This is a genomic window from Arthrobacter sp. TmtSoilC79, assembly GCF_059739405.1.
In genome coordinates, this window is record NZ_AP046051.1 from 1640850 (window position 1) to 1698520 (window position 57671).

The following is a 57671-nucleotide window of genomic DNA, read 5'->3' on the forward strand; positions in this document are numbered from 1 at the left end:
GCCCTCCGGAGCCGGGGCCACGCCATCCATGAGGACCACGAAGGAGTCCTTGGCCGAAGAAGCGGAGATGGTAGCCGTTCCGCCGCCGGGAACCGGTGCGGACTTCTGCTGGACGTCCTGTGCCTGCAGCACCTGGTTGACGGGGTCGTTTTGGGTGGAAACGTAAGCTCCCACACCAATACCACCAAGGGCGATCACTGCTGCTGCGGCCGCGCCCACGATCCAACGACGGGCCCCACCGGCCCCGCTGCGCTCCCCGCGTTTTGCCCTCGCAGCGGCCAGCTCATCCAATACCGGAGGTGCAGGCTCAGTGGCCGCCGTTCCGGCGAAGGGCTCAGCCGGCGCTTCATGGGAGATGCGCTGCATGATGGTGTCAAAAAGGGCGGCCGGAGGCTCCTCCTCGGGCGCGAAGCTGACGGCCAGGGTCTCCCTGGCTGCACGGACGCGTTCGTGGAATTCCCGGCTCTCCGGAGCATCCCGGAGGTAGGAATCGATCATGTCCCGTTCGTCATCATTGATGGCGTCCAAGGCATAGATCTCAGCAAGTTCCAGTACACGGCCCTCGGCGAGGTCGGTTGCGATGTCGTTGGCAAACATTCTGCGGATAAAGCCTCCACTGGTGTTTTCACTCATTTCAACCCACCCCCAGGCAGGTCTTCAAACGAAGCAGCCCGTCACGGATGCGGGACTTGATGGTGGGGACGGCAGCGCCCAAGTGCTCGGCAACCTCCCGGTAGGTCAATCCGCCGTAATAAGCCAAGCGGACCGATTCGCGCTGGGTGTCCGTCAGCGTGCCGAGGCAACGGCTGACTGCTTCGGCTTCCAGGTTGGTGTCGGCTTCTTCGGCCACCAGGTCACGGTCCGGGTCCTGGCTTGCAGCGCCGTATTTGGCCTCACGATCCGTTGCGGCCTGCACGGCCCGCACACGGTCAATGGCCCGGCGATGCGCAATGGTCATCAGCCACGCCAGCGGCGTGCCTGCGGAGCGATCGAACTTGGCTGCGCCTTGCCACACTTGGATAAACACTTCCTGGGTGGCGTCTTCGCTGAGGTCGGGGTCTATGAGGACGCGCTTGGCCATGCCGAAGACACGCCGTGAGGTCAGGCGGTAGAACTCGGCAAAAGCCTGTTGGTCGCCGGAAGCCATGAGCTCAAGCAGGCCGGTGAGCTGCGAATTCACATCTGTCGCGGTGCCTGTAGCTTCAAAGACCGGTGGGCCGGGGGTGTTGGGGATGTCCATCACCGTCCAGCATATGTCGTCGCGTTTGAAACCGGCAGCACCACCGTGTGATGTTGCGGGCGCGGCGGTGCAGCGGTTCACTGATATCGCCCTGGTCTGCAGCGCGCTCACGTAAGCTCCCTCAACGAATGTCCCGGCAGGATTTGTCCTGCATCAGGTATTCGGTGCTGCGGCGCCTTTGGATGGGCTACACCTTGGCTCCGGCGAATCCGTTCTGCCGCCAGGCCTCGAACACTGCAATCGAAGCAGCGTTGGCCAGGTTAAGGGAGCGCAGTGATGGCTTCATGGGAAGGCGGACGCGGGCTGTGACATGGGGGTCGTTCTTCAACCAGTCCGGCAGGCCAACGGACTCTGGCCCGAACATCAGGACATCACCCTCGACGTAGCTGATATCGGTATAGGACGTTTCGCCGTCGGAGGTATAGGCAAAGACGCGTTGCGGTTGCAAGGCCTCCCATGCGGAGTCGATGTCTTTGTGGACGGTGACTACGGCAAGGTCGTGGTAATCAAGGCCGGCACGGCGCAGTTTGGCATCGGAAAAGTCGAAGCCGAGGGGCTCCACCAAGTGGAGTTCGGCTCCCGTGATGGCGGCCAGGCGGATGGCATTGCCCGTATTGCCCGGGATTTCAGGAGTGTGGAAGAGGATGCGGAACACCCGCCCATCCTATCGGTCAGTGCCGTCGGGCCCGGGCAGGAGCCCAGGTGGTGCCTAGTGCATCCCGCGCAGCAGGCGTGCCAGCACCGGCACCACTACGGTGTTCGGAGCTGGCCCCGAACTGAGGAACTGCTTGAGCCCCCTGGCCAGCCCGGCGCCATTGACCACTTCCACGGCGTCGTGGCCGGATTGGCCCTTGCCATACTGATCAATCACCGGTTCGTGCAGGTTGCCGTCAGGGCTATGCAGGACAACCCATCCGGTGACGTTGAGTTCAGGGAAGATGTCCTGCATGTGCCGGACGATGTGTGCCAGTTGCGGAGGAGCGACGGAACGGCCGCCGTGCCGAAGGGAGTGGCCGTCCCAGGAGTACGCACCCTTGGGAAGCAGCATGGAGCCTACCAAGGCCAATCGGTAACCGGTAAGCACGGCGTGGTCAATGTGGTTGTTGTCCGAGGGTGAGCGGAGGCCATTGATGAGCCGGGCTGCTGGAATGACCGGCAGCACCTGGCGGCTGATGAGCTGGACGGTGCGCATTTCACGTTGGATCCGCGCTTCGGCTCCAAAGATGCCCCGCTTCCGGGGGAGCCCATGGACCTGCTGCGCGGCTTCGGCCTCTGAAATGAGCGGGACCTCGTTGGGATCCTCAAACGCAGGGACGTAAACGGGTGGATCACCGGCGGTGTTCCGCTGGGTCTGGGGACGCCTGACGTTCCCGGTGGCGAATGGACCCGGTGCCGAGGTGCCCGTGTAGTCCCCGGGACGGGGCTGGCTTACCCCGGATGCTCCGCGGGCGTAGCGGCGGTCGTACTCAGCCCTGCGCCGGGGGTCGATCAGGGTTTCGTAAGCCAGGGTGACACGCCGGAACATCTCCGCTTCTCCGCCGTGGTCGGGGTGCGCCTTCCGGGCAGCCTTGCGGTAGGCGACCTTGATCTCCTTGTCCGTCGCGGTGACGGAAACACGAAGAACCTGATAGTGCGAACTGCTGCCCTCGGCCAAGCACGGGCCCTTCTCTCAAAGTGGTGCGCTCCAGGGGAGGCGCGGTACTGGCAAGTTTATCCAGCCACTATGTGAACGTTGGTACCGGGGCGGGTGGTTCCCGCTGGCATAATTCACGCTGTGACCCCACCGGCAGCCGATAACCCCTCCAGCACGCGGGGAACCATCGCTCTGGCGATCAACCCGGCTGCCTCCTTTGGCCGCACCCGCCTTGCCGGGGACCATGCCGCAGCCCGGTTCCGCGCCGCCGGACGTGACGTCGTCGTTCTCCAAGCGGACGGGTACAGCGGGCTGCGGCAACTCGTCGACCAGACCCTGACCCGCCGGGAAGTGGGCGCCCTGGTGGTGGTGGGAGGCGACGGCATGGTCCATCTAGGGGTCAACGCGCTCGCCGGATCCGACATTGCCCTGGGCATAGTTCCCAGCGGAACGGGGAATGACGTTGCCCGGCTCCTTGGATTGCCGCTTCACGACACCGCCGCGGCCTGTCGCCTCATCCTGGCCTCGATGGCCGCCGGGGGAAGATTGATCGACGCCGGCCGGGTTGTCTCGGAGGGCCGGACCAGCTACTTTGCCGGAGTTCTCTCGGCCGGGTTCGATGCCGCAGTCAACGAACGGGCCAATTCGTGGAGGTGGCCGCGAGGAAAAAGCCGCTATAACCTTGCGATGCTCAAAGAGTTGGGTTCGTTCCGAAGGATCGACTACACGGTGACGGCGGACAACATGACATGGCGCCAGCCGGCGCTGCTGATCTCAGTGGCGAACGGGCAGTACATCGGCGGTGGCATGCGGATTACACCGGAGGCTTCGCAGGAGGACGGCCTGCTGGATCTTTTTGTGGTCAAACCGTTGTCGCGGCTCCGGTTCCTTGCTGTTTTTCCGAAAGTATTCGCCGGCAAACACACCGGCCACCCTGCCGTCCAGATCACCCGCGTACAAAAGGTGCGGTTGGAGGCAGAGGGCGTAGTGGCCTACGCCGACGGCGAGCGCATCGGTCCGTTGCCGGTGGACGTGGATGTTGTTCCGGGCGCTGTGCGGGTCCTCGCGTAGGCGGGCCTGGCGGCTAGACTCGATCGCGGCAGATGGCCTGCTTTCTGTCCTGGCAGGGTGATGTCCCGGCAGGTTAATGAATCGGCATGGTGGCGTCAGGGCAGGTTTACGAATCGGCACGGTGATAAGGAGCGATGGTGACGCGAAACGTTCGACGACGGGTGGCTGGGATTGCTGCCCTGGGAGCCGCCGCCATGGTGGCCGGCTGCACCGTCAACGTTCCTGATCCGGCGGCGCCGAAGCCGTCGCCGTCGGAGTCCACGCTGGCGACGCCCACCATCACCCCCGGGCATGATGCTGCCGCGGTTGCGGCGAAGGACTTGCCCTTGGCGGCTGGAGGTACGTTGGCTGCAGGGGACCCTGTGACCGTTTCCACCCGGTTGGAGGAAGTTCCGGGGTGGACTGTGGTGCATTCCGGCCTTCAAGGCGAAGTGCGGTATCGGAAGGGTGACGGCTGCACTTTGGCCATCAGGGTCAGCGTCAACCAGGCTCCCTTGGTTGTGGCGGGAGATGACGCAGCCTCCACCAAGGAACTCTTCCACTACCTTGATCCGGGCATTGCGACCGAACGGTTGAAGCCGGTGTCCCTGCGTTGGGGACAGGATTCGGATAAGCCCCAGCATGCCGTGGAGTTCCTCGGCCTGGAATCCCCGGCAGCCTCGGGCGGTAACGCCGCTGTTGTCATGGCGAGGTTGTTCAGCGCTCCTGCGTCTTCGGTGTTCGTTTCGGTGGCCTGCCCGGATGGGGCGTTGTTGGAGAAGGCGCGCGCCGAGGCGGCTGCCCACCTTGTGGTGGTCCCGCCAAATTAAGCAGCGTTCCTTGTTTTTAGAGTTACCCTTGCTCCATGAACGGCCTCACCTGGCTCCAGCGGCTTGCGGCGGTAGCTTCCCTGAACGACACCTGCCGCAGGGACCTGTATAACTACGTCAAGCGTGCGGGCCACGCGGTGGGGCGTGACGAGGCCGCCCAAGCCATGGCCATTCCGCGCAGTACAGCGTCCTTCCACTTGGACAGGTTGGTCCGGGATGGATTGCTGAGCCCGCAGTTCCGGAAAACGGCGGACAAAGCAGGGCCTGGTTCAGGGCGCCCTGCCAAACTCTACTTACCCGTGGTGGACGAGGTAGGAGTCTCCGTTCCGCCGCGACACTACGATCTTGCAGGGGACCTCCTGGCCTCCGCCATTTCGCACTCGGCAACGGCGGACGTCCCTATCGCTGAGGCTCTGGCGGAAGTCGCAGCCACCAAGGGGCGGCAGATCGGAGGCGATGGGGATTTTGCAGCCACTCTGGCCGGCCTCGGATACGAGCCTGTGCCTGATGGCGAAGGCGGATACAACCTGCTGAACTGCCCGTTTCATCGGTTATCCCAGGAGCATCGGGAGGTGGTGTGCGCCATGAACGGCGCTTTCCTCTCCGGAGTCGCCGACACTTTGGCCGCTGATGCAGTCGAGGTGGTGCCAGACCTGGGACCGGGCCATTGCTGTGCGCGGATCGTTACGGCGAACCAAACCCCGCCGTCCTAGGCCCCGCCGGTAGAATGGCAAGGTGCCTGTATACCTCGACCACGCTGCCACCACGCCGTTATCGGCCGAAGCGCTCGCCGTCATGACGCGGGAGCTTGCGCGAACCGGAAATCCGTCTTCACTGCACGGAGCGGGTCGTCGTGCCCGCCGCGCCGTAGAGGACGCCCGTGAAATGCTTGCCGCTGCAGCCGGAGCGCATCCCTCGGAGGTCATTTTCACCTCCGGCGGAACCGAGGCGGACAACCTGGCTGTCAAGGGCTTGTTCTGGGCCCGCCGGGACGAGGACCCGCGCCGGACGCGGATCCTTTGCTCCGCCGTCGAACATCACGCTGTTCTGGACACCGTCGAGTGGCTGGAGCGCCACGAGGGCGCCGAGGTCGTGTGGCTTCCGGTCGATGGGTCCGGCGCGGTGCGGCTCGAGGTCCTTGAGCGGGAGATCGCCAGGGACCCGGAGTCAATTGCGCTTATCACCGTGATGTGGGCCAACAACGAGGTCGGAACCATCCAGCCGGTCGCTGGGATCGTTGAGCTCGCCGAGCCCCACGGAATACCGGTCCACTCTGACGCCGTCCAGGCTTTTGGGTCCGTCCCCGTGGATTTCCGGGGGAGCGGGCTGGCGGCCATGTCGGTCTCAGGGCACAAGCTTGGCGGTCCCGTGGGCGTTGGTGCCCTGTTCCTTGGCAGGTCAGTGAAGCTGACGCCGGTCCAGCACGGTGGTGGCCAGGAACGGGATGTTCGCTCCGGAACGCTGGATACGCCGGCCATTGCAGCTTTCGCCGCAGCGGCCCAGTCCGTGACACAGAGCCTGTCCGAGGAGCGCAGGCGGCTCAGCGCCTTGCGCGATCAGCTGATCGAGGGCGTCATGGCGGCCGTACCCGAGGCAGTGCTGCGCGGTGCTGCGGGCGAGGGGCGACTGCCGGGAAATGCACACTTCACCTTTCCGGGATGCGAGGGTGATTCGCTCCTTTTCCTCCTGGACCTGGCAGGGGTCGAATCTTCCACCGGCTCTGCCTGCACGGCAGGGGTGCCGCGGCCATCCCATGTGCTGTTGGCGATGGGCCTGGATGAGGACACGGCCCGCGGGGCACAACGCTTCACCCTGGGCCACAGCTCTACGGGCACGGACGTCGAAGCGCTCCTGAAAGCCCTTCCCGAGGCCTGTTCAAGGGCCCGGCAAGCGGGCATGGCCGGTCACGAGTCCAGCATCCAAACTGCGGCAACAGTGGCGCGGCAGGGATCGCACACGTCCTGACGGCCATGCGCCTAGCCGGGAATCAGCTCTTCCAAGGGCACTCCTGGATCCGTGAGGCCTGCAACGTCAACGCGGACCCGCCCGGAAATCAGGGCTTTGACCGGCTTCTGCACCTTTGTTTGGTTGATGCTCATGCCCGCCACCACCAGGCCGTCGTTCAGCCAGAAAGCCATGAAGCCGGCATCGGCCATCGAGCCACGGATTACTGGTTCAATGCCTGTGGCCAGGGTCGGGAATCCCCAGTACTCCATACTGAGCTCGAACTGGTCTGTGTAGAAGTAGGGGATGACGTCCAGCACGGCAGCCTGGCCCAGCATGGACTTCGCCGCAACCTTGCCGCCGTTGAGGGCATTTGCCCAGTGTTCGCTGCGCTGGTGTTCGCCCGTGAAGGGATGCAGGGCGTTCGCCGCGTCGCCGGCGGCGAAGACGTCCTGGGCGCTGCTGCGGAGCCCGGCGTCAACCAGGATCCCATTGCGGAGGGCAATGCCCGCTGAACCGGCGAGGGAAGTATCCGGGACAACCCCCACTGCGATGATGACGACGTCCGCCGGAATCGTTTCGCCCGTACTCGTACGGACCGCTGTTGCCGTGCCCTTGCGCCCCTCGATACCAGCGGCGCTCGCAGGAAGACGGAAATGCACGCCGTGGGAAGTGTGGACCCGCTGGAAGCAGGCACCAAGCGCGGGCCCGATGGCTGCGCTGAGGGGAATATCTTCCAGGCCCAGGAGCGTCACGTCGTTCCCGTAGGTGCGCGCCGCTGCGGCCAGTTCCATGCCGATCCAGCCTGAACCGATCATCACAACGTTGCGGCCGCCGTCGGCCAGCAGGCCGCGCAGCTTCAAGCTGTCCTCAAACGTCCTGAACGTCATCACTCCCTGAAGTTCAGAACCCGGCAGCGGGATGGTCCGCGGCAGTGCCCCGGTTGCCAGGAGCAGTTTGGAGTAGCCAAGAGTTCGACCCGTTGCCAGCACTACCTCATGGTTGCGGGTGTCGACTCCGTGGGCAGGACTGGCGAGGAGGAGTTCGACGTCGTTCCGGGCGTACCAGTCCGCCGGAACCACCTCTGCGGTGTCCGCCTCGGCCTTGCCAAGGAGGAATTCCTTGGACAGGGGCGGACGGATGTAGGGATTCCGGTTTTCGGCGCCCACCAGCGTGATGGGTCCCTCGTAGCCCTCTGCGCGCAGTGTCTTGGCTGCGGTGGCACCGGCCAGTCCCGCGCCGGCTATAACCATTCGTTCCTGTGCCATGTCCACTCGTTTCTAAAACCAGTTCTCTTGACTTTAGAATCCTTGGCGGGGCCGGTCAAGGGATTTAGTGCAGCCGTGGTAAAGCACGCTAGAATAGACGGGCACGTCGGCTGGTCTGATCCGGACCAGTAGCCACAGCCCCAACAGAAAGCCAGCATGCGAGTACTTGCAGCAATGAGCGGCGGAGTGGACTCCGCCGTAGCCGCCGCCCGCGCCGTAGAGGCCGGACACGACGTCGTCGGAGTCCACCTCGCGTTGTCGCGCATGCCCGGCACCCTGCGTACCGGAAGCCGGGGCTGCTGCACCATTGAAGACTCCCGTGACGCCTGGCGGGCCTGCGACGTCCTTGGAATCCCTTACTATGTGTGGGATTTTTCGGAGCGCTTCAAGGAAGACGTTGTCCAGGACTTCATTGATGAATACGCGGCCGGCCGGACACCGAACCCCTGCATGCGATGCAATGAACGCATCAAGTTCGCGGCCCTGCTGGAAAAGGCCATCGCACTGGGCTTCGACGCAGTTTGCACCGGGCACTATGCCAAGGTGATCGAGGACGCCGACGGCAACCGTGAACTCCACCGCGCAGCCGATTGGGCCAAGGACCAGAGCTACGTCCTGGGCGTCCTGACCCATGAGCAGCTCAAGCACTCCATGTTCCCGCTGGCAGAGACCCCCTCCAAGGCAGAAGTACGTGCTGAAGCCGAGCGGCGGGGCCTGTCCGTGGCCAACAAGCCGGACAGCCACGACATCTGCTTCATTTCCGACGGCGACACCCGTGGCTGGCTGGCCGAGAAGATCGACATGACTACCGGTGACATCGTGGACGAGACCGGCGCCAAGGTCGGCGAGCACCCCGGTGCCAACGCGTTCACAGTGGGACAGCGGCGCGGTTTGAAGCTGGGAACCCCGGCCGCTGATGGCAAGCCCCGCTTTGTCCTGGAAATCCGTCCCAAGGAAAACAAAGTGGTGGTGGGGCCGGAGGCACTGCTGGCCATCGACGAGATCCGCGGCATCAAGGTTTCCTGGGCAGGCCTGCCCATCGCAGAAGTCGAGACGGGCGCAGAGTTTGACTGCCATGCCCAGGTAAGGGCGCATGGGGATCCCGTTCCGGCGCGAGCCCACGTGGAGACCGTCGATGACGACTCCGGAGTGCAGCGTGCAGAGCTGGTTGTCACCCTGACCGAGCCGCTCCGCGGCGTGGCTCCGGGGCAGACCGTAGTCCTGTACCAGGGCAGCAGGGTTTTGGGGCAGGCGACCATCGACGCCGCCCGTTCCCTTCAGCGCGTGGCTCTCTAGGAGCAATCCGGTCCAGAGCCCATTCCGGCCACAGCCATTGCCACCGGAATGGGGCGCCTCCATACTGGCCTAAGCAGCGCTTCCGCTGCGGTATCTGGGGTCCGCATTCGGGACGGCGATGACTGTGGCATTTCCAAAAAAGAGCCCGGGAGACATCAAAGCCGGGCAGATGGTCTCAGTGACCGTTCTTGCCGAGGGGCCGATTGGCGCCCCGGGAATGGCGCCGCTGACTGCACAGGTCCGGATCCCGGTAGAACGCCTGAGGCGTGGTCCCACGGGTCATCGCTATGCAATCCACATCAGGAAGTGGCGAGGAACCTCTGTGTCCCCGGTGACCCTGACGCAGCAAGGTGATCCCTGGAAGCTGGTTTCCGAACCCCCACCGGCCGGTTTGCGTGAGCTCCTTGATGACACCCGCTTCCTGGCCCAGCACGTCTATGGCGTGGCCATGAGCACCCTGGACATCTTCGAATCAACCCTCGGCAGGCGGATGCCGTGGAATCCGGAAGGGCGGGTGGTCCTCAAAGCCAGGGACCTCATCACCGCCACCGACACCGGCTACGAGCGGGGCACCAACATCATCCGCTTCGGTTCGGTAGACCGGATGGGTTATAAAGTACCCACAGCCCTCTACCGTGACATTGTTGCCCACGAGGTGACCCATGCCATCCTGGACGGATTCCGTCCCGCGTGGGCGGACCAGATGGCCACCATGGAGCAGTTGGCCATGCACGAGGCGTTGGCCGACATCGTAGCCATCCTTTCGGTCTTTTCTTCCCGGGACATCGTCTCGCGGCAACTTGAAGCGGCCGGTGGCGGCTTTGAGGCCGGGCAAGTAGTGGACGATGTGGTCCTGATGCGGTCCCTTTTCGATTTTGCCCGCGATCTCTTCGCCCGTGGACCATTGCGGGAACCGTTCATAGGCGCCGTGCCCGAAGACTGGCAGTCCCTTCCGGAACCGCATGCGAGGGGGGCCGTGGTGGTGGGGGCGGTGCTCCGGGCGGTCAAGCGGCTGTGGTCCGAGCGGAACGCGCGGTTCGGAGACAACCAAAGCCTGCAACAGAAGGCCGAATCAGGCTCGATAGTGGCTACGCGTGTCCTGCGCATGGTGATCCGTGGCCTCTCCTACATGCCACCGGTCGACGTTTCGTGGCGGGACCTCCTTCGTGGCATCATCGCGGCCGATCTGGACATGGTTCCCGAAGACAACCATGGATACCGTGAGGCGCTCCAGGCCGAGTTCTCCGGAATCGGCATACGCAGGGTGTCCATTAACAACATCAGCGGCGTGGACAGCTACCAAGGACTCCGTTACCCCATCAGGTTGTCGGCCCTCGGCTCCGATCCCCAGGAGGTGCAGCGATTCGTCTGGGAGAATCCGCGGCTTCTGGAGGCGGCGCGGCTGGAGCGCCGCACGCCCTTGAGCTCCACGCGGGTAAGGACCTCGGAGCGTGTGTCCCCGGACGGTTTCATCATCTCCGAGATCGGCGCATCTTTCATCCAGACCGTCCGGATGAGCCGCAGGGAAGCTTATGTGCGCCTCGGCCTGAAAACCCGGAGGGAATTCGTTGACATCCGTGGGGGAGGCCTGTTGCGATTCGATGCCGGCGGCAGATTGGTATACGCAGCGCTCAAACCGGTAATGGACAGGGAACGGCAAGGACAACTGTTTGGTTCGGACCAGCACCACGATGCCGAAGAGGCCGCCTCCTCGGGAGTCCGGGACAAGTTCCACGGCACCGGCAACTGATAGCCGAAAATTTACGTCCGGGCGGAGTAAGAGCGGCGGTCAGGCACCCCAGGCGGCGTTTCGTGCGTGCTTGGAAGCTTCCAGCTGTGCCACCTGGTCGAAGCCGCCGGACTTGAGCCCCTTGCTGACCTCTTTGAGCAGGGCCGCACGCCCCAAGGTCCGGTCACCCTGCAGAGACTTGACCAAGTTGTAGGTGAATGCGCCGTTGTAGCGGCCATCCATCAAGGCATCGGCGGCGGTTTGATCAGACCGGCAAGCTGCCATGAGTACCGGGGTAGAGAGCTTGGCCGCTTTGACCAAGTCCCGCAGGGTCCGCGTTTCCAGATCCTCGTTGGCCACAACAGCGCGTGGCGTGGGTGCCGGCAGGAAACGCGGACGACGACCAGGGATCAAGTCCAAGGACTTCAACCCGGTGCCGCTGTGGCAGGTATCGAGGACCACGTCCATCAAAACGCCTTCCGGAAGGCGCGAAAACGCTGCTGCCAGTTCGTCGTCCGAAATGACGGTGTCGGGATCCCAGGAGTCACCGGCGTCATTGATGTCGTAGCACGCGAATGCCTCATCAAGGCTGTCGTCTTCGTCTCCGCTGTTGTCCGGGATCTGGGTCCCGTGGCTGGAGAAGGTGAAGACGATGTGGTTGGCAGCGCCCGAGACCGCAGCGTCAACCAATTTATTGAGTTCGGCCATGACGTTTTTCTTCGCAGCGCCGGCATCGCGAAGGACCGTGATCGAGGACCGGTCGAAGCCATAGTCCTTCTCCAACATCCCCGCCAGATCCTCGGCGTCGTTCACACAGCCGTTGAGCCAACTGGCTTGGGGCAGGAACTTGAACTCGTTGATCCCTACGCACAATGCTGCCTTGCTCATGTGGCTGTCCTTTGTGCCGGCTTTCAGTGAGTGGAGACTCGGAATAAACCATATTCCTGAGCTCCACCCCGGGCAATGGTTTGCCGAAGCCGGACCGAAGCTACTGGAAAGTAAATTTTGTGTCTCAAATCACTGTTTTGAGGGTTCGCCCCGTTCGAAGTCTGGTTGAATCGAGGCACTAAGAGTGTGCGCCGTCACAAATATCCCACGGCGGCGCGCCGAATCCATCGAACAGAAGGTTCACCAGATGGCAATGAACAAGAAGGCCCTGCACGGCGTTATCGCGCTGGCGGGCATCTCCGCGCTCGCCTTGACGGCATGCACGGGTCCCTCGGGCGGCGGCTCCTCGTCCGCCCCGGCAGCCGCGGGCCCCATCGCCTACGGCACCACAGACAAGGTCACGTCGCTTGACCCGGCAGGGTCTTATGACAACGGTTCGTTCATGGTGATGAACCAGATCTACTCCTTCCTATTGAACTCCAAGCCCGGTGGAGCCGAGCCGGTCCCGGACCTGGCGGAATCGTCGTCGTTCACGGCTCCGTCCGAGTACACCGTCAAGCTCAAATCCGGCCTGAAGTGGGCCAACGGCCACACCTTGGATTCCAAGGACGTCAAGTTCTCCTTTGACCGGCAGGTGGCCATCAACGACCCCGCCGGCCCGGCATCGTTGCTGACGAACATCGAGAGCGTGAGCGCACCGGACGCCACCACAGTGGTGTTCAAGTTGAAGAACGCCAACGACCAGACTTTCAGCCAGATCCTTAGCAGCCCTGCCGCGCCGATCGTGGACGACGAAGTCTTCCCGGCCGACAAAGTCCTGTCCGACGACGAGATCATCAAGGCCAATGCTTTCTACGGCCAGTACACCATCGACAGCTACAAGAAGAACGAGCTTGTCAGCTTCAAGGCGTTCCCGGACTACCAGGGCGTCCTGGGCAAGCCGGCCAACGATGCTGCCACCATCAAGTACTACGCCAGCCCCACCAACCTGAAGCTGGAAATCCAGCAGGGAGCCATCGACGTCGCCTTCCGCAGCCTCAGTGCCACGGACATCGATGACCTCCGGAAGGACTCCAAAGTCAAGGTCCTCACCGGGCCTGGCGGCGAGATCCGCTACATCACCTTCAACTTCGACACCATGCCCTATGGAACCAAGGCAGCCGGCGCAGATCCGGCCAAGGCATTGGCCGTCCGCCAGGCCGTGGCCAACCTCGTTGACCGCCAGGCCATCGCAGACCAGGTCTACAAGGGCACGTACCTGCCGCTGTACTCCAACGTTCCGAGCGGATTCCTTGGTGCGAACGAGTCGTTCAAGGATGCCTACGGTGATGGCGGAAAGCCAAGCCTGGACAAGGCCAAGAAGGTTTTGACCGACGCAGGAATTACCGAGCCTGTGGCACTGAACCTGCAGTACAACCCGGACCACTACGGCGGATCATCCGGAGATGAATACGCAATGGTCAAGGAACAGCTGGAGAAGTCGGGCCTCTTCACCGTGAACCTGCAGTCCACGGAATGGGTCACCTACAGCAAGGCCAGCCGCGCCGATGAATACCCGTTGTTCCAGTTTGGCTGGTTCCCGGACTTCAGCGATGCCGATAACTACCTCACTCCCTTCTTCCCGGAGGGCGGCTTCCTGAAGAACCACTACAACAACGCCACGGTGAACGACCTCATCGGCAAGCAGTTGACTGAGGCTGACAAGACCAAGCGGGAATCAGACATCAAGGATGTCCAGAACGCCCTCGCCAAGGACATTTCCACGCTGCCCCTGCTCCAGGGGGCACAGGTGGCGGTAGTCGGAAGCGGCGTGAATGGTGTCGACAAGACACTGGACCCGTCCTTCAAGTTCCGCCTGGGCGTCATATCCAAGTAACCGCACCAACGTGACCAGAAGGCAGGCGGGACACTGATCCGGTGTCCCGCCTCCTTTGCTGACCACCATCTTGGCCGGCACGCATGAGCCAACCCCGCGCAATCCACGGGCAGGAATACAGGTAATAATGACAACACTTATAGAGGTACCCGAGGCCGAGCCCGGGATAGTTGCTCCCAAGAGCAAGTCCAAAGCCGGGGGAGGGCTTGGCAGATACATCGTGATCCGGTTCTTCCTGATCATTCCCACCGTCTTCATCCTTGTGACGCTGGTGTTCTTCCTGATGAGGGTCATTGGAGATCCCATCACGGCATCCCAGGGTGGCCGGCTTCCTCCGGACGTCCTGGCCCAGCGCATCCACGACGCCGGCTACGACCGTCCCATCCTGGTCCAGTACTTCGAATACATTGGCCAACTCCTGACGGGCAATTTCGGCACCACCATCACTGACCGGCGTCCAGTGGTGGAAGTACTGACCACTTTCGGAGCAGCCACCCTTGAACTCTCCATCAACGCACTGATCGTCGCCCTGCTGGCAGGTATTCCCTTCGGCCTCATTGCGGCCCAACACCGGGATAAGACTCCCGACGCCGTGCTGCGGTTCTTTGCGATCCTTTGCTACGCGACGCCCGTCTTTTTTGCCGGCCTGCTCCTCAAACTGACATTTTCTGTGTGGCTGGGCTGGTTCCCGGTGGCCGGGCGGGCGTCCACCCGGACAGAACTGACCATGAGCGGCCTGGCAGCGCCTTCAGGAATTTATTGGCTGGATGCCCTCCGCAGCGGCAACTTGACCGCGTTGGGTGACATCGCTTCCCACGCCGTCCTTCCGGCCCTTGCCCTCGGCCTCCTGACGGCCGGGGTCTTCCTGCGCCTGGTGCGTACCAATGTGATCGGTACGTTGGGAAAGGACTACGTCGAGGCAGGGCGCTCCAGGGGAGTCAGTGAGTTCCGGCTCGTGACCAAGCACGCCTACAAGCCTGCACTGATCCCCATCATCACCGTCATGGGGCTGCAGATCGCGTTGATGCTGGGCGGGGCCATCCTGACGGAAACCACCTTCGAATGGAAGGGCCTGGGGTATCAATTGGTGCAGTATCTGAACGCCCGCGATTTTGTGGCCGTCCAGGGAATCGTGGTCCTGCTGGCCATCATTGTGGCCGTAACCAACTTCATCGTGGACATCATTGCCGCGCTCATCGATCCCCGAGTGAGGTACTGACCATGAGCACTCCATCGCTGACAGCACCCAAGCAGCCCCTGCTCCACCGGCTGCCTGTGGTCTCGCACTTCAAGAAAAGCGTCGGCCTCCAACGCGGCATGCTGATCGTAGGCCTCGTTCTCACAGGGCTGTTGATCCTCACCAGCATCTTCGCGCCATTGCTCGCACCCTACGGCTACTCCCAACTCAGCGACGCTTCCGGTTCCTTTCCCACGCAGGAGGCACCGGGCGGCAAGCACCTGCTGGGAACCACAGTCAGCGGCTATGACGTTCTGTCGCGGGTGATCTGGGGATCCCAGACGGCCGTTACGGTCATTGTCGTCTCCGTTGCCATGTCCCTTTTCCTGGGTGTCGCCCTGGGTTTGCTCAGCGGCTACTTCGGCGGCTGGCTGGACCGCATCCTGGTAGTGGTGGCAGATGCCATCTATGCCTTCCCCACGTTGCTCCTGGCCATCGTCATCTCGATCGTCATCAGCAAGGGCCAATCCAGTTTCTGGGGCGGTATCTTCTCCTGTGCTTTCTCCATCACCGTGGTTTTCGTGCCGCAGTACTTCAGGGTGATCCGCGCCGAGACCATCCGGCTCAAGGCTGAACCATTCGTCGAGTCTGCGAAGGTGCTGGGCGCGTCCAGCATGCGCATCATCGGGCGCCACATCTTCAAGAACGCCACGCGGACACTGCCGCTCATGTTCACCCTCAACGCCTCCGAAGCGATCCTCACCCTCGCGGGGCTCGGGTTCCTGGGGTTCGGCATCGAACCTACCTCTGCTGCCGAATGGGGCTTTGACCTGAACAAGGCGCTGGCTGATACATCCTCCGGCATTTGGTGGACCGGCGTGTTCCCGGGCATCGCCATTGTGCTCACCGTCCTGGGCCTGACCCTGGTGGGCGAAAGCATCAACGACCTCAACGATCCCCGGATCCGCGGACGCAAACGGGCAGGCGGAACGCCGGCTGCGCCATCTGCAGCCCCGGCAGCACCAACAACGGCGGCCTCAGAGCCCGAAGAGGCAGGTAAGCCATGACCACCAACCTTGGACACATGTCAGGGAAGTCCGTCAACGCTGAACCCGTTCTCAGCATTGACCGGCTCCAGGTAACGTTCGCGACGGACGGCGGGGATGTCCACGCCGTCAAGGACGTGAGCCTCACCGTGAACTCCGGCGAGGTTGTTGCGATCGTCGGGGAGTCCGGATCAGGCAAGACGGTCACCGCCAAGACCATCCTGGGCCTGCTGCCGGAAACTGCCATAAGCTCCGGCGCCGTGGTGATCAACGGCAACAACGTGATCAGTGTCAGTAAAGCCGCCTTGCGTAAAATCCGCGGACGCGATGTTGCCATGGTGTTCCAGGAGCCCTCCACAGCCTTGAACCCGGTGTTTACCGTTGGTTGGCAGATTGCTGAAGGAATCCGGGCCCACGCCACGGACGGAAAACGGGTCTCCGCCAAAGAGGCCAGGCAACGCGCTGTTGAGGCCCTGCGCAAAGTAGGAATCCCGGATCCAGAAACCCGCGTCAACTACTATCCGCACCAATTCTCCGGCGGCCAGAAACAGCGTGTAGTCATCGCGGCAGCGCTGGCCCTGAACCCCGGCCTCATCGTCGCCGACGAGCCGACGACCGCCCTGGATGTCACGGTCCAAGCCGAGATCCTGCAGCTGCTCCGGGACCTGCGGGACAACTACGGCACCTCCATTGTGCTCATTACCCACAACATGGGCGTGGTAGCCGATCTCGCGGATCGGGTAGTGGTCATGTACCAAGGGGACGTCGTGGAGGAAGCACCTTCCCGTGTCCTCTTTGCCGAACCAAAGGTGGACTACACCAAGAAGCTGCTTGCCGCCGTCCCGCACCTGGGCCGTCATTCGGCCTCCGAAGGTGCCCGTGGCCGGCTCCACCAAGACGGCAAGATCCTGGTGGAAGCCAAGAACCTCACCATTGAGTATCCGGGCAGGTTCGGGCGCAACGGATTCAAGGCCGTAGACAACGTCAGCTTTACTGTCTCGGAAAATGAGGTCTTTGGCCTGGTAGGGGAGTCCGGCTCGGGCAAATCCACCATTGGCCGGGCCATCGCGGGCCTGAACCGGGCTACGGGCGGCAGTTTGAAGGTTCTCGGCTACGAGATGCTGGACTTCAAGGAGCGTTCCTTCCGGCCGCTTCGCAAGGAGATCGGCTTCGTTTTCCAGGATCCGGCGGCCTCGTTCAACCCGCACCTGACCATCGGTGAGTGCGTCGCGGAGCCGTTGATGATCCATACCAAACCAAGCGCGGCCGAGGCGAGGAAAAAAGTCGGTGAGCTGCTCGAATCAGTCCAATTGCCGGCGTCGTACGCTCAGCGGTATCCGCACGAGCTGTCCGGCGGACAGCGGCAGCGTGCCTCCCTGGCGAGATCGCTGGCATTGAACCCCCGCCTCCTCATTGCCGACGAACCAACCTCTGCCCTGGACGTCTCGGTGCAGGCGAAAGTCCTGGACCTGTTCAAGGACATCCAGGAGCAGTTCGGCTTTGCTGCCCTGTTCATCAGCCACGACCTCGCAGTGGTGGACATGTTGTCCCATTGGGTGGGCGTGCTGTACAAGGGCCAACTTGTGGAGCAGGGGATTGGCAACCACGTGATGGGCTCACCGCAACACGACTACACCAAGCGGCTCATCGCCTCGCTGCCTGTACCCGACCCTGACGAACAAGCACGACGGCGGGAAGCCCACCGGGCGCTGCTGGGCGGCTAGCTGCATTGCCGGCGGACCCGCAAAGTCCGTGAAAGGCACGCCCCTGGTGGGGCGTGCCTTTCCTGTGCGGGAGGAGCCGGCGCTATTCAGAGACGATGCCGATGTTGAACATTTTTCCGTGGGGCTGCTGCATAAAGATCCGCAGCCACAGCGGCAACCACATCTCCATTCCGCGGGCGGCGTCGAGGCCGCCCAGATCCCTGATGTGCCCGGGCGCCCAGCCAAATTCCTGGAGGAGATCCGAAACACGGGACTTTGCGGCAGGATCGTTGCCTGCCATGAAAATATCGTGGGATCCGGGCAGCCTCGAGGGCTCCACCATGACCGGTGCGCTTACCGTGTTGAGCGACTTGACTACCAGGACATCCGGGTAAGTCCGCTGAATTGTTTCGGCGATGCTGTCGGTATTGCACACGGTCAATGACGGAGGGAACCCACTCGAAGAATCCAGGGCATTGGAGACGTCCAACAGGATTTTGCCGTTGAGGTTTGCTTCGCCGGCCTCAGCCAAGACAGCGAGGCTGACTGTCCCCGGGGTGGCATTGACCACCAATTCTGCTTGCTCAGCTGCCTCGGCAAAAGAGCCGGCATGGGCTCGTGACCCTGCCTGGGCGGCCCATTCCTGCCCCTTTGGATTGCCGGATTCGCGGGAGCCCATGGTGACTTCATGGCCCAACGACACCAGCTTGCCCGCGAGGGCGTGCCCCACCATGCCTGTGCCCAGAACAGCGATTTTCATGGTGACTCCTTTGCCGAACCTGCAGTGATGCTGTCATTGTGCTCCGAAACCGGCCTCGGGGGATACTGCCATCATTGCAGGGGCGTGCGTTCGGTTTGCCCCGGTCTGCGCCGCCCTGCGGCGGTCCGAGGCGCAAAAGTAACACCCACGTGCGCACCGTCCGGCACCATAGACTGGGACGCATGACCGAGCAGAACAACGCCCTTCCCGATGCCGCCGATTCCTTCAACCCGGCTGCGAGTTCACTGGCCGGCCAAGTGGACAGCGCCGTCATGGATGAGTTGCTGTCCATCCGGTCCAGTATCGACAACATCGACGCGACCCTGGTCTTCCTGCTCGCCGAGCGCTTCAAAGCCACGCAGAAGGTAGGAGTCCTCAAGGCCACCCATAAGCTTCCCGCCGGAGATCCGGGCAGGGAATCAGCCCAGATTGCCCGCCTCCGCCGGCTCGCCGAAGATGCGCACCTGGACCCGGCGTTTGCCGAGAAATTCCTGAACTTCATCATCAGCGAAGTGATCCGCCACCACGAGGCAATCGCCGAGGACCACCAGATTTCAAGCCAGCAGGTTTGACCATGGCAGCAGTGAATGACCCGCGCGCCAGCGCAACCGCACTGGGGCCATGGCCTGGCAACGACCCTGCGGAGGCAAACCGAATCATCCGGGGCGAGCTGGGAGATCCACACCTGCCCTTCCTTCCCGAACTTCCGGACCGTGGCGTTGGCTCGGATGCCGTGGGCCGGTCCGGGACTTTGCTGGTGGACCTTGCACTCGATGTCCAGCCACACGGCTGGCGACTCGTGGACCGACCCGGGAAGGATGCCCAGCGCGCCCGCTCCGCCCTCTCCACTGATATCAACGTCCTGGCCGATATCGCCGGCACCGAGGATGTTTCCGCAACGGAACTCAAAATCCAATTGCTTGGCCCCCTGAGCCTGGCAGCCAATTTGTATCTCCACAATGGCGAACGGGCGCTCCTGGACTATGGCGCCAGGCGCGATATTGCAGAGTCCCTGGCTGCCGGGGTCGCAGAACATGTGCGCCGCGTCGGCGCAGCAGTACCGGGTGCAGGCATTGTGGTCCAACTGGACGAACCTGACATTGCATCCGTCATGGCCGGAACCATTCCGACGGCGAGCGGGTACAGGACACTGCGATCGGTCCCGGGCGAAGAAGTCACCGGGGCCTGGCGGTTGGTGATCGAGGCACTGAAGTCCGCCGGCGTCGTCGAGGCTGTGGTGTCCTTGCCGGAAATAGAAGCACCGATCGAGCGGGTCCTGGCAGCTGGAGCCGACGGTGTTGCACTGCCCCTGCGGGCGCTGACCACCCGTCAATGGGAACAGCTGGCCGGTGCAGTGGAAAGCGGCAAACGCATCTGGGCCGGTGCCCTGCCTACCCATAATCCAGGCGCTCAACTGCCGCGTACCTCGGAGATCGTGGAGAGTATTTGGAAGCCCTGGCGCCAGCTCGGACTGCCGGCATCGGCTCTGACAGGGCTCCGCGTCACACCCTCCACAGGACTGGCAGGCTACAAGCCGTCAGCGGCAATGGAAGTGCTGGCCAGACTCACCCAGGTTGCTGACGGACTTGATCAACTGGCCCAAGGCTGACGTGAGCGTCCGGGAAGACCTCTTAGCAGATGCTGATGCCGTGCCCGGCGGTCAAATGCGTCGTTCCCAACGGTCCGGTTCTGCGTATCGAGGCAGTGTAGTGCCAGGAGCTGTTCCCGGCAGATAGGGCGCAAGCCGGTAATCGAAGCGGCCCGCATAGACCAGGACCAAACCGACTTGCGGCTGGATGACTTTGACCTGGATCCGGTGTTTGCCCTCGGCGCTGTCCCACCATTGCTCCGCGTAGGCGCGCGCGTCCAGGGCGGCCGGCAACGGTATGCGCAGCGGCCCGAGGAGCAGCCGGCTGGATCGGGAGACACCACGAAGCCGGCCCTCGGCAGTGACACTGACATCCAAGTCGGTCACAAGCCGCCTGTACCGCCCTACGTGGTCCACCAGGCGTGCCTGGGTGTTTCCTTCCTGCCCAGGCCCCTCGTTCCCTTGCAGCACGGCACTTGTCGTGTCATGGAAGAGCCTGGTCCGCGCTGGAAAGTAGATTTCCCGGCGCGCGGTCAGCGCAGGTCGTCCAAATGGATCCACGTGCGCATGGTTCTCGATCCTGAAGCGGATGCCCTCACCGTACTCGGGAAAAAATGCTTCTTCGCGTCCTGTGAGGGCGAGCGGGGGACGCAGCCACTTCTGCTTGCAACCCACCACATCAAAGACGCCTTCGCCTATGCCGTAGTAGCCGGAACCTGCCGCCAGTGAAAAGTACTCCTGAAGCTCGGGTGCGAGCTTGGTGAAGTCATCGCCGAGTGCCAGCTTGTAGATAGGGGTGTTCATGGCCGTCCTTTCCGGAAACGGGAACTAGAGCCTTCCGGCAGCTTTTAGCCGGATGTAGGTATCCGCGAGCAGTGGTGGGACCTCAAGGGGCTCGGCGTCCACCACTTCGGCGCCCAACTGCCGTAGCTGGGCTGTGACCGCGGCCCGTTCCAACAGGGCACGTTCGGCCGCCGCGGCCCGGAACACCTGGCTTGCCGTGGTTCTCTCCTCTTTCATTGCTGCCAGCAGTGGATCCCTGACGGACGCCACCACCACAACGTGCTGTCGCGACAACTGTGCCACCGTAGGCAACAGGCCCTCCTCGGGGGCACCGCCGTCGAGCGCTGTCAACAGCACCACCAGGGACCGGTGGGCCGAGACTGCCCTTACCTGTCCCGGGACCTGCTGCCAGTCCAGTTCAATCAGTTCAGCCTCCAAAGGGGCCATGGCCTGGACCAATTGGCCGAGCATGTTTCCTTTGGATGCCGACTCCACCCTTGCACGCAACCTGCGGTCATAGGCGAGGAAGTCAACCCGGTCCCCGCCGCGTTCGGCCAGTACCGAGAGCAGCAATGCCGCTTCGATTCCGGTATCAAGACGGGGCTCGTCCTGGATCCTGGCCGCCGCAGTGCGTGAGGTATCCAGGACGATGACCACGCGCCTGTCACGTTCCGGACGCCAGGTCCTGACCACCACCGAGGTGCGCCGGGCCGTAGCCCGCCAGTCGATGGAGCGGACATCGTCACCGCGGACGTAATCGCGCAGGGAATCAAATTCCGTTCCTGCTCCCCGGATCTGCACGGCAGCCTTGCCGTCCAGTTCCCGGAGCTTGCGGAGCTTGGAGGGCAAGTGGCGTTTCGAGTGAAAGGGAGGCAGGACCCGCAGATGTCCGGGCAACCCACGGGTGCGCTGCCTGGCGGCCATACCCAACGGTCCCCAGGACCGGATGGTGATGTGCGGGCTTTCCAGGTCACCGCGGCGGCGGGGAACCAAGGCCACCCGCATGCGCCGCCGCTCGCCCGGAGGAACCACCAGCGACTGGATGTTATTGGTGGCTCCGGCAGAAGGCTGCCAGGCATCCCTGATGTTGGCCCGCAACTTCCTGCGCGTGGGGTTGGCAACTGTAACAACAGTCTCTGCCCGGCCCTCCAGCGTCACATTTCCCGGGTGCCCCCTGTCCAGGACCAGGCCTGCAGGAGAAGCAGCCAGGAGCAGGTCGAGGATCAGCAACAGCAGCAGTCCCATGGCTACGAACAAGACAGTGTTCCAACCCGGAAACACCACGAGGGGAAGCAGCCCGGCGAGGGCCAGCAGGACGAATCGGCCGGAAACCGCCACTCAGTCCGCCTCACTCTGGGCCGCGCCGGAACCCATGCGGCAGCCGGTGGCCCCCTTCGATCCGGGGCTCCGTGGTTTGCCAGGGCTCCCTGGTGTGCCTTGGGTCCGTTGCATGCCGGGGCATCCTTGGGTATCGGGGCGCCCTTGGGTATCAGGGCTGCCTTGGGCGCCGCCATTCATGCGGGCATCCGGAGTCACCGAGGCACCGGAACCGATGCAAGGATGCTGCCCAGGACGTCGTCGACCTGTATGCCGTCCATCTGTGCTTCGGGACGGAGGCCCACACGGTGCCGCAGGCAGGGCAAAGACAAAGCCTTGACGTCGTCAGGGGTGACGAAGGCCCGCCCGGACAACCATGCCCACGCCTTGGACGTATTGAGCAGCGCCGTGGCACCGCGGGGGGAAACCCCGAGTTGGAAGGACGGTGCGGACCTGGTGGCACGGACAACGTCAACAATGTACGCGAGGATTTCCGGGGCCACCGCTACGTGGGCAACGGCGGCCTGCGCGGCGGAAAGCTCTGCCGCGCCCGCCACCGGACGGACACCGGCAGCTGCGAGGTTCCTCGGATCGAAGCCGGTGGAATGGCGTCGAATGACCTCGATCTCCTCGGCCCTTCCTGGCAACGGCATTGTCAGTTTCAGCAGGAACCGATCAAGCTGCGCCTCGGGCAGGGGATAGGTGCCTTCATACTCCACGGGGTTCTGCGTCGCAGCTACGATAAACGGGCTCGGCAGCGGACGCGAGACTCCATCAACGGAAACCTGGCGTTCCTCCATGGCTTCAAGGAGCGACGCCTGGGTCTTCGGTGGTGTCCGGTTGATTTCGTCCGCAAGCATGATGTTGGTGAAAACGGGGCCTTCACGGAAGGTGAACTCCGAGGAGTGGGAGTCATAGACCAACGAGCCGGTGACATCACCCGGCATGAGGTCGGGGGTGAACTGGACCCGCTTGGTGTCCAAACTCAGTGCGGTGGACAACGCCCTCACCAGCAGGGTCTTGGCCACGCCGGGGACTCCTTCCAACAAGACGTGGCCGCCGCATAGCAGGGCAATGAGCATGCCCGTCACGGTGGGATCCTGCCCCACCACGGCTTTGCCCACTTCGTTGCGCACATTCAGCAGGGACTGCCGGGCGGGGTCTTCCTGTGTGCTGCGATGCCCGTTTCCTGAGGGATCCCCTTCTTGCCGCACATTTTGCGGCGCGGAGTGGTGGGGCGGCGCGACCTGGTCCGGTGCGGCACCCTGGTGGGGCGCGCCGCCACCACCCTGTTGGCTGTTGCTGTCCGTGTAGCTGTTCGGCTGGCTGCTCATCGGGTGGTCGCCTCCTGTTCGATTCGTTCGATCTGTTGTGCCCATTGCACCAGTTGTCCTTCGTTCTCCGGCCTGAAGTCGAGGAGCACGAACCTGACTTCCGGGGCCGGCTGCCCCATGTGTCCGGCCGAGGCGTCCACAATTGCTTCCGGGGTGGCCTCTGTTCCCAGGTTGAAATGCCTGGCCAGGCGGACCAGTGTGCCTGCCCGCAGGTTGTCAGCTGCGCGCTCCACTGCCCGCGAGTCCTGATAAAGGCGCGCCCTGCCTTCCGCCGTCTCGGCAGCCTTCACCACCACGGGAAGTGGCTCGAACACCAGCGGGCCCATGCGCCGGCCCCGCCACGCTATGGCCAGGAGCACCACGATTCCCATCCACGGTCCAGCGAACGCAAGCCAGCGGGGAGCCAACTCGTTGAGGGTAGGGGTTGAGTCAGTCGCGGAAACGTCTCCCACGCCGGGCAGGTACCACACCAGGTTCTGGTCCTTCCCCAAGGTCCGCAGCGCGAGTGCTGCATTGCCTTCGGAGGCCAGATGCTGGTTGTCGAGCAAGTCGGTACTGCCCAGCACCACCACCCTGCCGTCCTGGGATGCAGCATAGATGCCGGATCCCTTGGCCGCGGCCGGGTAGCACACCACAGGTCCGGAATAGATGGCGCCTTGGGCGGAGACTTTGCCGGCCACGACGGCATCGTCCAGGTCGCAGCGGGGTTCAAGAACCGTTGTCGCTTCAGGAACCACCCCGCCCGGGCGGAAACCCTGCTCCAGCGCGTTCAATGTCCTCAGCCGCGGGGTGACCAGGACCACGTGCTCCACGGCGTCCGTAATGTCTTCAAGCTGTGTTCGGTCCAAAAAACCGCGGGGGTCGTAGATGAGGACGGTAGCGTCGTCCCTTTCGGCCACCTCGTCCATGGTCTTCGCGAAGGTATCGGTCGATGCGACCGATACACCGTGATCCGCCAGGATTTCAGCCACCGCCATTGCACCATTTGGCGCTGGGTTCCGGGCGGACAAAGGACGGGGATCTTTGGCGCCCGAGACACTGGAGATTGCCAGGTACGTCACCAGCCCAGCCAGGACGACGCCGATCAGGATCCAAACCAGGTGTTTCCGGAACCAGGTACGGAGGCTTTTCCCTGCCGTCTTCCCAGCCGACTGCTGGGGAGCGGGAGCTTCACCGTGGGTCGTGGTGTCTGCCACCGTGGAAGTCGTCACCGCGGCACCGCGAAACCTGCGTGGGCCTGTCCGGCGAAGTCAGGCTTCATGTCAACGAGGTCTGCATCGAGCCTGCGGACGGACTCATAGTCCGGAGCCGTTGCCCCCTGCTCGCCGTAACGCACGGCATCGAAAAGGAGCGCGGCTGCGTCCAGCCGGGACTGCGCGGTGCCAAACACCTGCCCCAGCTGGGTTGCCGCTTCGTCAGCGGTCCGCCCGGGACGGGCATCAACGATCTCCCGCTCTTCGGCGGAGCGGACAATCGCCCTGAACTGGTCGACGACGGCGGACGGCCAGTCGCCGTCGTCGGCTGCGGTTGCCGCGCGCTTCCTGTAGCCCTCCGAGTCCAGGCTGCTGTCATCGCCGTAGATGTCCGATCCAGCGGCTTTTCGGCGGGCGTTCAGTCGGGGCCGGACCACGATGACCGCAGCAATGATGAGTGCAAGGGCCAACGCGATCATGAGCGGAACTGCAAGATCCGGTCCTTGACCCGATGCGTCGCCTTCCAGGGACGACAACCAGTCGAGGAAGTCGCGCCACCATTGGTCCAGCCAACCGGGTTGCGCGTCCGGGTATTGGGGTTTAGAGAGTTCCTCGGCCGCCCATCGCCGCGCCTCTTCACGGTCCGGTGTCACGGGCGGCTCCTGGGCCGCCCACATGGTGGGTTCCAGTGGAATAGTCCTCATGCCGGCGGCCACGGCCCGGGAGACGCGGCAGGGGGCTGTCCGCCCTGCGGCGGCCACGGCCCGGGAGACGCGGCAGGGGGCTGTCCGCCCTGCGGCGGCCACGGCCCGGGAGGCGTGGCCGGGGGCTGTGCGCCCTGCGACGGCCAGCCTTGATTCCGGGTCGAAGCGCCGGAGTGAGGACCCAGGACCGACGGACTGCCAGGGATTCCCTCGGGATCGTCTCCGGTTTCCATCAGCCTCATAAGCTCAACATCCAAACCATCACGGCGCATGCGCAGATCCATGTAGATCAAGGCGAACACGGAGGCCTGGAAAGCAAACGTCACAGACCCCACAAGCGCACCGATGGCTGAGGAAATCACAGTGGTGACCAGCAGGCTGGAGGCTATCGCCTCGGCGTCGGGGTGGGGATTGACTACCCCGCCAACAGCCGTAGCTGCCAAGGACGCGGGGATCTGGACGATCTGGGCAATGATGCCCACCATGATCGCCACCACCAAGGTGATGCCGAAGATCCGCCACCAGTTGTTTTTGGTCAGCTGCCAGGACCTCAGGAGTCCGTCGTAGACACCTGTCCGCTCAACGACGATCGCGGCGGGCGCCAGCATCAACTTCAGCCCGATCCAGACGAACAAGACCACCGACCCAAGCCCAAGAGGCAGAACAACCAGCAAAGCCCCGGGCCCCATGGCAGTGAAGAGCAGAACGGCAATACCCACCACTGCGGCGGCGGCGAGCAGCCCGCCGAGGGTCAGGAGGACTGCGACACCCAACAGCGGCAGGATTCTCCTGCCGGCCAACTTCCACATCTGCTTGAAACCCGTCCGCCGGTTCAGGACCGAGCGCGCCACGGGCACCACCAGGACGCCTTGGAGTACCGAACCAAGAAAACCGATCAGGACCGAGACACCCAACGTGCTCGCCATGATGGCGAGGAAGGGGCCCATGGCCTCGTTGAAGTCAGCCTCTGAGTTGACTGATTCAAAGGACATGGTCAGCTGGAACATTCCCAGCGTGACAATCCCAATGAGCACGGCACCGATGGCCTGCACAATAAGCGCAGAACCGAACATGGAAGCCGCATTGCGGCGGATTGTCTGGAAAGAGCCGTCAAGGATTTCGCCGAATTGCAACGGCCGCAGCGGGATAACGCCCGGCTTGGGCGGAGCGACATAGAGGGGTTGTCCATACGGTGGACCCGGTGGCCATCCCGGCGCCGGTTGTCCTTGGCCATACTGGCCGCCGCCTTGAGGGGCTGCCCATGCCGGGGGACCACCCCATTGGGGTTGGTTTCCCCACGCTGGCTGGTTGCCTGGTGAGGCACCCCGGCCGTGCTCTGGTTGTGACAAAATATCCTCCCCATAAGACCCGGCCCGCCGACGTCCGACGTCCCCAAACGCGCCTTGGCCCCCAGCCTATAGGCCCGCCGTCGTCCCTCATAGCCCGACGCCCGGGCAGCCACGGCAGGCAGGCCACCACGCATGTGCAGTACGGTGGAACTGCCCTTGGAGCGCCATGCCGTGCGCTGTGCCCAACGGGACAAAGACTTGGTGATAAGGGAATATATAACTATGAAGGCACGCATTCTGGTAGTTGACGACGACGAAGCACTCGCAGAGATGATTGGCATCGTCCTGCGCAATGATGGTTTCGAGCCGGTGTTCTGCGCAGACGGTGGCCAGGCGTTGGAGATCTTCCGCTCTTCCAAGCCGGACCTTGTGCTGCTGGACCTGATGCTGCCCGGATCCGACGGCATCGAAGTCTGTCGCCAGATCCGCGGTGAATCCGATGTGCCCATCGTTATGCTGACGGCAAAGTCCGATACTTCCGATGTGGTCCGGGGACTGGAGTCCGGAGCCGACGATTACGTGCCCAAGCCCTTCAAGCCGGCTGAACTGGTGGCGCGGGTCCGTGCGCGACTCCGTCCCGGCGACCAGAAGGCCCCCGAAACGCTGCGCATCGCCGACGTCACCATCGACGTCGCAGGCCACCTGGTCACCCGCGGCGGCGACCGGATTTCGCTCACCCCCCTGGAGTTCGACCTCCTGGTGGCACTGGCGCGCAAACCCTGGCAGGTTTTCACCCGGGAGTTGCTCCTCGAACAAGTTTGGGGCTACCGGCACGCCGCGGACACGCGCCTGGTCAACGTCCACGTCCAGCGCCTGAGGTCCAAGATCGAACGCGACCCGGAGGCGCCCGAGGTCGTTTTGACGGTGCGTGGTGTCGGATATAAAGCAGGTTCCTGAGTCCCCGGCCGGCAAAGCCGGCATGGCAGAAGGAGACCTCGGGACCAAGGGTCCAGAGGCGGCCGGAGTCGACCATTCGACCCCGGCCTTGCCACCGACCCCCGAAGCGACTGGCGAATCGTCCGCCGGGGGCCCCGGTCAACCGGACCCGAAGCAGCCCGGCCGGAATACCCGCACCTTGCCATGGCTCCTTTCCCGCGCACGGATCTGGACACGGCGCGGACTGATCCTTGTTTTGCGGGTCTCACGCCTTGTGTCGATTGGAGTCCGGCAGATCAAACCTGGGCTTCGCTACCTTTGGCGCTCGGTGCTGCGCCGGTGGCGGCGGTCCCTTGAGTTCCGTACCGTCCTGACCACCCTTCTACTGGCCGTGACATCCTTTGCGATAGTGGGCGCCTACCTGTCCAACCAAATTGCCAACAACCTTTTCCAGGAGCGGCTCGCCCAGGCAGAGTCGGAGACCCGATACAACGTCAAACAGGTCCAGGACACGTTCGACGGCGCGCAGGTCACCGATCAGTCCAGCGTCATTACGTTGGTCTATGACACCCTGACGGCCGTGGAGGGCCGGGGTTCGGTCATCCAACGACGCTACGTGTTCGAAGCAAAGCCAGAGCAGACAAAACCCCGTAACCGCTGGGTCGAGTCGCGCGCTTCGGACCAGTTGACGGTCCGGGTCATACCCCCCGAGCTCCGGAAAGCCGTGCAGGAGGGTGGCAAGCAGCAGTTTTGGGCCTCCACGCAGTTCCCTGTAGGCAATGAGGACCGCCCGGGCATCGCCGTCGGAAACCTGGTGACGTTCAACGGCACCTCCTATGAGCTCTACCTGATTTACGACCTCAACACTGCCCAGCAAACGTTGGACGAAATCCAGAACGTGCTCTGGGCCGGTGGAGCTGCACTGGTCCTGATGATCGGGGCGATCGCCTGGTACGTGACGCGCAACGTGGTCAGTCCTGTGAGCCACGCTGCGGTGGTCTCCGAAAAGCTCGCGGCCGGCCAGCTCCAGGAGCGCATGGTGGTCAAGGGCGAGGACGAGGTAGCCAGGTTGGGCGCTTCCTTCAACCACATGGCTGCCAGCCTCCAGGAGCAAATCACCCAGCTGGCCACTTTGTCGCAAATGCAGCAGAGATTCGTTTCCGACGTCTCGCATGAGCTTCGTACCCCGCTGACCACTGTCCGGATGGCTGCCGAAGTGCTCTTTGACGCCCGTGATGACTTTGATCCCATGAACAAGAGGTCAGCCGAACTGCTCTACCACCAGGTTGAGCGGTTCCAGTCCCTGCTCTCGGATTTGTTGGAAATCTCCCGCTTCGACGCCGGGGCAGCAGTCCTGGATGCAGAACCCCAGGACATCTTCCAGGTGATCTCCCATGTCATGGAAGGTGCGGCACCTGTTGCAGCAGAATACGGCTCCGAGGTCCGGCTGAATGCCCGGCAAAAGAGCATCGTGGTGGAGATGGACTCCCGGCGGATCGACCGGATCCTTCGCAATTTGTTGCTGAACGCCCTGGAACATGGGGAAGGGAAACCGATCCACATCTCAGTTGCAGCCAACCATGAGGCCGTTGCAGTGTCGGTCCGGGACCACGGCATCGGGATGACCCAGGCAGAAGCAGCCAGGGTGTTCGATCGTTTCTGGCGGGCCGACCCCGCCCGTGCCCGTACCACCGGAGGCAGTGGCCTGGGCCTGTCCATTGCCGCAGAGGACACCAAACTGCACAATGGTTGGCTTCAGGCGTGGGGCCGCAAGGGATCGGGTTCGAACTTCCGGCTGACACTTCCCCTCCGGCAGGGAGGCACCATTGTGAAGTCTCCGCTTCAGCTTGAACCGGCCGATATTGAATTCCCCGGGACCGGGAGCGCGAACGAGCGGCACATGCTCATCCTGGGCGCGGACTCCGGAGCCGGCCTGCAGCGCCAGCGCCCGGACGCCGCGAAGTCTGCTCCTGACGATCAAGCGGGGAGGGAGGCGTGAGCATGACCGGGCCAAGGCGCCGGCGGGCGTTTCTTGCGGTTCTTGCTGTCCTGATGGTGCTGCTGGCTTCCTGTGCCCAGATTCCGCGGTCCGGGCCCGTCGGTAAAAGCAAGGACGAAGGTGCGGGCAATCCCAACGCACCAGTCTTCTTTCCTGCGGCCCCGCGTGCGGGATCGAGCCCGGAGACCGTGATCGAGGATTTCTACATGGCCGGCAGCGGGTATGAGGATGACTACCCTGTTGCGCGCCAGTATTTGACCCAGGCACAGTCCGTTACATGGAAACCAGACAAGCGGGCCATTGTTTTCCGTGAAGCACAGGTAGTCAAAGCAGCTGGGGAAAACGAGTACCTCTACGAATTGGACGTTGCCTATTCGGTTGACGCCGATGGCGTGGCCACGCAGTTCCCGCCGGGTACCAAGGAGACCATTCCGCTGACCCTTGAGCAGGTGGAAGGCCAGTGGCGGATTTCGAAGGTGCCCGACGGTACGGCCATACCGGAAGAAACGTTCAAGGTAATTTATGGGGCATTCCCCATCTACTTCTATGACCCCACGTTTACCTATGCCGTGCCCGACTACCGTTGGTTCATCAAGAAGAACACCGTCAAGTCCATGACTTCAGCGGTGCTTGCAGGGCCGGCTCCGTACCTTCGGGGTGCAGTGGTCAGTGCCTTCCCGTCCGGGATGAAACTCGCACGCGAATCCGTGCCTGTGGTGTCCGGGTCTGCGCAGGTCGACCTCTCCGCCAAGGAACTGTTCGATGCATCGGCAGAGGACCGCCAGAGGATGCAGAACCAGTTGGCTCTGACCTTCCGGGACCAGCCTGATGTCATCAACGTCCAGCTTCGCGCCGATCAGGACCTTGTCCGGGTTGAGGACAACGGAACAGTCTTGCCTCCTGTAGTGGACAAGAGCGTTCCGGCCCGTCAGATAGCTGTCAGCAACGGCGATCTGGTGCGGTATGAAAATAACCGGATGACTCCGCTTCCGGACATGCAACCAGTGTCCGGCCTGGGCCCCCACTCGCCGGCTGAATCGCCTGTTTCCCAAACGGCGGCGTTCCTCAACGGGGACAAGACAACCCTGTATGCGATTGAACCCGGTCAGCCGGCACGCCAGTTGACCACCAGGAGCACTCTCACAGGGCCTTCCTTCAGCCCCCACGATTGGGTTTGGACAGCCGGGCCGGGCGCCAACGGAGCGGCCGAAGTGGTGGCTTTCAAACCCACGGGGGTTGCCCCGGGCATGGCCATTCCCAATGTCACCTTGACTCCGGCTTGGTTGTCCGGACGGACCGTCAAGGACTTCAGGGTTTCCCGGGAAGGGACCCGGGCGCTGGTCATTTCCCAGGCAAACGGCAAGTCAACGGTGCAGATTACCGGAATAGTCCGAAATGCCGACGGCGTGCCCAAGGACCTCACTGCGCCCATCACCTTGGTCAGCAGCGGCTCGGTTGACCAGGGTGTCTGGGTTAACAGTTCAACAGTGGCCGTGATGTCTGGATCGGCCAGTGGAACCGTGGTCCCTGAACTGCTTTCGCTGGAGTCGGGCGAACCACAACAGTTGGCTCCGTGGGACGGCTTGACCAGCCTCAGCGCCGGTAATGGCTCGGAGCAGATTTACGGTCAATCCGAGGACGGCGTGTTCCAACGGGTAGGAAACGGCTGGGAACTCCAGCTTAAAGGACCTACGGAGCCCGCTTTCCCCGGCTGACCAGGGAGCAGATAGAGTCCGCGTTGTGCACATAGGGTGGGGCATGCCTTGCCGTCGGGTTTGGTTCCCTGCATGCTTGCTGCCATGACCAGGGCAGAAAAGGAAACCAGGGACGGCTCCTTCGGGCCGCACAGCACTGCCATGGCTACCGCTCTTGACCAGCACGGCTTCCGGGAGCTTCGTGCGGCTACCCGTGCCAGGCAGCCACGGCGGGACCAAGACCCCGACCTCCACCCGGTGGATCCTGTGCAGGCTCGTCGGCGTGCTCCTGACCGACAGCCTCTTGGCCGCTTCCTGGCGGTGCTTCAAGGCACTGCCACTGACCTGCTGGGCCTGCTGGTGCCTGTGGATTGCGTTTGTTGCTCTGCGGAGGACACCGTGTTGTGTGCGGCCTGCGCCAAGCGGGTCCGACAACTCTGCAGCCGGCCGTTCCGCGCAGAACAGGAGTCGCCCGCCCTGGTTGGGTTCGATGGCGCGACAAGGATGGGAGTTGTTGCCGCTGGGCCCTACCGGGACGAACTGGCCCAGTGCCTCCTCTCTTTCAAGCACTTGGGCCAGTGGCGCCTGGCCGGGGTCCTGGCGCCTTGTCTTGGCAACGCGGTGCGGCGGGCCATTGGTGATAAATCCGGATTCTTCCTTGTGCCGGTTCCTACAAGTGGCCGGGCCTACCGAAAAAGGGGATTCAGCCCGGTGCATCTCTTGCTTTTCGTCGTGCGGATACGACGCATGCTGCCCCAGTGCACAAGCCTTGACGCTTTGGAAAAGCGAGTTATTTCAACGGCATCCGTGGTCCGAAGGGACTCGCTTCGAGACCTTCTGGAGCGGACCGCCGGCTTTCCGGGCAGGAAGGGGACACGGCACTCCGGTGCAGGCCAGAAGGGACTGGGAAGAGGCGCCCGGGCCAGCAGGGTCCATGGATCCATGCGGGTAAAAGGCCGATACCTCCAACAAATCAAGGGCAGGAAATGCCTTCTTGTAGACGATGTGCTCACCACCGGCGCGACCCTTGCCGAAGCAGCCCGGGCAGTGGAAGCTGCGGGCGGTGTGGTCTGTGGCGCCGTTGTCCTCGCGGCCACGAGGCCACCAGCCTACGCTTCCAACTCCATAGGGCGCGATCCGGATGAAGTCTTCAAGACTCAATCAAAAAATAAGCGAGCAAAGGATGAATAACGCGTGACGATGAACTAACGTCGGTTGTGGGTACCAAGAATAGATGTACCTGTCGATAGCGGCTCGGAAAGGGGCTCGACTGTCCGTCAGACAAGCCCCCAAAAGCGTCGTTGTCGTGTCACCTGAGTTATTTGGAGGGCACCATGGAGTTCATGATCAGCGGACGAAATCTCACAGTTTCCGACCGCTTTCGCGAATACGCCGGCGAGAAAATCTCGAAGATTGAGTCGCTGGGGGATAAGGTCCAGCGAGTCGACGCCAAGGTTTCCAAGGAAACCAACCCGCGGCAGACGCCGGGCCAGCTCACCGTTGAAGTGACAGTCCTGGGCCGGGGCCCCGTCATCCGTGCCGAGGCCACAGCCGACGATAAATTCGCTGCCTTCGATCTGGCATACAACAAGCTTCTTGAGAGGCTTCGGCGCGCGAAGGACCGGAAAAAGGTGCACCACGGCCGCCACACGCCGAAGGCCGTGCGCGAAGCCACTGCAACACTGGAACCAGCCAGCGCGAGCGAACCGCTCTACCTCGAAGCAAGCAATCACCAGGACCCCGCGCCGACGGCAGATGAGCGTTCTCCCTATGAGATCGAGAACGACATTCCGGCAGGCGACTCGCCCGTCCTGATCCGCCGGAAAGTCTTCCCCGCTGCTTCCCTGACGCTGGATGACGCTGTGGACAACATGGAACTCGTTGGCCACAACTTCTACCTTTTCCTGGATAAGGAAACCAATGCGCCCTCGGTCGTCTACCGCCGTAGTGGTTGGACCTACGGCGTGATCACTCTCGACTCCACCTGTGAACCCGGCGAGGAAGCCGTGGAAGAGAAAATCCACGCCTACCGTTCCGATGACCAGGCGTCCACTGCAAAGTAAGGCACTATTGCCCGTATGAAGGGACTTCCATGACCGCTTCGCTGAGCCTCTCCGAGGCACGGCGGATCGCATTGGCAGCTCAAAGATTGGCAAAAATCCGGCCCGCCGGCCCCGTGACAGCACGGGCGGTGGGCCGGACTTTTGCCCAACTCCAGCTTGTTCAGATCGATTCCGTGAACGTGGTGGCCAGAAGTCACTACCTACCTTTCTTTTCCCGGTTGGGCGACTACGACCCCGGGATCCTGCACACGATGGCAGGTCGAAAGCCGCGCCGGATGATGGAGTATTGGGCGCACGAGGCGAGCTTTATCCGCCCGGAGCATTTTCAAGACCTTCTGGTGTGGCAAAAACGGTCTTGGGTGGGAGCCCACCACCTTGAACCGCATGTCCGCCAGGATATGGAAGACCGCGTTCTGGCCGCGCTCAGTGCAGGACGCCCTATGACTGCCTCGGAACTCACGGCTGAACTCGGGCACGAAGAGGCAGCCGACCGTGGCAATTGGGGATGGAACTGGAACATCGTTAAGCGGGTCCTGGAGCACCTGTTTGAACAAGGACGCATCTCGGCCGCGTCGCGGACACCGCAATTCGAGCGTAAGTACACCCTGACCTCCAGGGTTGTTCCTGACATTGCCGCGCCCTCGGGAACCGCCGAGGACTCGCTCGACCGCCTGATGGATGCTGCCGCCCAAGCCCACGGAATCGGCACTGTCCGCTGTTTTTCGGACTACTTCCGGACACCTGTGAAGGCAGGAGCGGAGTCGGTCCGGCGGTTGGTCCAGGCAGGCCGCCTCCTGCCAGTGTCGGTGCGCGGTTGGGACAGGGAAACCTACAAGCACATCACCGCCAAGGTGCCACGCAGGGCTGAAGGCCGTGCATTGCTGAGCCCTTTTGACTCGTTGGTCTTTGAACGGCGGCGACTTGAGGAATTGCATGGTTTCCATTACCGGATAGAGATCTACACTCCCGCGGCCAAGCGTCAATTCGGCTATTACGTACTCCCGTTCCTTCTCAGGGACGGGATCGTGGCACGGGTGGATCTGAAGGCAGACCGCGCAACCGGCCGCCTTCTGGTGCGCTCGGCGTTTGCTGAGCTTGGTGCTCCAGCCGATACCGCCGTCGAACTTGCTGCCGAGCTGGAACTCATGGCGGCCTGGCTCAGGTTGCAGGACGTCGTGGTGTGGCCGGTGGGGGACCTCGCGGGCGATCTCGCCCAAGCCGTGGCTGATCGCGCTGAAGGACGGGGTGGACTCCTTGGCAACCGGCCAGTCCGCTGAGAGGTGAACGCGGCCACGTGGTGCTGGTCTCTCCCGTAGACTGAAACAGCCAGAATTCGGCAGCATGAGACTGGGAGCAATTTCACGTGGCATCACTAATCGAAAAACTTCTCCGCACGGGTGACAAAAAGACACTCAAGCAATTGCGGAACTATGCCGATTCCATCAATGCCCTGGAAGACTCCTTCAAGTCCTTCACGGACGCCGAACTCCGCGAGGAAACCGACCATCTCCGGTCCCGCCACCAAGACGGCGAGACCTTGGAAGCACTCCTCCCGGAAGCATTCGCCGCTGTGCGTGAGGCCTCTTCCCGTACCTTGGGCATGCGCCACTTCGATGTCCAGCTGATGGGTGGCGCCGCACTTCACCTGGGCAACATCGCGGAAATGAAAACCGGTGAAGGCAAGACCCTCGTGGCAACCGCGCCCGCGTATCTGAATGCGCTGGCGGGCAAGGGTGTCCATGTTGTCACGGTCAACGACTACCTCGCCGAATACCAGTCCGAGCTGATGGGCCGCGTTTACAGGTTCCTGGGCCTGACCAGCGGTTGCATCCTGTCCAACCAGGATCCCGCGGTCCGGCGGCAGCAGTACGCTGCGGACATCACTTATGGAACCAACAACGAGTTTGGTTTCGACTACCTGCGCGACAACATGGCCTGGGATGCCAGTGAACTCGTTCAGCGCGGACACAATTTCGCGATCGTCGATGAAGTCGACTCCATCCTGATTGACGAGGCTCGTACTCCGCTCATCATTTCCGGCCCTGCCCAAGGCGACACCAACCGCTGGTACAGCGAGTTCGCAAAAGTCGTTCTCCGCCTGCAACCCGAAGTCGACTACGAGGTCGATGAAAAGAAGCGCACGGTGGGCGTACTCGAAGCCGGTATCGAAAAGGTTGAGGACTACCTCGGAATCCAAAACCTTTACGAATCCGCCAACACCCCCCTGATCGGCTTCCTCAACAACGCCATCAAGGCCAAAGAGCTTTTCAAGCGCGACAAAGACTACGTCATCCTCGACGGCGAGGTCCTCATTGTCGACGAGCACACCGGCCGTATCCTCGCCGGGCGCCGCTACAACGAAGGCATGCACCAGGCCATTGAGGCCAAGGAAAATGTCGAGATCAAGGCCGAGAACCAGACGCTCGCCACCGTGACACTGCAGAACTACTTCCGCATGTACTCAAAGCTCGCCGGCATGACCGGCACGGCCGAGACTGAAGCGGCTGAGTTCATGAGCACCTACAAGCTGGGTGTGGTGCCCATCCCCACCAACCGGGACATGCAGCGGATCGACCAGCCGGACCTTGTTTACAAGAACGAGGTCGTAAAGTTCGACGCCGTAGTGCAGGACATCGCCGAGAGGCACGAGAAAGGCCAGCCGGTGCTGGTAGGCACCACCAGCGTGGAAAAGAGCGAGTACCTCTCCAAGCTGTTGGCCAAAGAAGGTATCCGGCACGAGGTGCTGAACGCCAAGAACCATGCACGTGAAGCCTCGATCGTTGCGCAAGCCGGACGAAAAGGCGCCGTTACCGTTGCAACCAACATGGCAGGTCGCGGTACCGACATCATGCTTGGCGGCAACGCCGAGTTTACTGCCATTGCAGAGCTGGCGAAGCGTGGACTCGATCCCGAGGAAAACTCGGAGGAGTATGAGGCGGCCTGGCCCGAGGCGCTTTCTGCCGCCAAGCAATCGGTCAAAGATGAGCACGAAGAAGTCTTGGACCTTGGCGGGCTCTACGTTCTGGGAACTGAGCGGCATGAATCCCGCCGGATCGACAACCAGCTGCGCGGCCGTTCAGGACGTCAAGGTGACCCCGGCGAATCCCGTTTCTATCTTTCCCTGACTGATGACCTCATGAGGTTGTTCAATTCGGGTGCGGCCGAACGGCTCATGAACAGCTCCGTGCCCGATGATGTCGCGCTTGAATCGAAGCTGGTCTCCCGTGCCATCGCCTCTGCCCAAGGGCAGGTGGAAGGTCGCAACGCTGAACAGCGCAAGAACGTTCTCAAGTACGACGACGTCCTCAACCGGCAGCGTGAAGCGATCTATGGCGACCGCCGCCGTATCCTTGAGGGCGACGACCTGCACGAGAAGGTCCAGTTCTTCCTTGAAGACACCATCAACGCACTCATCGAGGCAGCCACTGCCGAGGGAACAGGCGACGATTGGGACTTCAACCAGCTGTGGGCCAACTTGAAGACGTTGTACCCGGCCACGGTGACGGCCGAAGAGATCATCGAGGAAGCCGGTGGAAAGTCCCGTGTCACTGCCGATTTCCTGAAGGATGAGATTCTTTCCGACGCCCGACTGGTTTACCAGGCCCGTGAAGAGGCCATTGGCTCCGAGAGCATGCGCGAACTGGAACGACGTGTTGTGTTGTCGGTCCTGGGACGTAAATGGCAGGAACACCTTTACGAGATGGATTACCTGAAGGAAGGTATTGGTCTCCGGGCGATGGCCCAGCGTGATCCCCTGGTGGAGTACCAGCGCGAGGGCTTTGTGATGTTCCAGTCCATGATGGAAGCCATCCGTGAAGAGAGCATCGGATTCCTTTACAACCTTGAGGTGGAAGTAACGCCGGCCGAGGACGTGGTGGTTGCCGACGACACCGCCGCCGGGACGCACACTGAACATCATGAACCGCAGATTCGGGCAGCGGGCCTGCAGGCGCCGGAGAAGCCGGCGCAGTTGCAGTACACCGCGCCGGGTGAAGATGGTGGGACCCAAACCCGCGTCGAGGGCCGCACGTCCGGTCGTTCCGGCAATCCGGCCAAGGCAGCCGGCCAGGAGCAGCGCAAACCTGCCAAGAAGAAGCGTCGCTGATCCTCTGATGTAGTGGCCGCAACTGGCATTGCTGGTGGCATGCCATGTAAGGGCTGGTCAAAGAATAGGGCGGGCCCCGGACTTAGCGTCCGGGGCCTGCTTTTTTGTTGTCCGCGGATGGCTGCTCCGGGGTCAACCGATTTCCAAAGCCGTAACCCGCCACACTCCATCCAACCGTTCCAGTCTCATGGCCACAGCGCGGCATCTTTGTTCTTCGGCAACAACAATGCTTGCCTCGCAGATGTCCTCGGTGATTGAGCAGGCTCGAACAGAGCGGACCATGGGGCTCCGGTGGGGATGAAGGTTTCCCCGGACCCTGGCGGCGTGCTTCCGGGTGAGGGCAGCCCTGTGCTGCAGGGATAGATAGCAGTCAGGATCAAGGGAACGTGAGAGCTGGGTCAGGGCGCGGGTACCTGCCAGAACCTCCAACGCTGCCTGCGCGATACTGCGTGCAACCAGCCGAACGTCAATGTCCGAACTGTTCGAACCGTAACCGGGAGATGGTCGTTGGGAGTTCTGGCGGCCCGTGGGCCGGCTCGCGGTCGCAACGGTCATGGTCATACCTCAGGCATTCACTACATGAACCCGGGCGTGGGGACGCCCTGTTCTGATGGCTTCTGCTGGGATGACGCTTGTGTTGCTTGTGGGGGACCCCTGAGCGGGTCACGTTTTTAGTAGTCGTTTACCGGATTGTCAGCCCGGCAAGGGCGGCCGCAGGACCTGGCCCGGGACCAACACTGAAGGATCCTCGCCAATGACCGAACGGTTGGCGGCGTGCCACTTGGGCCACAACAGCGCGACCTCGACATCGGTTGAAAGGGGACCCAGCCGTGACGCTGCAATAGACCAAAGAGTGTCTCCTGACTTCACGACGACACCGGATTCTTCTGGAGGGATCCCTTGTCTGATCGGCGACCGGCTGAGAAGTCCGGGATCGGCGAGGGGAGGCTTGGGCTTCCACCGTGGATCAAGGGAGTTTGCCTTGGCGATGGACCCGGTTTTCTGCAAATCGGGAGCGGACCCCGCAGCGGGCTTGGGAGTCCAGGCAGGGTGCGGAGAGGTTCGGCTGTTGACAGCTGTGGGTCCCCAGCCGGGCTCGGGTAGGGGAGTGGATGCCTGGGCCATAGTGGCACCCAGGAGGTTCAAGCTCAGGACCGCTGCGGCAATCCGCAGCATAAAAGCAGGGCTGAACTTTGCCAGGGCATTGGCGCTGGCCTTCTTTCCCCTACGGTGCAAAAGCGATGCGAAGAATGCGAGCACAAATGAAAGAATCCACCACGCCACCAGTGCTGCACCAGCACCGTTCGCGATGAAACCGATCAGGTCCTCAATGGAGATGACTTGGTTGTGGTGATCCGCTGACCGCCATTGATCCAAGAGCATGGTGCCCACGTAGAAAAGCAGCAGCCCAAGTCCCAGGATTGTCCCGGCGAGGCAGGCGTCGCTGCGTACTGTTCTTGCCACTCAAAGCCCCCAAGCTCCGTTTGATGCAGTTTGATGCATTTTGACATCGTTAGGCCTATTCTGAACACGTTGCAGCCGTTCTGTCCAATCCGGATCGCCGGATAACGCCATATTCGCTCCGTCATCATGTTGCAGCCTAGTCTGACTACATGAGATGGGACTCTCTCTTTGACGATCTGGACGCACAATTTTCTGCCGGGCACGCCCTTTCGGCGGAGTCGGAGATCACTGAGCGGTCCAGGGTGGAGCTTGCCGGGATCGAATTGGGTGATCGGCTCCGTGGTGCAGCTGGCTCAGTAATTACACTGCGTCTCGCCGACGACACCGTCCTGGAAGGGGTGGTGAGGCGTGTGGGCGGTGACTGGCTGGTTGTGGCTGAGGGGTCCAAGCAATGGCTGGTGCCATTCGCTGCAGTGCTGACATTCCGGGGCCTGGGGAGATTGGCCTTGAAACCCGCGTCGACGATTCTTGGGTTACCCGGGATCGCATCCGTCCTCAGGGCGCTGGCCATGGACCGGTCCGAGCTGGTACTTCACTTGGTCGCACCAGCCGGAACCGCCGTGAAGATCAGGGGTGTCATAGACAGGGTGGGCCGGGACCACCTTGATATTGCCGTTGTCCGGGACGGTGAAGCGCGGCGGGCGGGAAACGTGGCCTCGGTCATGACTGTCCCGTTCGGCGCTGTTGCAGCTCTGTGCTCATACCCCGGTGGTAACTACCCTCGCGGGTACGCCTAGGGCTGGCCCGCCTTGGCTCTTGCCTCCTGGATCATGCGGCTTGCTTCGGCATAGCGGTCCTGGATGTATTTTTCCAGCATCGTCTCCTCAATGCGCCACTGACCCCGCCCTCCTACTTGGATGGCTTTCAATTCGCCGCTGCGCACCAGGGCATAGGCCTGCGGGGAATTGATTTGAAGTTGTTCGGCGACGTCCGCCAGAGTCAGGAATCGGGGCATGGCACCATTTTGCCACCGTTGGACTGCTTTTGGTGCGTTTATCCACAGTTATGGCTACTTTGTGGTCAGTGGCTTTTGCCTCGTGGGAACGGCCGGTAAGAATGAGGGGGCGGGTCCATTGACCTGCCATAAGCTCACCGGGGGTAGCAGGACATGGGTCAAGGGGCAGTGGTCGCTGCAGCAAGATTGAAGAAGCCGTCGTGGAAGGATCCCCGGCTGCTGATCGGCATCCTGTTGGTACTCGTCTCCGTTGCCGGCGTCATCGCCCTGGTTGGCTCGGCAGACAGAACGACGCAGGTCTACACGGCGCGCGAAGAAATCGCAGTTGGCCAAGCGGTCACCATGGCGGACCTCTCGATTGCCAATGTGCGCCTGGACGATCTTGAGTCCGGGTACGTCACCGTAGAGGGCGGCTGGGCCGACGGCCGGGTTGCTCTGCAACGGGTCGCGAAGAACCAGCTTCTCGCCAAGGAAAGCCTGGGGCAGGCCGATGCGCTGAACCGGAAGCCTGTCGCTGTTTCCGTCGAAGGGGAACTGCCTGTTCAGGTCGTTGGAGGTGCGCGGGTCGATGTCTGGGTTGCGTTGCCCGGTTCAAACAGTGCGTTTGATGAGCCGCATTTGCTGCTGCCCAGCGCCGAAATTGCGCAGGTGGTGTCTGGACCCGTTGGTTTGGGAGCATCCAAAACCACCCAGATCCTTGTCCTCGTGACGGATGAGCAGATGCCCAAGCTGTTGGGTGCACAAGCGAATAAGGCCAGCATTTCAGTGGTGTGGAATCCGGCGGGACTGAACCCATGAGCATTCCCGTGGTTACTGTAGGTCCCGCGCAAGAGGCAGTAGTAGGCGGGCTGGAGGGCCTGCATGGGCCGGTGACGGTGGTCAGGCGCTGTTCGGAGCTTGCCGAGCTTATGGCAGCCTGCCAGAGCGGTCTTGCCATGGCAGCCGTTGTCGCGGAGGGCTGTGACGAACTAACCACTACCTTGGTGGATCGGCTCGGGGCAGTCGGGGTCTCGGTCGTGGCGCTCACGGATGACCCGGTCGAGGCCGGGCGGCTGCACTCCATTGGAGTTGTTGTGGCCGCTTCAGGCATAGCACCCTCCGTGCTCGCGGCAAGAATATCCGAGGCGGTAGGGGGCGGTCACGCACGGGCCCTGCTCGGCTCGGGCCAGGACTCAGGTTTCGCCGATGTCGGAGGTGGTCCGTTATCGGTACCAACTCCTGAAGTTGAACAGGACCCGCAGGAGGGTTCGGGCCAGGTGTTTGCCGTGTGGGGGCCCATTGGGTCCCCCGGCAGGACGCTGCTGGCGGTCAACATCGCTGCCGAGTTGGCGGCGGAAGGAAAATCCGTCGTCCTCGTCGATGCCGACAGCTATGGCGCCAGCGTGTCTGCTGTCCTGGGGCTGTTGGACGAAGCCGCGGGTCTCGCCCAGGCCTGCAGGCTTGCTGACCAAGGGATTCTTGACGCGGAAGCGCTGAAGGCCGCGGCGGTTCCAGTATTCACGAAAGAATTCTCCTTCCGGGTGCTTACGGGGACCACGCGTGCGGACCGATGGACAGAGCTGAGGGCTGCTGCGATGTCCCGCGTCCTTGAACGTGCCAAGGAAGTCTCGGATGTCGTGGTGGTAGACACCGGATTTTGTCTCGAGTCGGATGAGGAACTGAGCTTCGACACCATGGCTCCACGCCGGAACGCGGCAACTTTGCGGAGTCTGGAAATGGCTGATGTGGTTTTCGCTGTGGGAGCGGCAGACGCCATCGGAGTACCGCGGCTGGTCCGTGGCCTGGCCGAAATGCAGGCAGCTGTTCCGGACGCATCAGTGCGGGTGGTCCTTAATAAGGTCAAAAAGTCGGCCGTGGGGTATGCGCCAAGGCAGCAATTGGCGGAGGCGTGGGAAAGGTTTGGGCCGGGGCTGGGAATCGACGCCTACCTGCCGGCGGACCCGATAGCTTGTGATGCAGCCTTGCTCTCAGGGTCGGTTCTCCTGGAATGCGCACCCGAATCGGCACTTCGACTTGCCATTGCCAACCTTGTCTGTGCGCCTGTCCAGCAAAAGGCGAATTCCTTTGGCCGAAATACCAGAGCCGCCCGCCTACATAAGCGCTAGGCTCAAAATGTGGGCTGCAGAGTCGCAGCAATCAACATGTGATGGAGGCGTTTGTAGATGTCGTCAGGATCCAGCGTGGAGGATCGGTCCGAAGCAGCAGTTGTCCGTGAAGGTTTCTTCGGTGACTACTATGAACACCTCGCAGAGGAGGACGCGCGCGCCTATTCGGCTGAGCTGCTGATCTCGCGGGCGACAAATCACAAGAAAGTCGCCCAGTCGCGGATGCCGGGCAACGCCGTCGTCGAAATTTCCGGTGAAGCTGACCGAGGTGTCGTGTATATCGTCACCGACGACATGCCTTTCCTCGTGGACTCAGTGAACGCAGAACTCGTTCGTCAAAACTGCGCGATCCGACTTGTCATGCACCCATTGTTCGTAGTCACCCGCGACCGTGTTTCCGGGGAGCTCCGGAACATCTCCCGGGTCCCGTCCAACGTCGGTATTTCCAGTGGCGACACCGCTGCACTTCCAAGCGTGGCCCATCTTTTGGGTGACGGCGACAACTCCTCGCACATGGAATCCTGGATTGCCGTTGAGATTGACCGTGTCAGCGACGACGCCCGTGCAGCATTGGTCGAAGGACTCCAGCGCGTTCTGGGCGATGTCCGTGCAGCGGTCGAAGACTGGCCAAAGATGCGCAGTAAGGCACTGGAGCTGGCCGAAGCTCTTGGGGGTATCTCACACCCTGAGCAGATCGCCGAACTTCGCCAAGCGCAGGATCTCCTGCGCTGGCTCGACAACGGCAACTTCACCTTCCTCGGATACCGCGAGTACGACCTCGTGGACCAGGATGGCGAGGACGTTCTGCAACTCCGTGAAGACAGCGGCCTTGGGCTCCTGCGCGCCGGGGACGCCACGCGCCAGGTTCAACACCTCACAGACGCCGGACGAAAACGCGCCAGGGAAAAGCGTGCCTTGGTCATTACCAAAGCCAATTCCCGGTCGACTGTCCACCGGCCCGCCTACCTTGACTACATCGGAGTCAAGAGCTTCGACGCCCAGGGCAACGTCAATGGGGAACGGCGTTTTATCGGCCTGTTCGCAACAAGCGCCTACACCGGTTCCGTGCGCAACATTCCGATTGTCCGGGACAAGGTGGATGCTGTTCTGCGCAACGCCGGGTTCCCGATCGACTCCCATTCGGGCAAGGATCTCCTGGGCATCCTTGAGACCTACCCACGCGATGAACTGTTCCAGATCGAGATACCGGACCTGGCGGCAACCGCTACCGGAATCCAGCGGTTGCAGGAACGACGCCGAACCAAGCTGTTCCTTCGCCCTGACATCTACGGCCGCTTCATGTCGGCCGTGGTGTACCTGCCCCGGGACCGTTACACCACCAGCGTTCGCCTTCGGATCGAACAGGAACTCCGGGAAACCTTCCAAGCCGAGAGCATCGATTACGAGGCCCGGATCACTGAGTCTGCCCTGGCCCGGGTCTTCTTCAGGATCCGGCTGCCGCGCACCGCTGAGCTGGCCGAAGTCAACGTTGCCGAGCTGGAACACCGGCTCATGAGGGCATCCCGTTCCTGGAGTGAAGGTATCACCGAGGTCCTCCGCGAGCACCGGTCGGCAGAGAGCGCCGACGTCCTGTCCGCGCTGTGGGCAGAGGCATTTCCCGCAGGCTACCGCGTGGACTACGAAGTTGAAGACGCTCTGGAGGACATCGAGCGCTTCGAAAAGTACGGAGCCGAGGCTGAAAGGGCGGGGGAGGCGCCGAAGCAGGTCAAACCCGGGGTACACGTGTACCTGCCTGAAGGTGCCGGCGAAGCTTTGGAGGAGGACGCCCGCGTCAAGCTCTACCTCATGGAGCCTAAGAGCCTGAGCCAGATCCTTCCCTACTTCCACAACCTCGGCCTTGAAGTTTTGGATGAACGTCCCTTCGAGATCGAAACCTCCGATCACCGTGACTTCTTCCTTTACGACCTCGGACTTAAGTACCCTGCCGGCGTCGACCCCCTTGCTACGGGTGAACTCTTGAGCGATTCCTTCGGTGCCGCCGTGACGGGATCCGTAGAGTCGGACAACTTCGACCGGCTGGTTCTGCGTGAAGGAATGCATTGGCGTCAGGTAGTGGTCCTCCGCGCCTACGCCAAGTACATGCGGCAAATGGGGAACACCAACTCCTTCGGTTTCATCGCCGACACTCTCTTGGGCAACCCCGATGTAGCCCGTGGCCTGAACGCGCTCTTCTCCGCACGGTTCGACCCCGCGGTACCTGAAGAACTTCGGTCCGAACGCCAGGAAGCGGCACGGCTGGCCTTGGCCGAATCCATCGAGCAGGTGGCAACGTTGGACGCTGACCGTGTCCTGCGTACTTTCGTGAACCTCATTGAGTCCACCCTTCGGACCAATTACTTCCAGAACAAGGAATACCTCAGCTTCAAGCTGGACCCGACGTCGATTGACGGGCTGCCTTTCCCGCGCCCCATGTATGAGATCTGGGTTTACTCACCCCGGGTTGAAGGCGTGCATCTGCGTTTCGGCAAGGTCGCCCGCGGTGGTCTCCGCTGGTCCGACCGCCGCGAAGACTTCCGCACCGAAATCCTTGGCCTGGTGAAAGCCCAGACCGTCAAGAACGCTGTGATCGTTCCGACGGGTGCCAAGGGAGGTTTCTTCGCAAAGAAGTTGCCCAACCCGGCGATCGACCGGGCAGCCTGGATGGCGGAAGGAATCGAAAGCTACAAGACCTTCATCCGGGGCCTGTTGGACATCACTGACAACCTGGTGACCTCAGTGGACGGCGAAAGGCTCGTCCCGCCGTCGGACGTTGTTCGCCACGACGGCGACGACTCCTACCTTGTGGTGGCAGCTGACAAGGGAACTGCGACGTTCTCCGACACCGCAAATGGACTCGCAGCCGAGTATGGGTTCTGGCTGGGAGACGCCTTTGCCTCGGGCGGCTCGGTGGGCTACGACCACAAAGCCATGGGAATTACAGCCCGCGGAGCATGGGAATCAGTCAAGCGGCACTTCAGTGAACTCGATCTGGATACACAGACCGAGGAATTCACGGTGGTCGGCGTTGGCGATATGTCCGGTGACGTCTTCGGCAACGGAATGTTGCTGTCCCGTCACATCAGGCTGCTGGCCGCCTTCGACCACCGCCACATCTTCCTTGATCCCACACCGGATGCCGCAGCATCATTCAAGGAACGTCAGCGGCTGTTCGAACTGCCCCGGTCTTCCTGGGGTGACTACGACCGTTCACTCATCAGTGAAGGTGGGGGCGTCTACCCGCGCCAGGCCAAGACCATACCGGTTTCCGACCAAGTGCGTAAGGCGCTGGGCCTGCCCGACGGCACCACACAGCTGAGCCCGCCTGAACTCCTTCGCGCGATTTTGCTGGCTCCGGCGGATCTCCTCTACAACGGCGGCATCGGAACCTACGTCAAGGCAAGCACAGAAACACATGCGGCCGTAGGGGACAAAGCCAACGACGCCATTCGCGTGGACGGGCGTGATCTGCGGGTCAAGGTTGTGGGAGAAGGTGGAAACCTCGGCTTGACGCAGCGTGGGCGCATCGAAGCTGCCCTGCAAGGGGTCATCCTCAACACTGATGCAATCGACAACTCGGCCGGTGTGGACTGCTCCGACCATGAAGTGAACATCAAGATCTTCGTGGACCGCATGGTCGCTGCCGGCAAGCTTGAGGCAGCAGAGCGGGCCGGGTTCCTGGCAGACATGACGGATGAGGTGGGACGACTCGTCCTCCAGGACAACATCGACCAAAATATCCTGTTGTTGAATGACCGGACGCGGGTTGCCGAGTGGAGTCCCAGCTATGAGCGGCTGATGGATTGGTTGGAGAAGTCCGCCGATCTCAAGCGTGATCTGGAAGCTCTGCCCACCACAGAGACGCTTCGTGCAAGGCTGGAACAGGGTCAGGGCCTGACATCGCCTGAACTGGCAGTCCTGGCGGCTTACGCCAAGATCGAACTCGGCGCGGCACTGCGTGAGAGCAACCTTGCCGACGACCCTTGGTTTGCGGAGACCATCCGGAACTACTTCCCCAAGCAGTTGCGCGAGAAGTTCGACGCCGAACTGGACACCCACCCGCTGCGCCGCGAAATCATCGCAACCGTAGTGGCCAACGACATCATCAACCTTGGCGGCATTACCTTTGCCTTCCGCGCCATTGAAGAAACATCGGCCAATGAGGTCGCAGTTGCCAAGGCATTTGTTGCCCTGCGCGAAATTTACGATCTCGATCCCATGGTGGCGGAGTTGAATGCACTGCCCGCATCGTTCCCGACTGAGCACTGGAGCGAAGTCCACCTGGATATCCGCCGGCTGCTCGACAGGGCCGTTCGATGGATCCTTGGGCAAGGAATGGCATCGCAGCCGATTTCCGAGGTGGTGGAATCGTTCAAGCCGATGCTGGCTCCTTTGCGGGCCAAATTGCTGGACTACCTCCGCGGCGAAGACAAGACACGCATCTCGGGTTGGCTTGAGAAAGCACGCAGCTGGGATTTGCCCGAACACCTTGCCCACAGGTGGGCTGAGCTGTTCGAAAGTTACGCGCTGTTGGATATTGCCAGGATCGCCCAGACCGGCGGTGGCAGCGTCGAAGCCGTCGCACACGTCTATTACACGGTGTTCAACCGCTTCCACGTCGATTCGTTGCTGGAACGGATCAGTTCACTGCCGCGTGATGACCGCTGGCAGGCCCTGGCCAGGGCTGCCCTTCGCGACGACCTTTATTCAACTGTCGCGGATATGACGACGTCGGTGCTTGAGTCTACGGAGTCAGGCGCCTCCGCTGAAGATCGCCTGAAGGCCTGGGAAGGGCAGAATGCCGAGCAACTCGGCCGTGCCAAGACCATGTTTGACGAGGTCAACGCGCTCGAAGCCGACGACATGGCTTCACTGTCGGTAGCATTAAGGCTCTTGAGGTCAATCGTTCGACGCTAGGGGCAATCCCGGCGTCGCAAATGGAGGTGCAGTGGCAATCTTTACAGACCCCATCAGGGAACACGCTGATTTCGGGCCTGGGGATGCCGAATGGCTGCACCTCCTCGTCGGTGACTGGCAGATGGTCGCCGACCTTGCATTCGCGGACCTTGCTTTGTGGTTCCCGCACCCGGAGTTCGGTTATATAGCCCTCGCCCACGTCCGTCCGTCGACATCCCATACGGTGTTTCATGCGGACTTCGTGGGTGAGGGCATCCGTTCCGATCTCCGCCCGCTGGTGGACAAGGCATGGAACAGCCGCTCGATCGAACGCTCCAGCGAAACAAGCTGGAGCAGCGAGATGGCCCTGCGTGTTGAAGCTGTTCCCATGGTGCGCAATGGCAGGACGCTGGCCGTCGTGACATCCCACATGGATTTGTCCAGCTCACGCATGCCCTCGAGGCTGGAACTGACATACCGTCAGTGTGCCTATGATCTCCTCCGCATGGGCACGCTGGGACTCTGGCCGGACTTCGCATCTCCCACAGGATCACGCCGTGGCGCACCACGCGTGGGGGACGGGCTTATCAGACTGGACGCCGAGGGGATTGTTCAGTACGCGAGCCCCAACGGTGTATCGGCTTTCAGGCGACTCGGCGAAGTTGAGTCGCTTGAGGGACGGTCACTGGCGGAAGTCACTGCCGGGCTCCTTAAGGACCGCCGGATGGTGGACGAGACACTGCCGCTGGTTGTCACCGGACGCATGCCTTGGCGGAGCGAGATTGAGTCCCGCGGCGTCAGCCTTTCCCTGCGTGCCATTCCCTTGCGCGATGAACAACACCGTTTCGGTGCCTTGGTCCTGTGCCGGGACGTCTCTGAACTGCGGCGCAGGGAAATGGAGCTCGTCACCAAGGATGCCACCATCCGCGAGATCCATCACCGGGTAAAGAACAATCTTCAAACTGTTGCGGCCCTCCTGCGCATGCAATCGCGCCGCATGGTCAGCGACGAAGCGAAGCAGGGCCTGGAACAAGCGATGCGGCGTGTGGCCACCATTGCCCTCGTCCATGAAACCCTTTCCCAGGGGTTGACGCAGAGTGTTGATTTTGATGAGTTGATAGGTCGGCAGTTCCGGCTCTCAGCCGAGGTCGCATCGCCATCCCAGCAGGTGCGAACCGAACGCTCCGGGTTGTTCGGTGAACTGCCCAGCGATTTCGCCACACCATTGGCCCTGGTCATTAACGAGCTGGTAACCAATGCCGTGGAGCATGGCCTTGAGGGGCGCACAGGGACTGTATGGCTCCTGGCTGACCGGGCCGACGGAGACGGAAATGATGAATTCCTGACCGTGACCATTGCCGATGACGGTGTTGGCTTGCCGGATGGTCAGTACACCGAGGGCTTGGGTTTGCAGATTGTCCGCACGCTGGTGACAAGCGAGCTCGGTGGATCCATCCAATGGAGCCCGCGCGATGGGGGCGGGACCGCCGTCGAAATCGTATTGAACCTGGCCCGAGCCTGACTTTTGACTGTGATTGGCCACGAATCATGGGGAGCGCACACAGGGCCAAGGTTTAACTAAAGAACCTTGCCCACCAATCATGGAGGGCGCACGCAACGCCGAGGTTTAACAAAAGAAGGCCGCGGACCAAATGGTCCGCGGCCTTCTTTAGTATTTGGGTCTAGGAAGCGCGACGAGCGCGGGCAGCGCGACGCTTCAGAGCGCGACGCTCATCTTCACTCATTCCGCCCCAAACGCCGGCGTCTTGTCCGGACTCCAACGCCCACTGCAGGCAGGTGTCCACTACGGGGCAGCGGCGGCAGACGCTCTTGGCTTCCTCGATTTGCAGAAGTGCTGGTCCGGTGTTGCCGACTGGGAAGAAGAGCTCCGGGTCCTTGTCGAGGCAGGCTGCGCGGTTACGCCAATCCATGCTGATCAGTCACTCCATTCGTGAGAACTAGATAGGCCTTTTGTGAAAACATTCACGAGAGGCTCCAAAGGAAAGGGGCCCGCATGGGCCCCCTTGGTCGTCTGAGTCAAGCGTTTCATGTTAACGCCTTGTAAACAAGGGGTGTTAGTGGTCGAAATGCCCGGAATCCGTGAGCGATGCATCACATCAGCCGCCAGTGCCCTCACTGCTAGACGACTATGTCCGGTAGTGTGCCAGTGTGTCAAGACCTCCCGTAAACCCATCCCAGCCCGCTTCCGGACAGCAGCCGGGTGAAAATTCCGATGCGCAGGCAAACGACGAAATGAGCAATTCCACAGCGGGCCGTCGGCCCCGTGGGGTCGCGGTAATTTCAGCCGTTGTCCTTCTCGAAGCCCTGGCCCTGATGGGTGCAGCGGCTTGGTACGCGTACCAACTCCTTACCGGTGCTCCGGTGCTGACCTTCTGGGGCGCCGTTTTCACGCTGGGGCTGCTCTTGGCCTTCTCCGTGTGGCTGTTCGCGGTGGGCCACTTTCTTTTCCGTGGATACCGTTGGACCCGGGCAGCGGCCCTTGTGGCACAGTTGTTCGTCCTCACCATAGGCCTTCCCACCATGACCGGCGGTCTCGTGGTGCCGGGTCTGGCCATGATCATCCCCGCCATTGCGGCGATCGTTTTCCTTTTCCACAAGGACGTCATTGCCTACGCCTCGCGCACCGGCGGCACATCCGGGGTCCTCTAGCTTGCCCGGTTGGGGGACCTGGTGGGCCTCGGTTGAGGGGCTTGGTGGGCCTCGGTTGGGGAACCTAATGAGCCTCAGTTGGGGAACAGAAGTCGCCAATCGCAGGAACACCTGATGTAAGAACTGCTTGAAACGGCAGTATGTCTCCGCCCTCCACCACATAGCCGCGGCCGGGCCGCATTGGGCGCTCCGTTTCCACGCGGACTCCCAGGAGTTCGGCATCGTGCGGAGATCCCGGTGCAAGAACCAACCCCATCCGGGCTGTCTGGAGCTCGCGCGCCAGCGGCAGTTGTTGGATGAGCGCCGGACCGGGAGTGGCCGTGATGACGATGCCCCGGACCTTCCCGCTCAGGGCAGTGATGGCCTGACGCCCATGGGTGCCCAGTGAGTCGGCGTCGTCCACCAACAAAATACTCTGCGGGTCCAGGTTTTCAACCTCCTGTGCGGTAGTAGACCAGAAGCGGTCCGGAGACGTTCCCACCGGCGGTTCAACCCAGGAAACGGCAGGGTTCAGGCGACGCAGTGATGCCAAAGCCGTGCTTTTTCCAGACCGGGCGCCGCCAAGGATGATGCTGGAACCTTTTAAGCGAAGAGGCAGCGAAACGGGCAACGCTTCGTCGCCCCCGACTCCGATCCACAGTGCACCGTCCGATATTCCTCCGGCAGATCGCACCGTAATGCCGGACTCCTTGAAAACATCACAAAATTCCTGTTCGTCCAGCCGATCAGGAAGTGGTCGCAGGCGGAAGGGCGGCTTCTTAAGGGGAAGGTGAGCGAACGGCCAGGGTCCCGCCTCCGGGGCGTCAAGAAACTGCGACACCACAACGTCTCCGTCTACGAAGTTGCCTGTGGCGATGGCCCGCCCTGGAATTGGCTCCACTTCCGTAAGCCGGGGCCAATGGAACCGCGCCTCCTCGGTGGAGCCCAGCGGAAAATAGGCCCGGTTCTGAATCGCCGCAAAGAAGCGCGCCCCGACCAACTCCCGCTCCCCGCAAATCAACACGGTGATGCCCAGGGACCGCCCATCACGCACAATGTCCTGCAGCAGGCTTTCTGCCCAGGCCGAAGGGCCTGCGCGGAAGGCAGTTGCCCACGAGCACCACCCAGTGATGATCAAAGCGAGGGGATCGTCGGTCTTCGCGGACTCACTGATGTTGCGCCTGCGGTCCATTTCCCCGGCAAAGCGCTTCAGGACGCGGGCAGCAAGCGGCAACTGATGGAGGCCGGCCAAGGCCCCCACTTCCCTTTGCCCGAGGACGTCGCCGAGTATCCCGGCCCCATCCAGGACGTAGGAATGAGGCTGGGAACCTTGAGTTGCCAGCATGGCCGAAACCGCCCTGAAGCAGGAGTGCATTCCGCTCGTAGGGCTCCCGATCATGGCAAGATGCCCGTCCTTGGTCGGGGACCATTGCAGGGTTTCCACGACTTGCCGTGTCGGTTTGTCTACCCAGGCCAATGGACCAATGCTCCAAGGCCCTGTTTCAGTGCGGGCGGGAATAGCGCTGGTGGCATCCCTGTGGACGGGAAGCTTGGTGTCGGGCACGGGGAACAGAACTTCGGCCCAGGGAATGGCAGATGGCAAGGGCGCCGCCACAGGTTGGCGGGGGAGGGAACCGCCGTGGCGGTGCCATGCGTCCTTGACAGCGGCCAAAAGCTGCCGGACACCCTCATCCGCGATTGAATCTGCCTGATCGCGCAGAGGGTCCGGCAACGGGCTTTGTTGGAGCGGACCACCGTTGAGTACGAGGGTGGTGGCATGGACCAGCCGCGGAACGCCAACTCCGGGACCACCAGTAACCAACGTGCCGTGGGGAACTGCCAGTGACGCGGACTGGAACTCTTCGGGGACACTTGAGGCCCGGACCAGATAGGCCCTTCCAGGAATGTCCGCCGGTATCGATGCTGCGACCTTGGAGTTGATGATGTCCGTGGACTCCGCTTCGGATTGCACCCTCAGGGCGATGCTTGAGGCAACGTTTGCCCGGATATCGGCGGTCAATGCGCCCTGGGGGCGCTGGGTGGCCATGACGAGGTGGATTCCGAGGGAACGGCCGATGGTGGCTACCCGCATGAGTTCGCGGAGGGCGCCGGGAGCCTCCTCAATGAGCATGCGGAACTCGTCGATGACCAAAACCAGATGAGGAATCGCAGGATAGTTGTCCGCCGCCGCGCGGTGGTATTGGTCCAGGTCCGTGACTTCAGCGGCGGCGAACAACTCCTCGCGGTACCTGATCTCGCTGCGGAGCGAAGTAAGGGCCCGATCCAAATGGTGCCTGCCAAGATCGGTCAACAGGCCAACGCAGTGGGGCAGTCCTGCGAGCGGGCGCAATCCGGAGCCGCCTTTGAAATCGATGAAAAGAAAGGTCGTGTGCTCGGGGGAGTACGTCAAGGCCATGGATGCCACCAGGGTTCTCAGCAGCTCGGACTTTCCAGAACCCGTGGTGCCGGCCACCAGGAGGTGCGGGCCGTCGCGCTTGAAGTCGAATGTCAACGGCCCGTGGCGGTCCTGGCCCAGAACGGCCGCAAGCCCTGGTACCTTGGCATTCCCTTCCCAGCGAAGAAGAACCCGTCGGGTCCCGAAAGGAAGAAGCGCAGCCAAGGCGCACTGCTCAGGAACAGACTGTTGGGGTACGGCGCCTTGGTGACGACCCTGCGACGACATGCCGCGGCAGAACGCATCGAAAACACCCATCGGGACGAGGTCCGGAACGAAGTTGCGGCGCTCGCCGGCGACTTCCAGGGTTCCCTTGGTCCCGGAGTGGGAAAGCTTGATCAGCGGGCCGGAGCGTTCATCAGATGGGCCACAAAGGACCACCTGCCACCCGTTCCGTTCTGCAGCGCCAAGAACCAGCTTCAAGGAGTTCTTGTCTTCGCTTGCAGTGTGCTCGATGATGACCAGCAATCCACGCGTACCGCTCACCGGCCGGCGAATAGAGGCCAGGGCGGCCTCGTATGTGGTCGCAAGTGTCACCCCCGGCAGGAATCGTGCGCTTAGCGGCAGCCTTCCGACACTCCCCAGGACGACTACTGGCGTCTGTGCAGCACCAGGGAAGGCGGCCATTTGCATCATCATGAAACGCAGCAAGGAATCAACGTGGTGGTGAGGCCCGTCAAGTACCACAGTGGGAAGTTCCGGGTCCAAGGTCAATGCGGCAGATCCGATCTCCGGCGCGTTGAACGTTGGATCATCAGGTGCCAACCGGATATTCGCCATGGCGTCGGCAGTTCCCAGCCGTATCCAGGTACCGGGCTCAACTAGTACGGGTGCCCCGGCGAGGCGGCCTGGCGGTTGGAAGGACGACGAACCGGGCTCCGCAGGTGCGCTCCGGGCATCTGGGGCGGCAGCTGTGGAGCCCCCGGATGCCATCACGGCCAACTCCGCCGCGGAAGGGGAACATCGTTGCCGGCGAACCAGATCCTCTTGAGCAGCCCTTGCCACAGCCGCTGCGCAGTCCCGGCGGTTCTTCCGTCCTGCAATGAAGGGGACCAGAAGGGTGAGCGCCGAGATGGCGGTGAATCCCAGATACATCCACATTCCTGTGGCAACGGCCAGTCCGATGCCCGCGATGAGCGGCAGAATCGCGGTAAGAATGATCGCCGCGCGGTTTCCTTGCCGGCCGGCATGCGCCACTTCCAGGGGTTCTTCCACGGACCGGCCGGCATCCTTGGAAATTTGTGGGAGCAGACTCGTCTCCGTGGTAACGGAGAATACGGTGTTGCCGCAGAGAATTCTTGATTGCGATGTCACGGCGGCCTGCCGGACAGGCCGTCCATCCACGAAGGTCGGGTTGCCGGCACCTTCCCGGCTAAGGGTCATGGCTGTGCTGGAAACATCCAGAACGGCGTGCTCCCTGGACATGCCGGGATCGGGCAGGGAAATCTCTGCGGTGCCGCGGCCAATCCGGAACCGGCCCCGATGAATACGGAATACAGCCCCTGCACTGGGCCCGGAATGAACGAGCAATAACAGGGGCAGGGGCAATGGGGCGGCGGCCCGCCGTGGTGCAGGGCCATCGACGATGATTGCGCCTGACACCAAGGGAGGACGGCCTACTGTCATCTCCGATATATCCTGTCCATCCACTTCCAGCGGACCAGTCCCGCGCTCCTCCCCGAGGATTGACTGAAGCCTGGTCCCGGATGTACCCGCCGGGACCTTGATGGTCAGCTCCTCCGGAGCCGAAGAATCCGCAGCCGCCGGTCCCCTCACCAATGTGCATTCCAACGTCATGGCTTCCGTCTTCCCTTGATCTGTGAAACTCCGGCCCTTCTTTGTGGGCCTTACACCTGACCGTATGGGTGGTCCGGCCACGCCGCAGCCCCTTGCAGGACGTATGTGGACAAACGGGCATCGATCTTCGCGGATGGCCCTTGACGCTGCGGCATGGTGTCTCCGCTAAGATGAATCTCGTTGTCGCGTGTGCTCAATGAGGAAGGACCTTCACCGGTGATAGTGGTTGCAGAGAGCGCCGATGTTTCAGACAAGGCGGTAATTGGTGATGGATCAAAGATTTGGCATCTTGCCCAAGTCCGCGAGCAGGCCGAGCTAGGCGTCAATTGCATCGTGGGACGAGGTGCCTACATCGGCACCGGGGTCAAGATGGGAGACAACTGCAAAGTCCAGAACTATGCACTTGTCTACGAGCCCGCGGAACTGGAAGCCGGTGTGTTCATTGGCCCGGCAGTTGTGCTGACCAACGACACCTACCCCCGAGCTGTAGGCCCCGACGGCAGCTTGAAGAGCGCCCATGATTGGGAGCCGGTTGGCGTCACCATCCGGGAGGGCGCCTCAATCGGTGCGCGCGCCGTGTGCGTCGCGCCCGTGACCATTGGTCGGTGGGCCACAGTTGCCGCTGGAGCGGTAGTGGCCAAAGACGTCCCGGATTTTGCCTTGATGGTCGGAGTCCCGGCCAAGCGTCATGGCTGGGTCGGCAAGGCCGGTTTCCCGTTGCAGCGCAGCGGTGAGAACTGGGTGTGTCCGGAAACCGGCGCAACGTATGTTGAACAGAACGAGACCCTTCGAGAGGTAGAGGCATGAGCCCCGAATTCATTCCCCCCGCCAAACCCATCATCGGCGATGAAGAGCGCAAGGCCGTTGATGCCGTGTTGGCTTCCGGCCAGCTCGCCCAAGGCACGGAGGTAGCCTCTTTCGAGCAGGAGTTCTCCCAGGTCCTCCTTGACGGCAGGGCAGCGGTAGCTGTTAACTCCGGCACGTCCGGCCTGCACCTTGGCCTTTTGGCTGCCGGTATCGGCGCTGGGGACGAGGTCATTGTTCCGTCCTTCACCTTCGCGGCGACCGCCAACTCGGTGGCATTGACGGGTGCAACTCCGGTTTTTGCCGACGTTGATCCCGACCACTACACGTTGGACCCGGCATCCGTGGAGTCGAAGATCACGGATCGTACCGCTGCGATTATGCCGGTGCACCTCTACGGCCACCCGTTTAACGTGGATGCGATTGGCGCCCTTGCCTCCAAGCACGGCGTCAAGGTCTTCGAGGACGCGGCACAGGCCCATGGCGCAGCGGTCAACGGACGCAAGGTTGGCACCTTCGGAGACTTCGCCATGTTCAGCCTTTACCCCACTAAGAACATGACGTCCGGTGAGGGCGGCATGGTCAGCACTGGACTGGACGACGTCGAGCGTCGGCTCCGCCTGCTGCGCAACCAGGGCATGGAGCGCCAGTACGAAAACGAACTGGTTGGTTTCAACTGCCGGATGACCAACATCCATGCCGCCATTGGCCGCGTCCAGTTGACCAAGGTCAACGGCTGGACCAAGACCCGTCAGGAGAACGCGGCATTCTTTGACGCGAACATCGAAGGCGTCGTCACGCCGAAGGTCGCTGAGGGTTACGAGCACGTCTACCACCAGTACACGATCCGCATCGCTGAAGACCGCGACGGTTTCGCCAAGGCCCTCCGCGAAGAATACAACGTCGGTTGCGGAGTCTATTACCCGATTCCCAACCATCGCCTTGCACCTTTCCAGACCTCCGATGACCTCCCCGTCACTGAAGAGGCCGCTGCCAGCGTCCTGTCGCTGCCGGTACACCCGTCACTGAGCCAGGATGACCTGGACCGGATTGTTGCAGCCGTCAACGCTGTGGCCAAGGCGGGCAGCTAGTGGCAAATCTGCGCGCAGGCCTCATCGGACTGGGAATGATGGGGCGCCACCACGCCCGTGTCATTCGTGAGCTTGAAGGCGTTGATTTGGTTGCCGTAGCCGATTCCTTCGGCGACCCCCACAACGTTGCCGACGGCCTGACGGTCTTCTCCACGGTTGAGGAACTCATCGCTCAGGGCATCGACATGGCTGTCGCGGCAGTGCCCACCATCCTGCACGAGGAAGTGGCACTCCAGCTCGCCGAGGCTGGCGTTCATTGCCTCGTGGAGAAACCGATCGCAAATGATTCCGAGTCCGGCCGGCGCATTTCTGAAGCCTTTGAATCCAGGGGCCTCATCGGCGCCGTCGGGCACATTGAGCGGTTCAACCCGTCACTGCAAAGCCTCCGGGACCGGTTGGAGAACGGGGACCTGGGCGACGTCTACCAGATCAGCACGCGGCGCCAGGGACCGTTCCCGGCCCGCATCGCCGATGTCGGCGTGGTCAAGGACCTCGCAACCCATGACATTGACCTCACGGCCTGGCTGGCCCAGAGCAACTTCGTCAATGTCGTTGCCCACACTACGTCCCGCAGCGGCCGCGAGCATGAAGATATGGTCACGGCCATCGGCCACCTCAAGAGTGGTGTTGTGACCAACCACATCGTCAACTGGTTGTCGCCCATGAAGGAACGCACCACAGTGGTTCTCGGTGAACGCGGAGCGTTCATTGCTGACACCATTTCCGCGGATCTGACCTTCGTGGAGAACGGTACGTTCCAGACGGACTGGGATTCCGTCGCGGCGTTCCGTGGAGTATCCGAGGGATCCTCGACTCGCTTTGCGCTTGCCAAGCGGGAACCCCTCAAAATGGAGCATGAGGCATTCCGTGATGCAGTTCTCGGAAAGTCGCTGAACATCGTCACCATGGCCGAAGGCCTTGAGACCCTGAGGGTCGCAGAGGCCGTTTTGGAATCCGCGAAATCCGGCTCAGTCATCACTCTCTGAGCACTCCGGATCAAGCAAAGCACCAAGGGGAGGTTGGCCGCCGGCCAACCTCCCCTTGCCGTTTCCCGGTGCGGCCCGTCGCCACCATGCCCCGCCCCGGATACAGGGAACCCGCGTCATGTCGGGTAGCCTTGACCAGTAGACGTGGGCATTTCTGTGCCCGCACGCCAATACACAGGAGAGTTTGTGAACGCTGATCTCGTCGTCGTCGGCTCGGGTTTCTTTGGCCTGACCATTGCAGAACGCGCCGCTACCGAGTTGGGGCTGAAGGTCGCGGTGCTCGATCGCCGCCACCATATTGGAGGAAACGCCTACAGCGAGAACGAAGCGCAGACGGGAATCGAGGTCCACCGCTATGGTGCCCACCTCTTCCACACGTCGAATGAACGCGTTTGGGAATACGTGAACCGCTTCACCCAGTTCACGAGCTACCAGCACAAGGTGTACACCAGCCACAAAGGCGAGGTGTACCCGATGCCTATCAACCTGGGCACCATCAACCAGTTCTTCCGGTCGGCAATGAGCCCCACCGAAGCGAAAGCACTCATCGCGGAGCAGGCCGGTGAATTGGCCGGTACCGATCCGCAGAACCTCAACGACAAGGGCATCCAGCTGATTGGCCGCCCCCTGTACGAGGCATTCATCAAGCACTACACAGGCAAGCAGTGGCAGACGGATCCCAAGGACCTGCCCGCTGAAATTATTTCCCGGCTTCCAGTCCGGTACAACTATGACAACCGGTACTTCAACGACACCTATGAAGGTCTCCCGGTTGACGGTTACACAGCCTGGATTGAGCGGATGGCGGACCACCCCAACATCGAGGTCGTCCTGAAGACGGACTTCTTCGACGACGGCGAATATGGCCGGTCTTCCGTTCTTGGCCAGGTTCCCGTCATTTACACCGGCCCGGTGGACCGCTACTTCGACTACGCCGAGGGCGACCTGTCATGGCGCACCATCGACCTCGAAGAAGAAGTACTTCCCATTGAGGACTTCCAAGGCTGTTCTGTGATGAACTACCCGG

47 protein-coding genes (2 of these 47 cut by a window edge) are annotated in these 57671 nt (G+C 62.2%); 29 read left to right on the top strand and 18 right to left on the bottom strand.

The window, feature by feature from the left end; all coding sequences use genetic code 11:
• From AC6JA3_RS07645 to AC6JA3_RS07660, 4 genes are all read right to left on the bottom strand, one after another.
• Positions 1-633: the 5' portion of an anti-sigma factor gene (locus AC6JA3_RS07645; RefSeq protein ID WP_347783131.1), read on the bottom strand. It extends 201 nt beyond the left edge of the window; 633 of the gene's 834 nt are visible here — the first part of the coding sequence; it begins with the start codon at positions 631-633; its stop codon lies off the left edge, out of view.
• A gap of 1 nt (position 634) precedes the next feature.
• Complete coding sequence (sigK, locus tag AC6JA3_RS07650) at positions 635-1351, bottom strand: ECF RNA polymerase sigma factor SigK (protein WP_091550095.1); 717 nt, start codon at positions 1349-1351, stop codon at positions 635-637.
• 76 nt (positions 1352-1427) lie between these two features.
• Positions 1428-1895 (bottom strand): tRNA (cytidine(34)-2'-O)-methyltransferase, encoded by a 468-nt coding sequence (locus tag AC6JA3_RS07655; protein WP_026540027.1) that lies wholly within the window; start codon positions 1893-1895, stop codon positions 1428-1430.
• A gap of 54 nt (positions 1896-1949) precedes the next feature.
• The gene (locus AC6JA3_RS07660) at positions 1950-2894 is read right to left on the bottom strand and encodes a J domain-containing protein (RefSeq protein ID WP_347783133.1); all 945 of its coding nucleotides are present in this window, start codon (positions 2892-2894) and stop codon (positions 1950-1952) included.
• 120 nt (positions 2895-3014) lie between these two features.
• Between AC6JA3_RS07660 and AC6JA3_RS07665 the strand changes: the two genes are divergently transcribed.
• The 4 genes from AC6JA3_RS07665 to AC6JA3_RS07680 all read left to right on the top strand — a co-directional run bounded on the left by AC6JA3_RS07665 (position 3015) and on the right by AC6JA3_RS07680 (position 6718).
• A complete protein-coding gene (locus AC6JA3_RS07665; protein WP_347783135.1) occupies positions 3015-3944 on the top strand; it encodes a diacylglycerol/lipid kinase family protein in 930 nt (309 codons plus the stop codon).
• Positions 3945-4078: 134 nt separating this feature from the next.
• A complete protein-coding gene (locus AC6JA3_RS07670) occupies positions 4079-4753 on the top strand; it encodes a hypothetical protein (RefSeq protein ID WP_347783137.1) in 675 nt (224 codons plus the stop codon).
• A 35-nt stretch (positions 4754-4788) separates the two neighbouring features.
• Positions 4789-5466 carry a helix-turn-helix transcriptional regulator gene (locus AC6JA3_RS07675; protein WP_347783139.1) on the top strand — a complete coding sequence of 226 codons (678 nt, stop codon included), beginning with the start codon at positions 4789-4791 and terminating at the stop codon, positions 5464-5466.
• Positions 5467-5488: 22 nt separating this feature from the next.
• Positions 5489-6718: a cysteine desulfurase family protein gene (locus AC6JA3_RS07680; protein WP_347783141.1), complete on the top strand. Its 1230-nt coding sequence runs from the start codon at positions 5489-5491 to the stop codon at positions 6716-6718.
• Positions 6719-6729: 11 nt separating this feature from the next.
• Here AC6JA3_RS07680 and AC6JA3_RS07685 read toward each other — a convergent pair whose 3' ends face one another.
• Positions 6730-7965, bottom strand: coding sequence for an NAD(P)/FAD-dependent oxidoreductase (locus tag AC6JA3_RS07685; protein WP_347783142.1), 1236 nt, complete (start codon positions 7963-7965; stop codon positions 6730-6732).
• Positions 7966-8121: 156 nt separating this feature from the next.
• Between AC6JA3_RS07685 and mnmA the strand changes: the two genes are divergently transcribed.
• Both mnmA and AC6JA3_RS07695 read left to right on the top strand, forming a co-directional pair.
• Entirely contained in the window at positions 8122-9261 is a 1140-nt protein-coding gene (mnmA, locus tag AC6JA3_RS07690; RefSeq protein ID WP_026540034.1) for a tRNA 2-thiouridine(34) synthase MnmA, read from the top strand.
• Between the two features lie 124 nt (positions 9262-9385).
• On the top strand, positions 9386-11011 hold the full coding sequence (locus tag AC6JA3_RS07695; protein WP_139183432.1) for a gluzincin family metallopeptidase: 1626 nt from the start codon (positions 9386-9388) through the stop codon (positions 11009-11011).
• 39 nt (positions 11012-11050) lie between these two features.
• Here AC6JA3_RS07695 and AC6JA3_RS07700 read toward each other — a convergent pair whose 3' ends face one another.
• Positions 11051-11878: a caspase family protein gene (locus AC6JA3_RS07700; RefSeq protein ID WP_026546166.1), complete on the bottom strand. Its 828-nt coding sequence runs from the start codon at positions 11876-11878 to the stop codon at positions 11051-11053.
• 247 nt (positions 11879-12125) lie between these two features.
• Between AC6JA3_RS07700 and AC6JA3_RS07705 the strand changes: the two genes are divergently transcribed.
• The 4 genes from AC6JA3_RS07705 to AC6JA3_RS07720 all read left to right on the top strand — a co-directional run bounded on the left by AC6JA3_RS07705 (position 12126) and on the right by AC6JA3_RS07720 (position 17701).
• The gene (locus AC6JA3_RS07705) at positions 12126-13754 is read left to right on the top strand and encodes an ABC transporter substrate-binding protein (RefSeq protein ID WP_026546165.1); all 1629 of its coding nucleotides are present in this window, start codon (positions 12126-12128) and stop codon (positions 13752-13754) included.
• 127 nt (positions 13755-13881) lie between these two features.
• Positions 13882-14973 carry an ABC transporter permease gene (locus AC6JA3_RS07710; RefSeq protein ID WP_223943368.1) on the top strand — a complete coding sequence of 364 codons (1092 nt, stop codon included), beginning with the start codon at positions 13882-13884 and terminating at the stop codon, positions 14971-14973.
• Between the two features lie 2 nt (positions 14974-14975).
• Positions 14976-15998: an ABC transporter permease gene (locus AC6JA3_RS07715; RefSeq protein ID WP_051420661.1), complete on the top strand. Its 1023-nt coding sequence runs from the start codon at positions 14976-14978 to the stop codon at positions 15996-15998.
• Entirely contained in the window at positions 15995-17701 is a 1707-nt protein-coding gene (locus AC6JA3_RS07720) for an ABC transporter ATP-binding protein (protein WP_026546163.1), read from the top strand. Before AC6JA3_RS07715 ends, AC6JA3_RS07720 begins: the two co-directional genes overlap by 4 nt.
• 82 nt (positions 17702-17783) lie before the next feature.
• Here the strand turns inward: AC6JA3_RS07720 and AC6JA3_RS07725 are convergent, their stop codons facing one another.
• The gene (locus AC6JA3_RS07725) at positions 17784-18440 is read right to left on the bottom strand and encodes an NADPH-dependent F420 reductase (protein ID WP_223943366.1); all 657 of its coding nucleotides are present in this window, start codon (positions 18438-18440) and stop codon (positions 17784-17786) included.
• 182 nt (positions 18441-18622) lie between these two features.
• Between AC6JA3_RS07725 and AC6JA3_RS07730 the strand changes: the two genes are divergently transcribed.
• Positions 18623-19012 (top strand): chorismate mutase, encoded by a 390-nt coding sequence (locus AC6JA3_RS07730; RefSeq protein WP_026540041.1) that lies wholly within the window; start codon positions 18623-18625, stop codon positions 19010-19012.
• Positions 19013-19014: 2 nt separating this feature from the next.
• A complete protein-coding gene (locus tag AC6JA3_RS07735) occupies positions 19015-20049 on the top strand; it encodes a uroporphyrinogen decarboxylase/cobalamine-independent methonine synthase family protein (RefSeq protein WP_347783148.1) in 1035 nt (344 codons plus the stop codon).
• A 51-nt stretch (positions 20050-20100) separates the two neighbouring features.
• Here the strand turns inward: AC6JA3_RS07735 and AC6JA3_RS07740 are convergent, their stop codons facing one another.
• The 6 genes from AC6JA3_RS07740 to AC6JA3_RS07765 form a co-directional block, all read right to left on the bottom strand.
• Complete coding sequence (locus AC6JA3_RS07740) at positions 20101-20832, bottom strand: DUF4166 domain-containing protein (protein WP_223943364.1); 732 nt, start codon at positions 20830-20832, stop codon at positions 20101-20103.
• 24 nt (positions 20833-20856) lie between these two features.
• Positions 20857-22149, bottom strand: a complete 1293-nt coding sequence (locus tag AC6JA3_RS07745; protein WP_347783150.1) for a DUF58 domain-containing protein — start codon at positions 22147-22149, stop codon at positions 20857-20859.
• A gap of 194 nt (positions 22150-22343) precedes the next feature.
• Positions 22344-23462 (bottom strand): AAA family ATPase, encoded by a 1119-nt coding sequence (locus AC6JA3_RS07750; RefSeq protein ID WP_026540045.1) that lies wholly within the window; start codon positions 23460-23462, stop codon positions 22344-22346.
• A complete protein-coding gene (locus AC6JA3_RS07755; protein WP_347783152.1) occupies positions 23459-24658 on the bottom strand; it encodes a DUF4350 domain-containing protein in 1200 nt (399 codons plus the stop codon). Before AC6JA3_RS07755 ends, AC6JA3_RS07750 begins: the two co-directional genes overlap by 4 nt.
• An 11-nt stretch (positions 24659-24669) precedes the next feature.
• Complete coding sequence (locus AC6JA3_RS07760) at positions 24670-25359, bottom strand: DUF4129 domain-containing protein (protein ID WP_347783153.1); 690 nt, start codon at positions 25357-25359, stop codon at positions 24670-24672.
• On the bottom strand, positions 25356-26432 hold the full coding sequence (locus AC6JA3_RS07765) for a DUF7847 domain-containing protein (protein WP_497920058.1): 1077 nt from the start codon (positions 26430-26432) through the stop codon (positions 25356-25358). Before AC6JA3_RS07765 ends, AC6JA3_RS07760 begins: the two co-directional genes overlap by 4 nt.
• 498 nt (positions 26433-26930) lie before the next feature.
• On the opposite strand from AC6JA3_RS07765, the gene mtrA reads away from it, so the two are divergent.
• The 7 genes from mtrA to secA all read left to right on the top strand — a co-directional run bounded on the left by mtrA (position 26931) and on the right by secA (position 37445).
• Positions 26931-27605: an MtrAB system response regulator MtrA gene (gene mtrA, locus AC6JA3_RS07770; protein ID WP_035760565.1), complete on the top strand. Its 675-nt coding sequence runs from the start codon at positions 26931-26933 to the stop codon at positions 27603-27605.
• Positions 27577-29583, top strand: a complete 2007-nt coding sequence (mtrB, locus tag AC6JA3_RS07775) for an MtrAB system histidine kinase MtrB (RefSeq protein ID WP_497920059.1) — start codon at positions 27577-27579, stop codon at positions 29581-29583. The genes mtrA and mtrB overlap by 29 nt, the downstream gene beginning before the upstream one ends.
• 2 nt (positions 29584-29585) lie before the next feature.
• Positions 29586-31298 carry an LpqB family beta-propeller domain-containing protein gene (locus tag AC6JA3_RS07780; protein ID WP_026540049.1) on the top strand — a complete coding sequence of 571 codons (1713 nt, stop codon included), beginning with the start codon at positions 29586-29588 and terminating at the stop codon, positions 31296-31298.
• Positions 31299-31382: 84 nt separating this feature from the next.
• Positions 31383-32468 (top strand): ComF family protein, encoded by a 1086-nt coding sequence (locus AC6JA3_RS07785; protein ID WP_347783160.1) that lies wholly within the window; start codon positions 31383-31385, stop codon positions 32466-32468.
• Between the two features lie 143 nt (positions 32469-32611).
• On the top strand, positions 32612-33340 hold the full coding sequence (gene hpf, locus AC6JA3_RS07790) for a ribosome hibernation-promoting factor, HPF/YfiA family (RefSeq protein ID WP_347783162.1): 729 nt from the start codon (positions 32612-32614) through the stop codon (positions 33338-33340).
• Positions 33341-33369: 29 nt separating this feature from the next.
• Positions 33370-34617 carry a winged helix-turn-helix domain-containing protein gene (locus AC6JA3_RS07795; protein ID WP_497920060.1) on the top strand — a complete coding sequence of 416 codons (1248 nt, stop codon included), beginning with the start codon at positions 33370-33372 and terminating at the stop codon, positions 34615-34617.
• 86 nt (positions 34618-34703) lie between these two features.
• Positions 34704-37445, top strand: a complete 2742-nt coding sequence (gene secA / locus AC6JA3_RS07800; RefSeq protein WP_026540051.1) for a preprotein translocase subunit SecA — start codon at positions 34704-34706, stop codon at positions 37443-37445.
• 132 nt (positions 37446-37577) lie between these two features.
• Here the strand turns inward: secA and AC6JA3_RS07805 are convergent, their stop codons facing one another.
• Positions 37578-38000, bottom strand: a complete 423-nt coding sequence (locus tag AC6JA3_RS07805) for an Rv3235 family protein (RefSeq protein WP_238324850.1) — start codon at positions 37998-38000, stop codon at positions 37578-37580.
• 138 nt (positions 38001-38138) lie between these two features.
• Entirely contained in the window at positions 38139-38909 is a 771-nt protein-coding gene (locus AC6JA3_RS07810; RefSeq protein WP_497920061.1) for a LysM peptidoglycan-binding domain-containing protein, read from the bottom strand.
• 149 nt (positions 38910-39058) lie between these two features.
• Here AC6JA3_RS07810 and AC6JA3_RS07815 point away from each other — a divergent pair, with 149 nt between their 5' ends.
• A complete protein-coding gene (locus tag AC6JA3_RS07815) occupies positions 39059-39646 on the top strand; it encodes a hypothetical protein (protein WP_497920062.1) in 588 nt (195 codons plus the stop codon).
• On the opposite strand, the gene AC6JA3_RS07820 is transcribed toward AC6JA3_RS07815, so the two are convergent.
• On the bottom strand, positions 39643-39864 hold the full coding sequence (locus tag AC6JA3_RS07820) for a helix-turn-helix domain-containing protein (RefSeq protein ID WP_026540055.1): 222 nt from the start codon (positions 39862-39864) through the stop codon (positions 39643-39645). The genes AC6JA3_RS07815 and AC6JA3_RS07820 overlap by 4 nt on opposite strands.
• Before the next feature lie 153 nt (positions 39865-40017).
• Between AC6JA3_RS07820 and AC6JA3_RS07825 the strand changes: the two genes are divergently transcribed.
• Genes AC6JA3_RS07825 through AC6JA3_RS07840 form a run of 4 tightly spaced genes read left to right on the top strand, consistent with a single transcriptional unit; the run spans position 40018 to position 48384 of the window.
• Positions 40018-40662, top strand: coding sequence for a flagella basal body P-ring formation protein FlgA (locus tag AC6JA3_RS07825; protein ID WP_026546153.1), 645 nt, complete (start codon positions 40018-40020; stop codon positions 40660-40662).
• Complete coding sequence (locus AC6JA3_RS07830) at positions 40659-41969, top strand: CpaE/TadZ family protein (protein WP_497920063.1); 1311 nt, start codon at positions 40659-40661, stop codon at positions 41967-41969. Before AC6JA3_RS07825 ends, AC6JA3_RS07830 begins: the two co-directional genes overlap by 4 nt.
• Before the next feature lie 57 nt (positions 41970-42026).
• On the top strand, positions 42027-46883 hold the full coding sequence (locus AC6JA3_RS07835; RefSeq protein ID WP_497920064.1) for an NAD-glutamate dehydrogenase: 4857 nt from the start codon (positions 42027-42029) through the stop codon (positions 46881-46883).
• A 31-nt stretch (positions 46884-46914) separates the two neighbouring features.
• Positions 46915-48384 carry a sensor histidine kinase gene (locus AC6JA3_RS07840; protein ID WP_026540059.1) on the top strand — a complete coding sequence of 490 codons (1470 nt, stop codon included), beginning with the start codon at positions 46915-46917 and terminating at the stop codon, positions 48382-48384.
• Positions 48385-48544: 160 nt separating this feature from the next.
• Here AC6JA3_RS07840 and AC6JA3_RS07845 read toward each other — a convergent pair whose 3' ends face one another.
• Positions 48545-48793, bottom strand: a complete 249-nt coding sequence (locus tag AC6JA3_RS07845; RefSeq protein ID WP_003804966.1) for a WhiB family transcriptional regulator — start codon at positions 48791-48793, stop codon at positions 48545-48547.
• 322 nt (positions 48794-49115) lie between these two features.
• Between AC6JA3_RS07845 and AC6JA3_RS07850 the strand changes: the two genes are divergently transcribed.
• Positions 49116-49532 (top strand): hypothetical protein, encoded by a 417-nt coding sequence (locus AC6JA3_RS07850; protein WP_497920065.1) that lies wholly within the window; start codon positions 49116-49118, stop codon positions 49530-49532.
• A 64-nt stretch (positions 49533-49596) separates the two neighbouring features.
• Here AC6JA3_RS07850 and AC6JA3_RS07855 read toward each other — a convergent pair whose 3' ends face one another.
• Positions 49597-53763: a type VII secretion EssC family protein gene (locus AC6JA3_RS07855; RefSeq protein WP_497920066.1), complete on the bottom strand. Its 4167-nt coding sequence runs from the start codon at positions 53761-53763 to the stop codon at positions 49597-49599.
• Positions 53764-53952: 189 nt separating this feature from the next.
• Here AC6JA3_RS07855 and AC6JA3_RS07860 point away from each other — a divergent pair, with 189 nt between their 5' ends.
• The 4 genes from AC6JA3_RS07860 to glf form a co-directional block, all read left to right on the top strand.
• Positions 53953-54570 carry an acyltransferase gene (locus AC6JA3_RS07860; RefSeq protein WP_026540062.1) on the top strand — a complete coding sequence of 206 codons (618 nt, stop codon included), beginning with the start codon at positions 53953-53955 and terminating at the stop codon, positions 54568-54570.
• Entirely contained in the window at positions 54567-55658 is a 1092-nt protein-coding gene (locus AC6JA3_RS07865; protein WP_026540063.1) for a DegT/DnrJ/EryC1/StrS family aminotransferase, read from the top strand. The genes AC6JA3_RS07860 and AC6JA3_RS07865 overlap by 4 nt, the downstream gene beginning before the upstream one ends.
• A complete protein-coding gene (locus tag AC6JA3_RS07870) occupies positions 55658-56644 on the top strand; it encodes a Gfo/Idh/MocA family protein (RefSeq protein WP_026540064.1) in 987 nt (328 codons plus the stop codon). Before AC6JA3_RS07865 ends, AC6JA3_RS07870 begins: the two co-directional genes overlap by 1 nt.
• 186 nt (positions 56645-56830) lie before the next feature.
• Positions 56831-57671: the 5' portion of a UDP-galactopyranose mutase gene (gene glf / locus AC6JA3_RS07875; protein ID WP_347783182.1), read on the top strand. 344 nt of this gene lie beyond the right edge of the window; the window shows 841 of its 1185 coding nt (coding positions 1-841); its start codon is at positions 56831-56833; the stop codon falls past the right edge of the window.

Excerpts from the sequence above, each read along its gene's own strand:
- AC6JA3_RS07785 (WP_347783160.1), top strand. The coding sequence starts at position 31,383 with ATGACCAGGGCAGAAAAGGAAACCAGGGACGGCTCCTTCGGGCCGCAC.
- AC6JA3_RS07850 (WP_497920065.1), top strand. The coding sequence starts at position 49,116 with ATGAGCAATTCCACAGCGGGCCGTCGGCCCCGTGGGGTCGCGGTAATT.
- AC6JA3_RS07725 (WP_223943366.1), bottom strand. The coding sequence starts at position 18,440 with ATGAAAATCGCTGTTCTGGGCACAGGCATGGTGGGGCACGCCCTCGCG.
- AC6JA3_RS07795 (WP_497920060.1), top strand. The coding sequence starts at position 33,370 with ATGACCGCTTCGCTGAGCCTCTCCGAGGCACGGCGGATCGCATTGGCA.
- AC6JA3_RS07815 (WP_497920062.1), top strand. The coding sequence starts at position 39,059 with ATGAGATGGGACTCTCTCTTTGACGATCTGGACGCACAATTTTCTGCC.
- AC6JA3_RS07765 (WP_497920058.1), bottom strand. The coding sequence starts at position 26,432 with ATGTTCGGTTCTGCGCTTATTGTGCAGGCCATCGGTGCCGTGCTCATT.
- AC6JA3_RS07780 (WP_026540049.1), top strand. The coding sequence starts at position 29,586 with ATGACCGGGCCAAGGCGCCGGCGGGCGTTTCTTGCGGTTCTTGCTGTC.
- mtrA (WP_035760565.1), top strand. The coding sequence starts at position 26,931 with ATGAAGGCACGCATTCTGGTAGTTGACGACGACGAAGCACTCGCAGAG.
- AC6JA3_RS07710 (WP_223943368.1), top strand. The coding sequence starts at position 13,882 with ATGACAACACTTATAGAGGTACCCGAGGCCGAGCCCGGGATAGTTGCT.
- AC6JA3_RS07685 (WP_347783142.1), bottom strand. The coding sequence starts at position 7,965 with ATGGCACAGGAACGAATGGTTATAGCCGGCGCGGGACTGGCCGGTGCC.
- AC6JA3_RS07715 (WP_051420661.1), top strand. The coding sequence starts at position 14,976 with ATGAGCACTCCATCGCTGACAGCACCCAAGCAGCCCCTGCTCCACCGG.
- AC6JA3_RS07865 (WP_026540063.1), top strand. The coding sequence starts at position 54,567 with ATGAGCCCCGAATTCATTCCCCCCGCCAAACCCATCATCGGCGATGAA.
- AC6JA3_RS07760 (WP_347783153.1), bottom strand. The coding sequence starts at position 25,359 with ATGAGGACTATTCCACTGGAACCCACCATGTGGGCGGCCCAGGAGCCG.
- AC6JA3_RS07835 (WP_497920064.1), top strand. The coding sequence starts at position 42,027 with ATGTCGTCAGGATCCAGCGTGGAGGATCGGTCCGAAGCAGCAGTTGTC.
- AC6JA3_RS07825 (WP_026546153.1), top strand. The coding sequence starts at position 40,018 with ATGGGTCAAGGGGCAGTGGTCGCTGCAGCAAGATTGAAGAAGCCGTCG.
- AC6JA3_RS07805 (WP_238324850.1), bottom strand. The coding sequence starts at position 38,000 with ATGACCGTTGCGACCGCGAGCCGGCCCACGGGCCGCCAGAACTCCCAA.
- mnmA (WP_026540034.1), top strand. The coding sequence starts at position 8,122 with ATGCGAGTACTTGCAGCAATGAGCGGCGGAGTGGACTCCGCCGTAGCC.
- AC6JA3_RS07670 (WP_347783137.1), top strand. The coding sequence starts at position 4,079 with ATGGTGACGCGAAACGTTCGACGACGGGTGGCTGGGATTGCTGCCCTG.
- hpf (WP_347783162.1), top strand. The coding sequence starts at position 32,612 with ATGGAGTTCATGATCAGCGGACGAAATCTCACAGTTTCCGACCGCTTT.
- AC6JA3_RS07830 (WP_497920063.1), top strand. The coding sequence starts at position 40,659 with ATGAGCATTCCCGTGGTTACTGTAGGTCCCGCGCAAGAGGCAGTAGTA.
- AC6JA3_RS07735 (WP_347783148.1), top strand. The coding sequence starts at position 19,015 with ATGGCAGCAGTGAATGACCCGCGCGCCAGCGCAACCGCACTGGGGCCA.
- AC6JA3_RS07845 (WP_003804966.1), bottom strand. The coding sequence starts at position 48,793 with ATGGATTGGCGTAACCGCGCAGCCTGCCTCGACAAGGACCCGGAGCTC.
- AC6JA3_RS07740 (WP_223943364.1), bottom strand. The coding sequence starts at position 20,832 with ATGAACACCCCTATCTACAAGCTGGCACTCGGCGATGACTTCACCAAG.
- AC6JA3_RS07700 (WP_026546166.1), bottom strand. The coding sequence starts at position 11,878 with ATGAGCAAGGCAGCATTGTGCGTAGGGATCAACGAGTTCAAGTTCCTG.
- AC6JA3_RS07750 (WP_026540045.1), bottom strand. The coding sequence starts at position 23,462 with ATGAGCAGCCAGCCGAACAGCTACACGGACAGCAACAGCCAACAGGGT.
- AC6JA3_RS07705 (WP_026546165.1), top strand. The coding sequence starts at position 12,126 with ATGGCAATGAACAAGAAGGCCCTGCACGGCGTTATCGCGCTGGCGGGC.
- AC6JA3_RS07730 (WP_026540041.1), top strand. The coding sequence starts at position 18,623 with ATGACCGAGCAGAACAACGCCCTTCCCGATGCCGCCGATTCCTTCAAC.
- AC6JA3_RS07720 (WP_026546163.1), top strand. The coding sequence starts at position 15,995 with ATGACCACCAACCTTGGACACATGTCAGGGAAGTCCGTCAACGCTGAA.
- AC6JA3_RS07820 (WP_026540055.1), bottom strand. The coding sequence starts at position 39,864 with ATGCCCCGATTCCTGACTCTGGCGGACGTCGCCGAACAACTTCAAATC.
- AC6JA3_RS07855 (WP_497920066.1), bottom strand. The coding sequence starts at position 53,763 with ATGACGTTGGAATGCACATTGGTGAGGGGACCGGCGGCTGCGGATTCT.
- AC6JA3_RS07675 (WP_347783139.1), top strand. The coding sequence starts at position 4,789 with ATGAACGGCCTCACCTGGCTCCAGCGGCTTGCGGCGGTAGCTTCCCTG.